This is a genomic window from Amycolatopsis sp. WAC 04197 (assembly GCF_003947475.1).
GTDB classification, from domain to species: Bacteria; Actinomycetota; Actinomycetes; order Mycobacteriales; family Pseudonocardiaceae; genus Amycolatopsis; species Amycolatopsis japonica.
This window is the reverse complement of record NZ_QHJK01000012.1, coordinates 170,443-228,113: the sequence shown is the minus strand read 5'-3', so window position 1 is coordinate 228,113 and position 57,671 is coordinate 170,443. Positions and strand designations below refer to the sequence as shown.

The window sequence follows — 57,671 nt, the reverse complement described above, 5'->3', positions numbered from 1 at the left end:
GCCTTCGCGAGCAGGTGAGAACACTGGCGGGCCTCGGACGGTGGGTGAAGAAGGTCGCGATGGAGCGGCGGCCGTGGAGCGTCTCTTGGGCGAGCTCATCGCCGAGAAGGAAGGTCCGGTCGCCGCGGTCGAACACGCGGCGCGTCCCGAATTCGAAAGAAAAGATATTTCGGACAAGCGGCTGGCGGAGTGGACCGCGGTCATCATCGACAGGATGAACAATGACGTGACGAGAGAGCAGCTGATCGTGGCCCTCCGTGCGCATGGTTTCGCCATCGGTAGTGGACGCGCCCGGGAGGCTCTCAAAACGGCGAGGACGGCGGCGGGGCTCCCGGATCGCGGGTCGAGGATGGAACTTCTGGACGAGGCGGTGGCCACGGTGATCGGAGAGGGGAATGTCCCGACTTTGTCCACCATCACGGGGTTGGTGGGGGCCAGGGCGGATTTTCGTATCAGCGAGGCCTCCGTGCAGAAATCGGTGGACCGGGTGAACACCAGGGTGAGCAAACAGCGGTCGGCGGCAGAACACGGCTCGCACATCGATGCGGGTGGAGCCTTAGCCCCTCCGCGGCTCGTCCCCAGTAAGGATTGGCGTGCCGCCTTGGCCGAGATGGTCGAGGCTGCCGGGCAGGCCAAGCCGCTTGTTTATGCTGATTTCACACGAACCCTGAATGAGCGCTTCGCTGAGGAAGGCTACGCGAAGATGGGCGAGAATCGGGCACGTATCATTTGGCGGGAGGTTCTCGGGGAACTGTCGGCGTCAGCTCCCCCTGGGCGCGGGCGCGAGGAAATGGACTCGGTGGTTCGGGCTACGATCGCCGAGAACCCGGGTTTGACCGTCAGACAGATCGTCGATCTTCTCGTTTCCCGGAACGTCGGCGACAGGGATGCCTTGTTCGCGTCGGTCGGCCGGGTGGGGCAAGCCGTCCAGCATGATGCGCCCTCTCGGGCAGGGATTCCGCAGCGAGTCGAAGGCCAGGGATTGCGAAGCATCGGGAAGCGAGAACTGCTCGGCGTGGTGGAGCGTCTTCTCGCGGAGAACTCCACACTCTCGATGGCACAAATGGTCACCGCGGTGACCGGCGAGGGAATGTACGCACCGGCATCCTGGATCCACGACGCGGTCCGAATTCTGGATCCGGAACGGATAAGGGAGGGAGGGAAAATCGCGGACGAAGATCTTCCGGGACTGGTCGATGAGCTGGTCGCTCGGAACCACACCATGGAAGAGGTGCTGGCCGAGGTTCGCGCCAGCGGGTACCTCGTCGTACGGCAGGTCGTTCGTACCCTGTACGGCCGAGCGAGGATCGCGGCAGGATTTCCCGTCCCGTCGCGAGTCGACGACCAGGATCTCGATCACCGGGTGGCCGAGCTGCTGAACACGGAAGCGAAGCCCACCGTGACGGGCATCCACAGACAACTGGAAGCCCAGGGAATCAGCGTCGATTGGCGTCGGGTCGACGCCTCCTACCTGCGCGCATCCGTCGCCGCCGAGGTCCGAGCCCTTCTCGGCGAGAACCCCGGACTGTCCCGGGACGACCTCGTGGAGGCCGTGAAACAGAAGGTGCCGAAAGCCGATGCCGCACAAGTCATCGCGGCGGCGTCATCGGTGAGTGGGATACCCCAACCGGACGCGTTCTCCCCGCCGCCGGGGACGACTCGACCCGGACAGCAGTCGGAGGCGTCCTGGCGGGAAGCCGCTCTGGCAGCCGCGCGACGGGGCAAACGACCCGCCGACACGCAGGCCAGTGGAGCAGCGAAGCGGGTCGCCGCGATGACCGGCCGTATGGCGAGGGTGGACCTCGCCGAGTCGTTCGCGCCTCGAAGCGTGAATTCCGCAGCCGCGCTGGACCTCGCTCCCGATGCGAAAGCCGCGTATGAGCGGGCTGTGGATTTGGTGCTGTCCTACGTTCCGGAGGCGCACCGGCCTCAGCCGACGCTGAACGCGATCCTGGAAGACGTGTCGCGGTCGGTCCCGTTGCTCAGCCCCGAGCAGCGAGATGGTGTGCTGGTTTCGCCGCTGGTCCAGGAAGTGGTGGATCGCTGGGTGTTGACACGGTTGGCGGAAGGACGCTCGCCTTCGTGGGTCGCGGAGAAGTCCGGTGGGTTGATTTCGTGGAACGATCTGGCCGTCGGCGGAAATGGCCTGGTCTTGCCTCGATTGCGCGAGATGGTGGAGCACTGGGGGCTGGCACGCTTGGCCGACGGGCGCGCGCCTTTGTGGGTCGAGGAGACGTCGGGCGGGCTGCTTCCCGCGGAGCGCGCGGTGGACCTTTTCGTACAGTCCTTCGATCCGGCGATCGACCACAGCCAGCCGTCGCTGCGGGCCCTGCTGGAGAGCCGGTCGGACTGGTTCCCGCGGTTCGACCTGACCGTGGACGGCCAGGGTGTGCTGGTGTCGCCACGGCTGCGGGCGGTGGTGGACATGTGGGGGCTGGCGCGGTTGGCAGACGACCGCGTTCCGGCGCTGGTCGCGGCCAAATCCGGCGGACTGCTCCCCACCCATCGGGTGGCGAGTGTGTACAACACGACCTCGGAGACCGGCGCGCCGGAGATGACCGTGGGTGGAACGACTATCTGGGAGGATCAAGCCCATTCCCGCACGACTTGGCCGGTACCCCCGGGCACGTCGGCGGATCTCATGCTCTCGGAGGCGGGCCGGACGGGGCTGTACCCCATCGAACGCATGGACGACCTCGTGTACTGGCGTGACTCCGCCGACCCGCTGTACCGGGTGGCGGATTTCCTCGCCGACGCCGAGGGCCGCGTGCATCCCGAGGTACAGAGGCGAGCCGGCGAGATCGAGGCCAAGATCCTCAACGGCAAGAGCCACATCAAGGACATCGCCCGGAATCCGGCCGACCCCCGGATGCCTGTGACCGCGGTGCGCGACCTGGAGCGGATCTGGCCTCGGATCGAGCACACCATCGCGGAAGAGGTGCGCAGGGTGGTCACCCTCGGCTACGTCCCGCCCCGGGAAGGCGGCCCTGAGGTGCTGTTGCGCCCGCAACCTGGCCGGAAGGTCTACGTCGGGCGGGTGAAGCCATTGCACACCGCTGCTCATGAACAGGTCGTGGTGGGGCAGCTCGGGTTGAACCTGGCCGATCCGCCGGGTGCGATCCCGCCCGCGGAGCAGCCTTCGGTTCTCAACGGCGAGATCATCGCGATCTATCTCGGCGGGTATCTGGGCAGGGCGGACGAAGAAGGAACCGAAGCTCAAGCGGCTGTCGAGGCCGCGTGGAGGAAACGGTTCCCCGCCTATCCGTCGTATCTCATGCAGACGGGAAACCGGCAACTGGGCGACCTGGTCAGCGCCGAGGGCGTCGCGAACTCGTCCGCTTTCGTCAACGCCGCGACCACCCCCGAGGGGAAGACCGATTTGTCACGGGTCAATGTGACGATGCTCGCGACGAAGATCGTGCTCCCTGACAAGGACCGGCCACGACGGACGATCGCGGTCTCGGCGAACGTCTTCGTGGCGCTGGAGAACGCGTTCGATCCGGAGGCGAACCCGTTCGGAGTCCTGTTGACCAACTACGGTGACCTGTACAAGTTCCCCGCTCCGGAGATCAAGACCGAGGAACCCTGAGTGTGGCCCCGGAGATCTTCCAGCGAGCCGGTCCGCCGCCCGCCCGGTGAGTGAACTTCCCCTATTTGGCGGTTCCACGGTCTGAGCCGGGCACGTTCCGGCTGCCGGACAGTAGTTTCCGGACCAAGGTCTGGCTCTGGCAGGAAGGACCCGGCGCCTCATGGAGGAACAGACACAGCAACGCACGACCAGTTCGGTCCGGTTGCGTTTCGTGCTCGGTCAACGGACGGCCGAGCTGGCGCTGCCGGCCGAGGTCCCGATAGCGGATCTGCTTCCGGCGATCCTGCTCCAATTCGGCGCCGAGACGATCGAAGAAGGAGCGGAGCACGAGGGGTGGGTCCTGCAGCGGCTGGGAGAGCAGCCACTGGACGAGGACCGGTCTCCCGGACAGCTCAACCTGCTGGACGGCGAGAGCGTCTACCTGGCGCCCCGGGCGGACCAGCTCGCCGCGATCGACTACGACGACCTCGTGGACGGCGTCGGCGACCGGGTGCGGGAACATCCAGGCAAGCTCACGCCTGTCGGCGTGAGGCGGATGCTCGAAACCGGCGCGCTGGTGGTGCTGCTGTCCGGCCTGTATCTTCTGCCCGGATCCGGGGCGCCTGCTGTCCAAGCGCAGCTGGTCGGCGGCTGCGCCATCGTTCTCCTTCTGGTCGCGGCACTGGTCGCGCGTGGGGCGGGCAGCTCCCGTGCGGCGGTCACCCTGGCCGGAGGCGGAGTCGGTTACGCCATCCTCTCGGCTTGGCTGATCGTGGACGTGCTCGCGCCGAAAGCACCTTTGATGGTCCAGATCACGGCCGCCGGGGCGGGTGGGCTGATCGCGCTCACAGTCGGACTGATGGCGGTCGCCGACGCGGCACTCCTGTTCGCCGGCGGGATCATCTTGTCCCTGACCGTGGCGATCGCCGGGCTGGTCGGCTCCATCGCGCCGGTGAGCACCGCGCAGGCGGCCGGTGTGGGGCTCGCTGTATCCCTGGTCATGGGGGTGTTCGTCGGCCCGATGGCGTTCCGCCTGTCCGGGCTGAGCCTGCCGATGCTGCCGACCGGAGCCGACGAACTCAGTGATGACATCGATCCCGTCCCGTTCGAGACGGTGGTGGATCGTGGCGCCGCTGTCGTCGGCTACTCGACCGCCCTGCACGTCGGTCTCGGCCTGGCCCAAGTGCTGCTGATCCTGCTGCTGGTGAGTGAGGCGGACACCTGGTCGATGGTGCTCGCGTTGGTGGCGGCCGTGCTGCTCGCCCTGCGTTCGCGCCATCCCAGCGGCACTGTCGCGCGGTGGTCGATGCTCGTTCCGGCGGCGGCGGCGCTGTGGACAGTCGTCGCGCACTTCGCCGCCGAGCTCTCACCGGCCGGACGGCTCCTGCTCGTCGTCCCGCTCGTCCTGCTGGGTTCCGGGCTGCTGCTGGTGGCGGCGGAGCGTCTGCCGGGCGCACGGCTTCGGCCGTACTGGGGCCGCTCCGCGGAGATCTTCGAGACGATCACCGCGATCGCGATCCTTCCGATCCTGCTGCAGGTTCTGCACGTCTACGCCACCGTACGGAACATGGTGAGCTGATGAAGTCGCGCAAGGACCAGGTGCAGGCGTATTTCTTCGTCGTCGGCAGGCTCACCGCGGCCGTGGCCCACGGTGACGCCGACGCCATCCAGGCGCCGGGACGACGCATGATCACCGGGACCATCTTCGGGATCATGATCGCGGTCCTGCTGGCGGCGATTTTCGGCATCTACGGGCTTTTCGTGCCGGGTACGGACAACTCCTGGCGACAAGCCGGGACCATCGTGCTGGACGAGGACAGCGGCGCTCGCTATCTCTATGTGGACGGTCAGCTGCGCCCGGTGCTCAACTACTCGTCCGCACGGCTGCTGGCGCCGAAGGCCGACGGCAAAATGGTCGCTGTGTCGCCGGACTCGCTGAAAGGGACCCCGGTCGGTCAGCCGGTCGGCATCTCCGGCGCGCCCGACGCGTTGCCCACGTCGGCCGAACTCGACACCGGCGCCTGGACGGTGTGTGTGAGCCCGGAAAGCGACGGTGGCGACTCCAAAGTCGTCACCGTCCTTATCGGACGGCCCGCGGGAGGAGCGCTCACCGACCGTCAGGCGTTCTTGGTGTCCGGTCCGAACGGGACGGTCTACCTGGTCTGGAACGGTTCCAGGCTGCGCATTCCCGACGTCACGGCGCTGGCGTCGCTCGGCTACGGGAACGCCAAACCCGCGCCGGTGTCCGCGGCCTGGCTGAACCCGATTCCTCAAGGACCCGATCTCGGCGTTCCACCGGTGCCCGGGCTCGGCGGACCGGGGCCGATCATCGCGGGAAGGCAAAGCCTGGTCGGGCAGATCTACGAGGTGCGCAATGCCGCTCTCGGAACCGATCAGCTTTATCTCATCCGGGAAGACGGAGCGGCCGCGGTGAACCGCACCGTGGCCGCACTGGTGCTGGCGGCTCCTTCGACGGCGCAGACCTATCCCGACGGGCCGGTCGAACCGATCCGGGTGGGCGTCGCCGAGATGGCCGGGGTTCCGACCTCGGGCGCCGTCCTGGGAACGGGGCTTCCCGCCTCGCCTCCCGAACTGGTCGGCGACTCCCCGGAAACCCAGCGCTGTATGCGTTACGGCACCGGAAGTGCCGACCCGCCGGTGCCCGAATCCTTGCCCTCGGACAGCGTTCGGGCCGCGTCGGTGCCGTCCGCGACACATGAGGCGGGCACGGCTGCCGGTCGCGTCGGTGTACCGGCGGGGCGGGGTGTGCTGATCACCCCGAAGGCCGTACCAGGCGCTCCGCCCGGCCCACCCTTCCTGGTGACCCCCTCGGGGATGCGATATCCGCTGGCCGGCGCGGACGAACTCACGGCCTTGGGATATCAGAACGTGGCACCGGTTTCCGTGCCGCAGGAGCTGCTGGACCTCTTCCCCGCAGGCCCCTTGCTGAGCACGGCCGCCGCCTCGGCGACAGCGGCCTCCTGATTCGCGCGGTTCGTAAGGGGACCTCCCCAGAGTGAGCGAGCTGCAGCCGATACGCCCGACACCATCGCTTTTCCCGCTTAATCTTCAGATACGGCCGATACCGAGGAATCGAGTTCGGTGGCCGGCCGGAATCAAGACCAGACTTGACCACAGGAGGAACCTGTAATGGCGAAGACCACACAGCTTGACCCGGCGGAAATCGATGTGCAAGCCGGCCGTCACGAAACCACTGCCGACAACATCATCCAGCAGCTCGACCAGCTGAAGGTCCAGGTGGACGCGACGCTGGCCGGAAGCGGCAGCGCGGCCACGAAGGCCCTCGCCAGCACCTGCGAAAACTGGATCTCCGGTCTCAAGAGGACGATCCTGGCCGACCTCACCGCAATGGCGGGTTACATCCGCAAAGAGGCGAAGGGACAGGACGAGCAGGACCGGACCGCGCAGCAGACGATCACGAGCGTCCCGATGGAGACCAGCAGCTTCCTCGGCGCCTGACCTCGAATTCGACTCACTTTCCACTTCTGAAAGGCTGAAAAATGAGCGACTTGATCACCTATGATTACGACGTCATCGACCAGTGCCTGACGATGATGAAGAACAAGGCTTTGGAAATCGAAGGCCAGACGACCGACCTCGAGAACGATGTCAAGCGCATCATGGTGGGCTGGATGGGATCGACCGCCGAAGCCTACGACGCGAAATGCCAGCGCATGAAGGGCAACCTGATCACCAGCCGGGAACAGCTGGACTCGCTCCGCTCCGCTTTGCAGGCAGGCGCCCAGGGCATGCAGGAGCAGGACGCGCGGGGCGCGCGCGGGCTCTGATGACGCCGCGGCCGGTCCGGCGGTGCGTCCGAGCGGACGTACCGCCGGAAGCGGCACACTTCCTCTTCTCGCCTGAAAGGAGCTGATCATGAGCACCAACTTCGACGCCGAGGCGATCAAGGCTTCGGCCGGAAAACTCGGCACGATCATGGACGACATGAGCGCGTTCCAAGCGCTCAAGGAACACTGGCCGAACGCCGGGAAGTTCGAGACAGCGGTGTGGCTCGAGCAGATCGTGGACGATCGTCGTAATGGCATCGTCGCGCACGGCGAACATCTTCAGACCGTCCTCAACGACCTTCGCGCGACTCTCACCTCCATCGCCGACGGTTTCGAGAGCACCGACGACGAGAACGCCAAAGCGATCCTGAAAAGCATTCAGGGGCTCGAAGCGAAGATCTCCGGCGATATCGCCCAGTACGACCAGCAGACCGAAGCCGTTCAGCAGAACACCGCCGGCCAGGCCACGCCCGACGATGGCGACGGCTACAACGATCCGGCTCAAAGCCAGTCCGTGTAACGCCCCTCGACGCGCGCCGCGCTCGGGTGCGACCAGCTGACACCGCCTGAAGGAATCCTGTCATGTCCGATGCACCCGCGACAATTCTCGACGGAGCGAAATTCACTCGGTCGGCGCCCGCGTTCGATCCGAGCAGGTACGTCAACCTGACGGAGATCACCAAGGCCGTCCACGATCTGACGCACAACAGCGACGATGCCCACGCGAGCCTGGCGCACTCGTCCGCAGCTGAGCGGTTCTACGCGATGGAAACCGCGATGAACAACGTGGTGCAGCGCATCGGTGAGGTCAACGAGGCGGTTGCCGCCGAGCTGAAGGCGCTCCGGGACAGTCTCGTCGGAGAGGCGGGTGACGCGCTCCAGTCCTATGGGACCGCGATCCTCAAACAAAGCGAGGATCTCTACAGCACCCTGAGCGGTGGCCAGTACGGAACCGCGGTCGGGAACATCGGACACGCCATCCAGGCGTTCGCGGCAGGCTGGTGGCAGATCCACGCCCAAATGGACGACGATCAAGCCGCCGCCAAGAAGATTCTCGAGAACGAGGCCTCACGCTACATTCAGGAATCCACGACTCAGCAACAGGTCGACAGCGTGGCGCCGTGGCTGAAAAAAGAGCTGGACAGCATGTATGACCAGGCCGCCACTGAACGTCTCAAGCGGCTGCGGGAAGCTCTCGGGGCATTGGTCAACCAGTACCAGAACCGCGGGAACGATCTCGCCCCGATTCAGATCATCAGCGGATTCGCCGATCCCGCCGCGGCGTCGGACGTGGCCCGGACCCCGCAGGAGCCTGTGGACCAGGCGCATGGCCTGGATTCGCTGCCGGCCGATGGTGAACTGGACCGCCTTCAGGACCCGCTGTCGGAACAGAAGGACTCCGCTCTAGGCGAGGAAGCGACTGAAGCGGACCTCCAGCAGCAAGAGGCGGCGACCGAAGGCGGGGCCGGCACCGGCGCGGCCGGCTCGGCTACGGATCCGGCCTTGGAACAGGCCAAACAACAGGCGGCGGACGCCGCCGGCGCGCTCACCGACGCCGGTGCGCAGGCGGGAACCGACACCCCGGCCGAGGACACGGCCACACCGGCCGAAGGCACGGCCACACCGGCCGAAGGCACGGCCACACCGGCCGAAGGCAGTGGCTCGGCGGGCACCCCCGCTACGGCCCCTGCCACGGATCCCGCGGCGGAACAGGCATTGCAGGACGCGAAGCAGGCCGCCAACGACGCCATCAACGGCCTCACCTCTCCTGCGAGCACCGGCACCGAAGGCAGTGCCGGAACCGGCGGGGGAGCCGCTCCGGGTTCGGAGGGCAGCGGCGCGGTCCCGGCGGGAGGTGTCGGCGGTGGAGTGCCCTCTGCTCAGCAGTCGGCCGCGGACGCCAAACGCAAGCAGGCACTCGACGATGCGAAGAAGGCCGCGAACGACGCCATCGACAGCCTGACCGGACAACCGGCCACCGAATCCAGCGGGCCCGCCGGTGGCGGAGCCGGATCGTCCGGCGACCCGGCCGGGGCGGCGAAAGACGCGGCGGGGCAGGCGATCGACGATCTCGCGAGCAGCTCACCGGAGCAGCAACAGGCGCTTGACCAGGCTAAACAGGCGGCGCAGCAGGCCATCGACGACCTCACCGCCGGCGGCGTCACTGATCCCGCACAGCTTGCTGAGGGAGCGTCCGAAGCCATCGACAAGCTGGGGGCGCAAACCGAAGACCCGGCGACGCAGGAAGCTCTCGCGAACGCCAAGCAAGCCGCGCTGGATGCCATCAACGGCGACCCCGCCGCGGACACCCCGCGTCAAGCGGCGCTGGACGACGCGAAATCCGCTGTGCACGAGGCGATCGATTCACTCGACCAACCTGATTCGACACCCGAGGAGAAGCAGGCGTACGCCGACGCCAAGGCCGCTGTCGACAAGGCGATCGACGGCCTCGCCGACTCGGATCCGCTGGCGGACTTCCTCGGCGGTGACCAGACGGCACAGGCGGCCACGTCACCTGCGCCGTTGGGCAGCGGCGTCGGTGCGGGCTCCCTCGACCTCGGTGGTTCGGGCGGCGGTGTCGGTGGTTCGGGTGGCGGCGCCGGCGGCTCGGTCGCCCTCCCCGCGGCGGCCGGCTCGGCCGCGCTCGGCCAGTTCGACACCCAGCCCGCGCAGGCCGCGGTGCTCCCGGCCGCGGCGGTGCCCGCGGGGACGGCGATGCCGGCGATCGACCCCAACCTGGCGGCCCAGGGTGGTATGCCGATGGGCGGGATGCCCATGGGCGGCGCCCCGATGGGCGCCGGCGGTATGGGCGGCGGCGCGAACGGGGAACAGCGGGAGCGCGAGCCGCAGATCTGGCTCCAGGCCGAAGAGGGCTCGTGGGGCGATCAGGACGGACCGCAGCACCGTCCGGTGCTGGGGAGGGACTGAGTCATGACCCAGCCCGCACCCCCCGTCGACGACCCGGCACTGGCGGGTCTCACCTTCGATCAGCTTGCCCAGCTGGTAGAAGGCGAGAGCCCCGACGCGCTGTACCGGCAGGCGGCCGCCTTCGACGGTGCTCTCTTGCGGATGCACGACCTCCAGGCCGAGATCCTGCGCGAGAGCAGGCAGATGAGCGAGCTCTGGGACGGTCAGATCGCCGAAGCTTTCGACTCCTTCGCCGCTGAGCTGACCGGTGGCGTCGACAAGATCATCCAGACGATGGAGAACCCGGGCCATGGAGCCCTGCTTCGCCGTGCCGGTGAAGCGCTCACGCTGGCACAGCAGCGTTTTCGGGAACTGAGGGCACAACCCGGGCATGAGGCGGACAATCGGCCCGCCCTCCAGATCATGCACGATCTTTCGGTCGCCTACCAAGAGGCGGGCGGGGCGATGACGACGTCGCCGGACTTCGTCCGTCGCTTGCCTGGTGCGGTGGCCGATCAGCAGGGTGCGACGGGTGGTGGTGCCGCGACAGGCGGCGCGTCACCCGTGCTCGCGACGACCGGTCCCATGACCGGCGCGGCGACGGCGGGGCCGGCACACGGAGACTGGGCGGTTCCCGGTGCCGGCTCCGCCCTCGGTGTCGCCGCGATGACCGCGGGACCGGCGGCGCCGGTGGCCGGTGGAACCACGGCCGGTGGCGTCGGGGGCGGCGTCGGCGCTCACGGCGACAGAAACCCAGGCGTGTTGGGCCGTTCCGCGCCCATGGCCGCGCAGGCCGCACCTCAGCTCTCCGGAAGGGCCGAGAGCGTCGCGGGCCCGGCGGGAGGCGGTTTATTCGGCGCGTTGGGCCGAGGCCGATCCGACAAGAGGCGTGAACGCGAAAAGAGGACCTTCGCCGTATCGCAGGAAGGCACCGCGTCACCGCAGGACGCCGTCGAGGACGCGCGGCGAAGGGCCGCCGGTGTGAGCACTACGTCTTCGGTACCCGACGCCGTCGGTATGAGGTCGTTCGCGCCGGTGGACACCGACGTGATTCCCGCTGTCGCCACCACCGCCTCGCCTGTCCAGGTCGGCGTACCCGGTGTGGCGTCGGCGAGCACAGCGGCATCTGTGAGCACAGGGGCATCGGCTAGCCCGACGGCATCGGCGAGCACACCGGCAGGAGTGCCGGTCCCGGCCTCGGGACCGGCTCAGCCGTTCTCCGCCGGCCCTGTTTCGGGGTCGTCGGGTAGCGGCGCGGCACCTTTGTCCTTGTCTTCCGGGAGTGTTCCGTCAGGGGGTGGGCCCTCGTTGCCCGTCGGGCCGGTATCCGCCGGTGGCGGAACTCCGGCGGTGCCGCCGGTCAGCCGGCTCGACTCGGCTTTGCCGGGCCCACCAGCACCCTTGCTCACGGGCGCGCCGAGCTCGGCCGCCGCCGCTGGAGCCGGTGCGCCCATGATGCCGATGGGAATGATGGGGCGTGGGATGGGAGCCGAAACCGGTGCCGAAGGACGAGATCCGGACGTCCCGATCGGCGCGGGACCCGAAGTCTGGGATTCCGGGGCCGGGGCCGCGGTACTGGGACGGCGGCCCCGCCAGGAAGCTCAAGAGAGCCCGGAAGACCTCATGAACACGAATGATCTGCTGCTGCCCGGATGGGCGAACTCCGGCCGCATCGATGGACGAAAGAGCTGAATGACATGAACGATTGGACCTCACCGGGCGATTCTGACCGGATGCTGGAAAAGGCATTGGCCGATCTTAATGCCGAGCGAGAGAAGCTCACCGAGCTGAGCCGGGTGTGGAAAGAGGAAACCACCACCGTCAAGGCGAAAGACCAGTCGCTGTCGATGACCTTCGACGGCCGGGGCGATTTGGTGGACCTCGTCTTCAACGAATCCAAGTATCGCGCCATGCCACCCGCTCAGCTGGCCAGCGTCATTCTCGAGACGTTGCGCAACGGACGCGCGAAAAGCCTGGAACGCATGAACGAGATCATGGGGCTGGGCGAGTCGAAGGGCGGTCTCGATCTCGCCGCCTTCGCCGCGGGCGAGCTGGACGCCGAACAGATCATGGAGTCGTTGATGGGACCGATGTACGAGAAAATGGACGAATTCGGTGTCGAAATGCCCGGTCGGCATGAGACGCCGCGTCACAAGGAGTGATCATGGCTGACCGATTCCAGCTGGACCCCGAGGCACTGGAGCGAGTGAACGGTGACCTCGCGGCGGCCACCGCGCGATTCAAGGAAGCGCTTCGCGACCTGGGCGGCAAACTCGCCGAACACTACGGTTGCTGGGGCGAGGACGAGGCGGGCAAAGCGTTCGCGAAGAACTACGTCCCGATGGCCCAGGAGACCAACGCGGGTGCGCATAGCACCGCCGACGGCGTCGACAGTACCTGCGGGAGCTTGCGCGACGCGTCGAACCAGTTCGTCGGCCTGGACGAGGAAGCCGCTCGTGCACTGGACAGGAGCATGGGGGAGCAGTTCGCCGAAGGTAAGTAGCGTATCGAAGCCATTACGGGCCGCCCCATCGATCGGCGATGGGGCGGCCCTTTGCCGGGGGCTCGACGGGCGGGTGCCGGGATATCCGAGGGGGATTTCCCGGTACCCGCCCACAGGGCGTTCACGGGGGAAAGTCCCCAATTGGGGGATGGTGGGCCGAGAGAGGGGGTGCGCGCGCGGACGGCACGTGGTCCTCTGAGGTTGAATCGGTTCGGTATGTCGGTGAAAGGGTGTGGTGATGGTGGTCGTGGGCGAGGATACGGCGCAGGTGACCGCGGAGCCGGAGTCGGAACAGTGGTTGCTGCTGCTGGATCCCGCGTGGAGCCCGTCGGAAGAGGAGCAGGAGCCACCGATCGAAGCGGTGGTGGGCATGTGGCCGGTGCTCGAAGAGAACAAGATGGGGAAGTTCCGCGGTAATCCGGACTACCGGCCGACGGACGAGAACTCGCCCGCCGATCCGCTGGACGCGGTGCTGCGGTTGATGATCGACGGCTCGGCGGAGACCGAGCAGCTGCAGGCGATGCTGTGCGGGTCGCTGATGGACGTCGCGATGAACGGTGACGGCCGGCCGCTGGTGACGATGTCACCGGACGAGATCCGCTGCGTGGTGGTGGCGACGGCGGGCTCGTACCGCGAACTGGTCGTATCACCGAGCTGGCTGCGGACTGACTTGGCGGGGCTGATCGAGTTGCTGGACGACCAGTACGACGTGTTGTTCAATCCGGGTGCTCCGGCGTCGGTCCGGCTGACCGGTGATTTCCTGCGGTCGACCGGGGAGTTGTCGGAGGATGAGCTGGAGGAGATCCAGCAGGCTTTCCGGGAGCGGGCCCAGGTTCAGGTGGTGTCGGGTGACGCGGGTACTCCGGCCGAAACCGAAACCCCGGCCGAAACCGAAACCCCGGCCGAAACCGAAACCACGGCCGAAGCCCGGACCGCGACCGTGACCGAAGCCGGTGGCCGAGAGTCCTGAGGGGTTCTCTTGCGGAGTAAGGCACAGGTGTCGTGTTCGGGTGGAGTGTCCGTGAATGCCTCCTTCCCTACGCTCAAGGTCAGGGTCTCGGCAAAGTCGCTGGAACGCCGGCAGTTGGGCTCTTGATGATTCGAACGGGTCCTCCGAACAGGGCAGACGACCGAGGATCCGGACCGGCGGTGTCCACACAGGACGCCAGGCGACCGACGAATGTCCGCTGATCCCTATATGCGCGGTTTCCCCCTGTGGGGCGTGAGTGGTAAGGACGGTTATTGACCCGTAAGGCAGATGTGGTGTGCTCGAGCGCTTGCTGGAGGACGGCTTCGGTGTCGCGAAAGCCACTTTCGGGACATCAGGCGTCGCGAAAGCCACTCTCGCGACGTGTCCGAGCCTTCCAGCGCCCACAAGGACCGCACCACCTGAGGCGAAGGGGACTTTCCGCGCGTGCGATGAGGGGAAAGCTCCCTTTCGCCTCGCCGAGCGCTCCGGACTCGCCACCCGACAGAAAACCTTTCCCCTACGGCTCATTACTACTCACGACCCCTCCCACAACGCCCGAATCGGGCGAAGCCGCCCTAGCAGTGTCCTCTATGGACAGTCGTCAGAGTGTCAAGCCTCTTCGTCACCCGCTTGGCCAGCGGGTAGACGACTTTGCCGAGACCCTGACGCTCAAGGTAGTGAAGGAGGCCTTCACAGACACCCGAACGCACCGTGGCCCCAGAAACACCAGTATTCACAGCGAGGCCGCGTGAAGGGCCCCTTCCCTGCGCTGGACACCAGGAAGGAGGCCATCACGTACTTCAGGCAGCAAAGATGACGGCAGGCTCCCGACGCAGAGAAGCGTGGCCACCCCACGCTTTGCCCTACCCTTCAATAACTCTCCATTCAGCGGCAGAGAGTGTCCCCTGCGAACACGGGAGCGACTGGTGCTCGCCGACAGGTCCAGAACTACGCCGCGAAGGCCGCCTCTCAGCCTTGCAGCCAGCGAAGGACTCCTCTATCGCAGAGGTTCACGGATTTCACGACCAGAATGCCCCTGGGCAGCTTCAGCAGGCGCGCATTTCACGCGTTCCGGCGCTGAACTCGCACCCTTCCTGCTCCGGCGAGAACCTGCCCGCGTTCTCGCCTCGCCGTGATTTCCGGAGTGCCTGAGGGACGGCGGGATCGGATTCGGCCGTGGCCGAACCCGGAATTCCGGACCAGAGGGGCCGGGTAAGGATCGGCAGACCGGTGGACGACGTGGGACACGGCTTGCGCCGCCTGTCTGACGAGGCCGGGCGCGAGACGACCGTCCGAGCGGGATCCGCCGGCTTTACCCCGGCGGGCACTTCGCTCTCGAGCCCCTTCAAGACGGTCGCCCGCACCCAGGGCTGCGAGAACGCGAGCTTGCTGCCCGCTTCGACGATTAAACCGGCGTCCATCGCCTCGGCGAGTGCCGGAACGAGGTGCGAAGCCGGCTTGCCCAGTGCCTCGGCCACCGAGCCGAAGTCGAACTCCTGGCCGTACATCGCGGCCTGCCGGAGCAGCTCCCGCGTGTCGTCGGCGAGCTCGCGGACCACGCGGACGGTCGCTCCGGCGTCCGGTTCGGCCGGTGCGGGCACTGGGGTCCCAGGTGCCACCTCCGCGAGCCCGTCGACCACGATCAGCGTCGAATCCGCCAGCAAGGCCGCGGCCAGTTCGCGGAGCCTGCGCGGATTACCCGCCGCTCCGGCGGCGAGACGTCGCAACGTGATGCCTGGGCGCGCGCCGACCAGTTCGCCGAGGAGGTCGTTCGCCTCGGATTCCGCGAGGGCCGTCACCCGGATCACGTCGTCGACACGATGCGCCACCGTTTCCCGCAGCCGGGTGACGGCGTCCCGCCCCGAGACCGGCCGGGTCACCGCGATGGTCAGCAGGGGCAGCCGCCGGCTCGCCGCGGCGAGCCGGTGCCACAAGCGCAGCGTGGCTTGGTCCGCGAGCTGGATGTCATCGATGACGAGCACGAGCCGGGCGTGGGCGCACAGCTCGTCGACGCGATCCAGCAGCTGCTCCACGGCCGCTTCCGGGGGATGATCCGACAGGGCTTCGGCGGAGACGCCCAAGGCACTTGCGACCCGCTGAAGCGGCTGCTGGGCACCGGGTTCGCCCAAGGCCGCCCACACGAGGTGGCAGGGAAACCGGTCGAGCCCGTCGAGGCCGGCGGAAAGCAGCTCCGTTTTGCCGATCCCGGGCTCGCCTTCCAGCCAGGCCGCGGCGCCCTGACCCTCGCGGAGCACGCGCACCAGCCTGTGCAGAGAGGCGATCTCGGTTCGGCGGCCGTGCAGGCGAGGTGTCCGGGCGGACGGTTGCGGCCATACGCGCACCAGCGGTGCGGGCCGCCGCTCCTGTTCACGCGCGGAGTGGACGGGCTCGCCGTCGAGGATCCGGTGATAGGCCCACATCAGATCCAGTCCCGGATTGACCCCGAGCTCCGTGCGCAGCGTCCTGCGTGCCTGATGGAAGGTCTCGAGGGCTTCGCTCGTGCGGCCGTTGCGATGCAGGGCGACCATCAGCGATTGCCACAACGGCTCGCGAAGCGGGTGTTCCCGGACCGCGGCGCTCAGCTCCGGGACGAGGTCCGCGCAGGCCGCGGTGTCCACGGCGGCGGCCGCCCGCTCCTCTATGGCGGTCAGCCGGCGATCCGCCAGCCGTTCGCGGTGCGTCTCCGCGCAGGGGCCCGGTAGTCCGGCCAGGGCCTCACCACGCCACAGCGCGAGCGCTTCGTCGAACTTCGCGACCGCTGCTTCGGGATCCCCCGCGCGAGCCGCCGACCTGCCCCCTTCGAGGGCGCGGTCGAACTCGTCGGCGTCCAGCGAACCAGGGGCGAGCGCCAGCCGGTAGCCATGAGGGCCCGACACCAGCGGGCCGTCGGTGGACCAGCGAGCGCGTCCGGGGTCGAGCACCCTGCGGAGCCCGGAAACGTAGGTGTGCACGCTGCCTGCGGCGCTGGCCGGCGCGTTTTCACCCCATACGCCATAGATCAGCTCGGTCCGGCTGATCGGCCGGACCGTCGCCTGAAGAGCCAGAACCGTGAAAACGGCCTGCTGCCGCGCCTGCCCGAGATCGAGCTCGACGTCACCTCGCCGGACCCTCAGCGGTCCGAGCAGGTCTACCCGCAGGTCGTGCTGTGTCATGACCGGGCCCGCTGATCAGGTACGGCACCCAAGCCGAGGGCCGGCTGGGCCTCGACACGGCCGGAGAGGCCTATACCGAGTCGCATGGCGGCCTCCTCCTCACGTTGGTCGGTCTCCGTTCGCTGCCTGCGTGCCGCCGGAGCGGGCCGGAGAAACAGCCGATGGGACTTTTTACCTCGTGAGGGGCTTGCCGAGGGGGGCGCGGACCCTCCAGCGCCGAACTGTGTGGTCGAACCACAGGGTTCGCGTCAGGGAGGCGTGCGGTACGGGTCCGCGGGCCTCGGGTGCCTACCTGGCGGTACTGGCGATGAAATGCAGTTTTGGCAGCGAGAGGCCGTTCTCGTCAACCGTGCTGTGCGGTCACTTGTTGTGGCTGTCGGGTGACTTCGCCGGACTGTCGGCAGCGCGGCGTTCGACCGAGCCCAGCCGGTTCGCCAAGGACAGCCGATCGCCGCGATAGAGGGTGCGCACCTGTTCGAACGGCTCGCCGGCGGTGTCCCAGGCCGTCCGGTTGACCACGAGAGCCGGCAGGGCGGCGAGCGTGCCCAACAGGGTCGCTTCCCGTGGGCTCACATGCACGGTCTCAGTGCGCTGGTCGGCACCGCCCTGCTGGACGCCGAACCGGCTCCGCAACTCGTCGTGCAAGGACCGATGCCGGGCAGGGCAGCCGGTGAACCCGCGGAATCGCGCTGCCGGGAGGTACGCGGACTCGATCGCCAGGACCTCGTCACCCGAGCCGCGAACGCATTCGAAGTGGAGTACTTCGTCGTCCCGGTGGACTCCCAGCTCTCGGGCGAGTTCACAGCCCGCTTGCCGGCGCTCGAACATCGTCCACGTCCGGTCGGTCAAGATGTCCTGTCCGGGCTGGGTGGTCGAGCACAGAGGCTGGATGATCTTCGGGCGTCCGACGACGAAACTTCCGCGACCCTGCTGCGAGTCGACCCACCCTTCGAGCACCAGGTGCAGCACCGCCTGGCGAAGGGTGGCGCGTGCCACGCCCAGCCGTGCGCACAGGACACGTTCCGACGGAAGGGCGGCACCTTCATCCAGTCTTTCGCGCAGCGCGAGAATCTGCCGTTTCGCTCGGTAGTAGCGGGGAACCTGGCCGTTGTCGGGGATGCCACCGCGGGCCGGACCGGACGTCGAACCTCTACCCGTGCAGCACGGTTGTCCACAGCGAGATTTCACGATAGCCGACCTTAACGCTTCGTCGTATTCCTCTGCCGTGACTCTCTGTCGGAAGGTGTTTTCGTAGTCCTACTTCGGCACCTTTGGCCGCTGACGTCCTTCGAATGGCCCAGCGAAGACCTTTGCAGACTTCGATGACGGGGTGTGCTGCCGAGGGAATACCCCATCATTCGGGAGAAATCCCCTTTCGGGTCGAGAACAACGCCGATTCCTTGGTATCAGGACAACTTCTGGATGCTCGTTTTCCGGCGGCCATGGCAGAGGGTGAGTACGGGAGATGTCTGGTGGTTCGGTGCGGTTGCCGCCTGAGTTGCAGAAGTTCTTTTTGGTGACGTTGGGGATGTCGTGGCCTGAGGGCAACGATGTGTCGTTGTCGGAGTTGGAGCGGGCGTGGGGCGAGTTCGAGGTGGCGTTGGGGGAGTTTCGGGTGGCGTTGGCTGCGGGTGGTGGTGGGGTGGATGCGGCGTTGGCAGGGGAGACGGGCGAGTATTTCGGGTCGTTTTTGGGGCGGGAGATGCCGGCGGGGGTGGAGGGGTTGGAGGAGTCGGCGCGGGGGTTGGCGCGGATGGCGCAGACGGCGTCGGCGGATGTGGTGAAGGCGAAGGTGATGATGGTCGCGATGGCGGCGATGGCGTTGGCGACGGTGGTGTCGTTGCTGGCGTCGTTGGTGTTTTCGTTTATGGCGGGGGCGGCGATTTTGTCGGCGCGGGCGGCGTTGATGGCGGTGTGGCATGGGTTGGTGGCGAGTATGCGGCGGTTGGCGGCGTTGTCGGCGAAGCAGTTGGCGTTGAAGGCTGGGGCGGGGTTGGGGGTTGTGGGGTGGCAGGCGGTGAAGTTCGGTGCGGCGGGTGCGGGGATCATGGGTGGTTGGGATTTGTCGATTCAGGCGGGTCAGGTGGGGGCGGGGAAGCGGGCGGAGCTGGATGGGAAGTCTCTGATGGGGTCGTTTGTGGGTGGTTTTTTGGGGGGTGCGTTCGCGGGGGTTTTTCATGCGGGTGCGGTGTGGGTGCGGGGGGGGCGCAGCAGGGTGGGAAGGAGGCTGCGGAGAAGCTTGCGGTGGAGGCGGCGCGGGCGGCGGCGGTGAAGGAGGCCGGCGAGGTGGTGGCACGGGGGGTGGCGGGCAAGACCGATGTTGTCGCGGTGGCGGGGGCAGAGAAGGCACCGGATGTGGCGGTGACGGCTGGGGCGGAGAAGGCACCGGATGCCGGTGTCGCGGCTGGGGGCGAGAAGGCTCCGGATGCTGCGGCTGGGGATGCGGGGAAGGTGGTGGAGGCACCGAAGCGGGTGTTTCCGGGGGTGGTCGAGGCACTGGGGCATCTGGGGTATGGGTCTGGTCAGGTCGCGGTGGTGTTCATTACCGCACCTTTGATCAATTTGGTGACGGGGTCGCCGCATGCGAGTCCGTGGTTGGGGATGCTGGGGGCGTTGTCCGGGTTCGGTGGTGGCCGTTCCGGGGGCACCTCGGGCAGTACGTCCACGGGGTCGTTGGATGCGTTGATGGCCGCGTTGGATCACCTTCCGCAGGCGCCGCAGCCGACCATCCCGGACGTTACCGGCACCGACATCAAAACCGACGTCAAGACCGGCGGTGTGGCCGCCGGGAGCGCTGCTGCGGGGGAGATCCCCGCCGAGCCGCCACCGTCGTATGCCGACACCATCGCAGCCGACCACCAAGCAGCCACCGCCACCCTCTTCACCCCCGAACCGGTCGATGCGGGCCACAACGCATCACGGCCCGAGGAAGGGAACATCGACACGTCGTCGGTGGGGCCGGAACACGCCGAGGCACAGTCCGCCCCGGTCGAAGCGGTACGCACGCCGGCAGAGGGGACGCTAGCCGTGACGCCCTCGGAGGCGACGCGGCCCACGACGGCGCGGTACGAGGGACGTGCCCGGGTAACGCTCGAAACGCGGCTGACGGACGACGGAATTCTCTCTGGAACCGGAAAGACTTCCCTTGAACTCATGATCGACGGCTTCGTCGACGCCGCGGTACAGGCCCGGACAGGCGCCTTGCCGCGGGTGCAGGCCGCGGTCTTCGTCGCGCCGGAGTCCTCCACCGGTACAGCCGGCCTGAACGCTCTGGTCGAATCGAGGGTCAGGTCACGGCTGGACGAGTTCCCGGAAGAAGCGGTGCCGGTACCGGCCGAGCACTTGCTGGCGCGGGTGTCCATCGAGGCGATCGTCCGTCCTGCCGGCGACGCGCAGGTCGGGGTCGTCCAGGTTCGGGTGGACGGGCAACGTGCCTCGTCCGGTCTCTATGGGCCGGAGGTCTACTCCGATCCGGGGAATCCGCTGCCGGCGTACCGGGAGGACGTCGAAAGGGCGCGCGCGGAACTCGCCGAACTGAACCCGGATCACGCCGTGCTTGCCCAGGCGCGCGAGATCATGAACCGGTATCACCAGCCGCCGCGGGTGTTCATCGAACAGGACCCGCCACGGGTACACCAGGCCCACCGCGAGCGTCATCAGGCCGCGACCTACCTGGTCGCGGCCGAGTTGACCCGGCCGGGTCAACTCCACACAGGCGAAGCCGCCGACGCACGGGCGCGAAGCCTGGTCGACCCGGTGGGCTGGCCGAGGGAGAACCGGATCCTGGGCGGCGCGCCACGCGAGGATGACGCCGTCGCCGCTTTCTCGGCGGACTCGTCCTCGGGTACCGAACCCTCGCACCGGGTTCCCTTGGCCGGACGGCTGCCGGATTACCAGACGCTGCACGCGTTCTGGGAGCGGATTGAGGCTGATGGCGGGCAGGTGTTGTCCAGCGCCGACGAATCGGCTTTGGTCCGAGCCGGGTTTTCGGGTGAGCGCCCGGTGTTCCTCGTCGATCAGCTCGACGTGTTGATGGCGGATCCCGGTGCCGCGCCGACCGAGATGGGCCTGGCGACGTTCGGTGAGTGGGTCGCGGAAAGGACTCTCACCGCACCAGCGTCCCTGTTGCCCACGGAACTGGTGTCCCAGGATGGAGCCGGCAAAGGCAAGGCGGTCGCAGGGGACATCGTGGAAGGTCTGACCGGGCTCGCCGAACCGGTGCGGCTGGATCCCGTCGTCGTGCCGAATCTGTATGGCGAAGAGAACCTGATCGCCTTGGTCCCGCAGGGTTTGGACCGCGCCGGGCCGTACATGTGGCGTAACTCCAGTGCGCACTCCGCGCGGTTCATCCTGCGCGCGTCCGATGACGACCCCGTGGGCCAGATCGAGTTCGCCCCATGGGAGCGCATGGTCTCGGATCGCCGGCCTCATCCGCTCGTGCTTACTCTGTGGCCGCGCGGCAACGGCTTCCTCATCGGCGAAGAAACGCTCACTCCCGGAGAAACCGGACGGCGGCTTCACGAGAGCGACGCATTTCAGCGGTTCCTGCGAGAGCCGGTACGACGGCCCCTCGTCGTGCTCGGTTGGACGGAGGGTACGGAATCGAACGACATCGTCGGAGAATTCGTCAGCGTGCTCGATCAACGTATCGGCCCGGTACACGCGATCGGCTACCAGGGCCGTTTCGAGTTCTGGGAACACGGTTCCTTCGTTTTCCCTCCGGACGCGGTGTTCACGGAGACCTTTGGCGTGCGGCTGGACGACGTCCGGCACGTGACCGAGAACGAGGTCCTCGCCTTCCTGGAGACGGCGGATCGAGCCGAGGCCGACGAAGTGCTGGCCGCGGGCCGGGCGGCCACCGAGGCGTGGTTCGAGGCCCGGCCCGGCCCTGCGCCGGCCGTGGTGGTTCTTTCAGGCGACGACGCGGTCGTGCGTCTCGGCGGACGGTCGGACGAGATCAAGTATCCGGTCGGCGGCGAGGAGATCGTCCGGTTGTACCTCGCCGAGCCAGGGGTGAAGGCGAAGCTGACGGCTGATCCGGAGATGGCCGTCGTGATCGTGGGCGATTTCGGGACCGGTGAGGCCCGGCCGGGAAGTGTCCGCTTCGACGTGGGTAAGGCGCTGGCGCGGGAAGGCCTGTTCAACCCGGTGTACGCCACGACACGCGACACACCAGGTGATTTCCGGTTGGTATCGGGTCTGTTCGCGGACCGGATCAAAACGGAATCGATCGTCGGCCCGGCGGGAAACCCGGTCGCCGTGTTCGTCCGCTACGAAGGGGACGGTGTGGAACTGGCCCGGGTGCGCGCCTGGGCCGCCAGGGCGGATACGGCCGGCGTCCGGACGATCAGAGGACCCGATGGGCGCCGCGTCGAGGCCCCGTGGCAGAACGCCGTCCCTGTCCTCTTCAAGCCCGCAGGCAACGGGCAGGTCCACTTCCTGCGCTCCGACGACAACAGGGCTACCGGAGATCTCGGTCTGGGCCTTCGCGACAGCCGTCATCTACGCGAAGCCCTGGGCCGTAACGAGGACGCTTCTCTGACACCCTTGCTCATTCCACTCAGAGGGGCGTTCACCGAACTCGAGAAGTTCGCATCAGCCCTGGCCGAGGGCGGCTATTCACGGGACATCTTCGCGGCGAAGGGGCCGGTGAGATTCGCCGGAGGCCAAGCCATTCTCACCCGGCCGGGTTTCGATCACGTCGACGCGGCCGCCCCCGATCCCACACGACTGGTCAGTTACCCGTTGGTCGACACGAACTCGAGAATCCATGGCGCCTTCTTTCCCCGGTCCGCTGCCGACCTCGTCAACCAGTGGCGGATCGACGCACGATCCGGGTCCGTGCTGAGCCGGATCTACTTTTCCGAGAAACCCGGAGCGGAGGATTTCGGGGGTGAGGCCCATCTCATACCGGCCGATAAACCGGGTTGGCGCAGCGTCACGCACGGCAACGAGGCCGGAATCGCTGCCGCGCTGCCCACGGGGCGCCCCTATGAATTAGGCGATCAGGTCGTTCTCGAGGGAAACGCGGCAGGCGCGGCGCTCTTCGGGTCGTCGGTGTACCGGGCAGCGCAGCCAGATCCGGATCGACCCCATGTGCTTTTCGCGTGCGAGGGCGCCGGAGCGCCGGCGACGATCCGGGCGATCGAGTCGAGGTGGGGGAAGGGGCCGGTGATCGTCTCCACCGCCAAGGCCTACTACGGCTGGAACGGGGCCGGTATCCACGTGATGGACGACGGTCATCTCATCCGAGCCGACGCACCCCGGGCTTCACCGGTCCCGCTGTCCGACCTCGCGGCCGAGAGCATCCCGTCGAAGATGATCGAGCACGGCGCGGCGGGGCTGCCGATCGCGGTGCGGCACCTGGTACTTCGAGCGGTGCGGGCTTCGTCCTGGCGTCTGGCCAACGGTGGCGACCCGGCGACAATCCAGATTCTCGTGTACGGATCCGATGAAGCCGTCGACACGGCGTGGGCGAGAGAACTCGCGGCGGAAATGCGGGACGAAGCCGACGCCGAGGCGGTTCGGCTGGCCACCGAGTACGGCCTGCCGGATGTCAGCACGCGGTCGATGGAGATCTTCTTCGATCACGACGACACGGGACTGTACCCGCCGGTCGCTGAAGTCGACTTCCACCTGGCCGAGGGCAGCTTCGGTGCCGAGGCGCTCAGATCCGGTCTGCTGAGTTCGATCGAGGAGGCGTTCTCGGCTTTGGATCCGGCCGCCCGTGGTGACCGAGGAGCGGAAGCACCCTCCGGAACGGCACCTCGAAGTGTGAGTGCGGCGCGAAACGGCGCCGAAGAAGGACTTCTCAGCCCGGTGCGGTTCGCTCCGCCCGCACCGCTGGAGTCGATGCCGGCCCTTCGGGAATCGATCCCGGAATTCACCATGGTCGGCAAAGAGCCGGACGAAGTGGAGATGACCGTCACCGTCCGGACCGATTCCCATCAGCCCGCTTTCCCGACGCCACCGGCCGTCGCGCCGGAATCGATCGTGTCGATGGCGAACTTCTTCGGGGAGGAGACCTTGATCGCCATGCTCCCAGCCGCCGCCGACGGCTCTGCCATCAAGGCGAGTTGGGCGGGTTCCGGTGCTCAGTCCGAAATGGTCATCTCTCGTAAGTCCGGCCGGGCGGACAGTGTCGAACACGAAACGTCTCCATGGGCCGACACGATCGCTTATCAGGACCCCGGACCGCTGTATTTGACCTTGACCTCGGCAGACGGGGGTTTCCAGGTAGACGGCCATACCCTCACTGCTGCCGACACGGTGCACACGCTTCTGGACAACGAGGCGTTCCACCGGTTCCGGCAAGATCCGGTGCGCCGGGCGTTGGTCGTCCTCGTGCGTGACACCTCGAACGAGCCGCATTCCGTCTCCGTCAAGGACTTCCTCGGTGCGCTCCAGAACGAGATCGGCCCGGTGCGCACCTTCGACTACCAGGGCCCGTTCGAGTTCGGCCGCCGAGGGCTGCTCGAATTCCCCCGTGACGCGGTGTTCGGAGAGAGTTTCGGGGCGGCGCTCGGAGATGTGCGACATGGGGCTGACGGCGCTGTCCTCGCTTTCCTGGGCACCGGCGGACCGAGACAGGGCACGGAGGCCCTGGAGGCCGCCGCGGAGGTGGGCGCGGGCTGGGCACGCGCGGTGCCGGGCGGGCGGGTGGCGTCGGTGCTGTCGTTGCCGGGGGACGACAGCACGGTCGGCGTCGGCTGGGCGCGAGGCGACACCGAGTTCCGCATCGGGGGAGGGGAGGCCGCACGGCTGTATCTCCAGCAGCCCGGGGCCAGGGAGGCATTGGCCGGTGATCCGGAGCGCCCCCTCATCGTCGTCGGCGACTTCACAGACGCCGGTACCAAGCCGGGTTCCGTTCCCTTCGAAGTGAGTTCGGCGCTCGCGCGTGAAGGACTGTTCAATCCCGTTTACGCCACTTCCACCCTGTCTTCACCGGGCGACCGGGTATTCCACCTGGTGTCGGGGATGTTCGCGGACCGAGTCAGGATCGAATCGCTTCCCGATGCGGAAGGGAACCCGGCGGCTGTCTTCGTCCGGTACGCGGGGGACGAGGCGAAACTGGCGGAGGTACGCGAATGGGTCCGGCAACCGGGGGCACATGGAGTCCTGAGGGTGATCGGACCCGACGGCGCCCGGTTCGAACCGCCATGGCGCGGAAGCGCCGTGCCGATCTTCGTCAAGCCGGCGGCGGGGAACGAGGTCCGCCTCCAGCGCTCCGACGGCGCCCCCGCACAAGGCGCTCTCGGCCCTGCTCTCAGGGACAGTCAGGCTCTTCGTGCCGCACTCGGCCGTACCGGTGACGGCAGCGGGGCACCTCACGAAGAGCGTGCGCCGCTTGTGCTCGCCGTGGAGGGGACGGTGCGCGATCTCGCTGGGTTCGCGCGCGAGCTGGCGCAGGGAGGCTACTTCCGCGAGACGTACGCGCCACGCGGGCCCGTGGAACTACGCCCGGACGGCGGTCTCACGATCACCGAGGTCGCGTTCGACCGGGCCGACTCCGTCGAACCGGATCCCGCGCAGGTGGTCAGCTACCCCTTGCGAAACGCGGACTCGGGCACCTATGGCGTATTCTTTCCAGCCAACGCTTGGGATCTGACAACGCAATGGCGATTCGACGCCTCGGCCGACTCTGTGCGCAGTCGTATCTACTTTTCCAACAGGCCCGATCCCATCGTCACCGGCGACTGGTATCTGGCCCCCGGGGGTGACCCGGGATGGCGCACCGTCGTGCACGGCTCCGAGGGCGGCGTCCACATGGCTCTGGCGACAGGGCGTCGCCGCATCCTCGGGGATCAGGTCCTTCTCCGGAACAGCCAGGCGAGTGCCGCGTTGTTCGCCTCGGCCGTCTACCGGGCCGCGCGGCCTGATACCTCGAAGTCCTACCGTTTGATGGCTTGCGAGATCGCCCTCGCGAGAGAGCTCGTCGAAGCCGTCAAGGCCGATTGGGGTGAGGGCGCTGTCGTCGTTCCCACGGCTGTCGCCTACTTCGGGAACGGTCGTCGTACGCACATCGCCAGCAATGGCCACCTCGTCCGGGTGGACCGTCACGGGCAGGTTCCTGTGCGGCTCGCGCATCTGGCGGCGGAGCGGGTGGATTCGGTGACGATCAGGCTCCGGCAGGGGATGCGCGAGTTCCCGGATCTCCGGCTGGCGGCCGAGTTCGCCGCGCGCCCCACCGCCTGGCGGCTGGCCAACGGCGGGGAGCCCGCGACCATCGAGATCCGGATCCGAGGCGCGAAACCGGAGAACGGCGGCGCGTGGGCAGATGCTCTCCAGGATGTGGCACGGACCGCGTTCGACAGCGAGGCGGGCCGGCTGGCAAGGGAGTTCGAACTACCGGACGCGACCGGCAGGCTGGTGACCACCGTCGAGTTCGATGGCGGCGACGTCGGCGTCCCCAAGGCGGAGATCGAAGTCCGGCTCCCCGAAGGGGACTTCGGGCTTACCGCGCTGAAGAGCCTCAAGGAGAAAGCGGTGGTGCGAGCGTTCGCGGCCTTGGCCCCGCACGTTCCGGCGGATCCTGCTCCCGGCCCGCCACCGATCCCCGTCGAAGGCCGGCTTCTGGCCAATGCCGAAACCCGGCCGAATCTGCTCGATCTGAGCACGGATCCGGCGGTTTCGCAAATACTGCGTGACCGCTGGGGAAGCTCTTCCCATTTCGCTGAACGCCTCCTCGCGAGGCCGGTGTGGAATGAGCATGGGGAGGCCGACTACGCCGAAAGTCCCGCTCCGTGGGCGGAAACGCTGACCGACGGTAGTACGCCTGTCCGTTTTCTCGTGGTCGACGCCGTCGGATCGCCGTTGGACGCGGCGTGGCGGGTCGCCGGGAACGAGCAGTTCCGGACTTTGATGTCCGGCGCGGTGCGGCCACGGCTCGCCGTTTTGGCCGTGACCGGCTCCGGACCGGCGCCACCCCGCTTCGCGGAGCAGTTCACGCACTTCCTGGCGGAGCTGACCGGGCCGATGCAGAGCTATCGGTTCACGGGCCGGCTCGACCTCATCGAGGCTCATGGTGTCTTGGTCGCCGACCCGGGCGATTTCCGCATGGCGGACCACTTCTCGATCGAAGATCTTCAGCCATATGAGAACGGCACGGTGTTCGGGCTCCGGGCGCCAGGTGACGACGCACTGGTCCGGACCGCGCTCGCCGTGGCGCGGGCCCCCGAACAAGCGGACGCGATCGTGCTTTTCGCGGCGGGGCCGGCCACGGCGCATATCCGGGCCGGGCTGGCGGAACACCCGCAGGAGATCGAGCTGACTGGAGCGGAAGCAGGCCGGCTGTTGCTGGAGAAGCCGGACTCGCGGCTGCGAGAACTTCTCGGAGAGGGGCGGCGCGTCATGCTGCTCTCCGATGCGGGCGCCGAATGGGACAGCCACGGGGGTAAAGGTTTCGACCTCGTCGACGCCTTGCTTGCCGAGAACTTCACCAACGACGTCTACGCGCACACCGGTCCGGTGCCCGCTCCCGGTGAACCGCTGGAGCTCGTCGGCGTCTCGCACTGGCGGCACGGCGAGGTCAAGAAGGAAGTACTCACGGATGCGACGGGCCGGCCCGCCGCTCTGTTCGTTCGATATCCAGGTGACGCCGAACGCCTCCGTGAGGTCAGGGAATGGCTGGCCGGGAGTGACGCCGCCCAAAGCAGGTTCTTCGAGGGGCAGGATGGACACCGCGAAGCGATGCCGGGCCGCCCGGTTCCGGTGTTCCTGGGGGCGCGGTCGGCCGAGGAAATCGGTGCGATCCGGGACATCAACGCCGGCACGCCCGCGGTCTTGAGTTACGCGGACGTCTCCCGGGTGCTCCGGGACGACCCGGATCTGCGTACGCTGCTCGGCTTCCAGGGGAATGGCTACGCGGACCCCGCGAAGGAACGGTGGCTCATGCCGGTTTCCCTGGAGCATCCGCTCGCCGGCCTCAAAGCCTTTCACGAAGGCCTCGCCTCGGGTGGCTACTCGCGGTGGACGAGTACGCCCGAGGGCCAAGTGACCCTCGACGCCGACGGCGTACTCGGGGTCCGCAGCGGCCGGTTCGAAGCGTGGGAGCCGGTGAAACCCGGAACGGACAACGTATTCAGCTATACCTCGGAGAACCTCGACTCGGGTGCTCAAGGCCAGTTCTTTCCCTCGCGGGACTTCGACATCGTCAAGCAGTACTCGGCCGCTGTTCATCAGCATCCGGCGAGCGCCCGGTTCTATCTCTCCGAGATCACCGGCACGGACGGGTTGCCGAGCTGGCGGACGTTCTTGACGCCTTCGGCGACGGGCACTCCCTGGTACACCGATCTGCACGCGGTGGACGGTGACGAACTGCTGGTGGCGATGAAGACCGGCTATCCACACCGGCGTGGCGATGTGGTCACCCTGTCCGAGCCGGACACGATGGCCAGGGTGCTGTACGGCAACGCGACCTTCGACACCGCCAAACCCGCCGAGGTCGTCCTGCTCAGCTGCGCTGTCGCCGAAGGCCGCCCGGAAACCGGCAGTCTCGCCAAGATCCTGGACGAGACGCGGTTTCCCGGAACGCACAGACCGTCGGCCCTGATCGCGCCGACGGCGTTGACCGGTCGCGCGTTCGAAGTCGTGCCCGCCGTCGTGGACGGCGGGCATTTCGTGCGACTGGGAATGGAGGACACGGCACCTCTTCCGGTGGCCGACTTGGTACGTGCTGGGATCGATCCGGTGCCGGTCCCCGAGGCGGCCGATGGCGATCACTGGGCCGAGGTAAGGGAATTCGGCGTCAAGCTCGCCCGGGCCTTGGTGTGGCGGTCAGTGAAGGGAGTGCTTAAGGCGCCGGTGCGACTGTGGATCGACGGGTACGGCAGGGACGAACACGAAACCGGAAGCAGGATCGCCGAGACCGCGCAAGCGATGGAGCACGAGTTTCTCGCCGAGGGCGACCGGCTGCGGCGGCTCTACGGATTCGAGCCCGTGGACAGGCGCTTTCTCGACGTCACAGCCGTTCATCACCTGGAGGACACCACCTTTCCGAAGGGTGCGCCGAGGTCCGTGCTGACGGTGAACCTGCCGGACGTCGAACTCGGAGGAACCGCTCTGGCGAAATTCGAGCGGAGGCTGGCCGAATTGCATGCGGCCGGCGAAGCGCCTTCGTCGCTTCGCGAACTGGAAGAGATGGAGCGCGTGTTCGCGCCGCTGGCGAGGAAGGGCGACATACCGGCAGGCGTCGATTCGAAATTTTCCTGAACCGAGAAGACGGTGAAGAAGTCCCCTGTGGTTCGAAGGTGCACCCGTGCTGTCTGGAAATGACGTTTTCGTTGCCGTCGCGTAAAGGTGATGGTCCTCTGACCTTCGGAGTTCGTGTGCTTCAAAGGAGGGGAGTGGCATCGATGTTGGCCGAAAGCGCCGGTGCAGTTCGGACCAGGAAGCAATCCTTCGTGCTGAGCGCCTTGTACCTCGACGGGCCGCTGAGCCGGAGAGCCTTGAGCGCGGCGACCGGAATCAGCGCGAGTTCTGTCTCGCACCTGGTCGCCGAACTCGTCGAGAACGGGCTGCTGCGTCAGGCAGGCACGGTGAGCTCCAACGGTGGACGTCCTCGGACGCTCTTCGAAATCAACCCGGCTTTCGGCCTCACCGTGGGGATCGAGATCACCGCCAGGAAGGCGCGGATAGGCCTTTTCGATCTGTCGTGCCGACGGTTCGCCGTGGTGGAGCGCGCGCTTCCAGCCGATTTGCCGGACGTCGACGAAGTGGCCCGCGAACTCGTTTCGGGTATTCGTGAGGTACTGAACACGGCAGGCGTCTCGCAGTCGGCTCTGATCGGCGTCGGTATCGGCTTGCCCTCGGCGGGAGACGGAACGCGGGCGCTTGCCTGGTCGTCAGGAAAGCTCGAGCGGCTGCTGGGACTCGCCGTGCCCGTGTTCATCGAGCGCGAGGTCAACAATCGTGCTTTGGCAGAGAGCCGGTTCGGTGCCGCGCGTGGTGTCGACCGCGCCATCGTGGTGCAGATCGGCCTCGGTGCCGAGGCGGCCCTTGTGGCTGACGGGACCACGGAGCGGATTCGCGGTTGGGGCCACTTGACCATCGATTTCGGAGGACGGCGGTGCCGCTGCGGGGCGCGAGGGTGCATCGAGGCGTACATCGGCGCGAGTGGCGTATTGGACCGCTATCGGGAATCGGCAGGCGGTGAACTCCAGCCGGAAGGAAACGACTTCGAGCGGATGAGGACTCTCGTCGGCTCCGCGTCGCTTGGTGCGGGTGAGGAATCCTTGCTGCGGGAGACCGCCGGATACGTAGGAGTCGCGGTGGGAAATCTCATCTCCTTGTTCGCGCCGTCGCGGCTCATCATCGCGGGCTGGGCCGGCCAGCTGCTGGGTGCCCGATTCCTGCCGGAGATCCGGGACGCCGCGCTCCTGCACGGAGGCGAACACGTGCTCTCGCCTGCTTCTGTCCTTCTCGGGCGGGTCCGGGCCGACGCTGCGCTCACCGGCGCCGCCGTGCTGCCGGTCTTGGGCTTGATCAAACGAGGTGAGATCCTGAGGGGCACGACGACGTGACGCCGCACTCGCGAGCAGTATTCGAGGGGTAGGGCAAAGGTGTCCTGTCGGTTGGACCGGCGCTCGGGGGTGCTCGGCAGGCTCGACGCGTCCCGAAAGTGGCTTTCGCGACACCGAAGCCGGCATCCAGCAAGTGCCCGAGCAAACCACATTTGCCTTACCCCTCACTAACACACAAGCTGAACGGTGCGGAAGGGGTTCGCACTGTGTTCTGGGATACAGAGGCGCCCGTGGGAGATTCTGCACGTGCATCGGAATGGTCGTCTGCATAATCGAATACTGGTATTGGTGGGGGTTTCCCCTCCCGGTTCAGTCGGCCGACCCGATTGATTGCGGCAATTCAGTAGAGTCGCCCGGTCCGGTTTTGGACCCGGCGATATCGCGTGGCTACAGGCAAAACGTGCTCGCGTCGCCGCGGGAAGCCTTTTGCGTGAAGGTCCCTGCCAGTTTCGATGAGATTGGATTTCGATGCATCCCGCTGTGCAAGAAGAGGGCAAGGAAGAGTATTCCAAATCCCTTGGTAATCGCCATGTGCAGATGATCGCGATCGGAGGTGCTATCGGCGTCGGGTTGTTCCTCGGCGCGGGCGGACGGCTCGCCCAGGCCGGGCCGGCGTTGATCTTGTCCTACGCCGTTTGCGGGATCGCCGCCTATTTCGTGATGCGGGCGCTCGGTGAGTTGGTGCTGCACAACCCGTCCTCGGGAAGCTTCGTCACCTATGCCCGGCGGTTCATCGGGCCATGGGCGGGTTTCGCCGCCGGGTGGATGTACTGGCTGAACTGGGCGATGACCGGTATCGCGGAGATCACGGCGGTGGCGATCTACGTCCACAAGTGGTTGCCGGACGTGCCGCAGTGGATCACCGCGCTGATCGCCCTAGGCGTGCTGCTCGGGGTGAACATGTTGTCAGTGCGGCTGTTCGGAGAGCTGGAATTCTGGTTCTCGGTCATCAAGGTGCTCGCCATCGTCGTCTTCCTCGCGGTGGGCGCGGGCTTGGTGCTTTCGGCGGCGCAGGTGGGTGACAGCACGGCCGGTGTGCACAACCTGACCGGGCACGGCGGCTTCTTCCCGAGCGGGATCGGCATGACGCTGATGACCTTGCAGGCCGTGGTCTTCGCGTACGCTGCGATCGAGGTCGTCGGTATCACGGCCGGCGAGACCAAGGATCCGGCGAAGGTGCTGCCCAAAGCGATCAACGGAGTGGTCTGGCGTATCGCGATCTTCTACGTGGGTTCGGTGATCCTTCTCGCGATGCTGCTGCCGTGGACGGCGTACCGCGGCGGCGAGAGCCCGTTCGTGACCGTGTTCACCCTGCTCGGCATCCCGGGTATCGGCGACGTGATGAACGCGGTGGTGCTGACCGCGGCGTTGTCGAGCTGCAACTCGGGACTTTATTCGACGGGCCGCATCCTGCGGGCGCTGGCGGACAAGGGCGAAGCCCCTTCCTTCGTCGGGCGGATGAACAAGCGCCAGGTGCCGTTCGGCGGCATCCTGTTCACCGCCGGGGCGTACCTGCTCGGGGTGGGCCTGAACTACCTGGTGCCCAGCGAAGCGTTCGACATCGCCGTCGCCATTTCGTCGATCGGTGTCGTGAGTACCTGGGCCACCCTGCTCATCTGTCAGATGCGCTTGCGTAAAGCCGTACTGGCAGGGGAGATCGAACAACCGTCGTACCGCATGCCCGGCGCGCCGTACACGGGATGGCTGACACTGGGCTTCCTGGGGCTGGTATTGGTGTTGATGGGATTCTCGACCGGGCCGGAGAAAATAGCCTTCTACTCCATCCCGGTGCTGGTGGTGGTGCTTGCCGTGGGCTGGCGGCTCGTGTCGCGCAATCGCGTGGTCGCCGGAAGGGATCGCGTGCGCACTCGCTGACGGTGAGGCCGGGATGCCGACGGGGCATCCCGGCCTCATCGGGTCGCTTTATCGCGGTGCTTTCAGCAGCGGGTCGGCGGGCGGGGTCAGGTGCCGGAGCCGGCGCAGCGCGCGGTGTGCGGCGACCCGGACCGAACCGGGAGTGGTGTTGAGCCGTTCCGCGGCTTCCGCGGGGGAAAGGCCCTCGAAGACCCGGAGCCAGACCGCGCCACGCTGGTTGTCCGAAAGATAGCGGAGCAGCCCGTGCAGCCGTGCCATGAACTCCTTGGTCAGGAGATGGTCCTCGGGGGAGGAGCCTTGCTGCGGGCCGTCGGGCGGGGAAGCCACAGGGTTCGACCGGTCACGCCCGTGCCGTCTCCGGGTGTCGATGACCTTGTTCTCGGCGATGCGATAGACGTAACCGAGGAACGAGTGGCCCTGGTCGTGATATCTGGGCAGTGCGGTGAGGAGCGCGATGGCCGTCTCCTGGGCCACGTCGTCGGCGGTGAACATCCGGTGCGTGTCCGGCCCGAGCCTGATCCGGCAGTAGGCGAGGATCGCGGGGTACACCACCCCCAGAAGTTCGCTCATGGCCGCACTCGTCTGTCCGCCGCGGCCCGGGAGCCGAAGTTCCCGTTGGGCGGCCCGCACCAGCCGGAGCAGTCCGGCTTGGCTGAGCCGATGGTGCTCGTCGGCTTCCGCGGGAAGATCAGGACAAAACGTGGTCATCGGGTGCTCCGTCCGGCCGGGCCCGGGTGGGCGCGGCGAACGGGTGCCCGCCAGCGTTCCGGTTCTCTCTGTCCGCAATGATGCGAAGCCGCCCCTGGCGGGTCGAGCGGCAAGGCGAGATGTAGGACTTTCCCGCACGACCGCTGAACAGCCGGGCTCAGCTGCCGCGTCGGCTTCATCCGATCGGGCGGGCCGCCACCCTGCCCGGTACCTTGAAGCCGTCTGTGACAGCGGGATACGGTCAGCCCGTGACCGACCTCGACCTTCGACTGGTGCGATACGCCGTCGCCCTGGCCGAAGAACTGCACTTCGGGCGGGCGGCGACTCGGCTGGCCATCGCCCAGCAGACCCTGTCGGCCCAGATCAGCCAGCTGGAGCAACGACTGGGCGTGGTCTTGTTCATCCGCGACCGCCGCCACGTCGAAGTGACCGACGCGGGCGCGGTCTTCGTCGAGCGTGGCCGCCGCCTGCTCGCCGACGCGGAAGACCTCGTCACCGCACTCGGGCAGACGGCCTTACCGCTCAGGATCGACGTGATCACCGAGGGCCTGGTCACCAACGCGATCGCGCAGGTCCTTCGCGAACGGCTGTCCGGACAGCCCCTCGAAGTCCTCCAGGGACAGGGGCTGGCGGGTGTGCTCCCCGATCTCGCGCAAGCCAGGCTGGACATGGCGTTCGGCCGCGTGCATTGGCCGGGGATGGTGCTGCCGAAGGCGATCCGCCACGAACTCGTGCGGCTGGAGCCCCATGGGCTCGTCGTGCCCGAAGGCCATCCCTTGGCGGGCCGTGCCGAACTCCGGATGCGGGAGATCAAAGACCATCCTCTGCTGCTCCACACTTCCGACCGGGCACTGGACTGGCACAACTGGAACGAGCAACTCGCCGAAGAGTTCGGTCTGACGCACGCGAAGAAGCTGCACGGCCACGGGCGCAGCGCCGCCAACGCGGCGATCCTGGCTTACGGCTTGCCCGCGATCGCACCGTTGACCGCCCCGGTACCCGACGGTGTCGTCGTGATCCCGGTGGTCGACCCGGTCCCGTTGTACCCGTTCTCGGTTCTGTGGCGGCCGGACAGGGCGGATGGCGCCATCACCCGCGCGGTCGGGGTGATCCGCGCCGCCGCCGCGGAACTGGGCTGGCTGATCCCGCCATGGGAATCCTGGTGGTTGCCTTCTTCGGACCGCGAGCACGTGGAGAAGGTGCTGCGCAGCCACCCCTGACCGGACCTGCGTGTGTCACCTGCGGAGGATTTCCCTCCGAAGGGCGGCCGGCCGGACGTGGCGTGCTTGCGTGAGCCTCCGCCGAGGCACTCTCGGTGGAGGCGAACGAGCCCGGAGGAGACGGTCGTGGTCCAGTACGACGTTGCGGCGATGGAAGCGGCGAGCAAACGCATAGCCGCGCTGAGGGACGAGCTGGACCGGGCGCGCAACCTTCTCGGGGACGGTACCGGCGCGATCAGCCCGTTCGGCGGCTTTGGTTCGGGCGGCGGCGCACACGAAGCCGTCACCGGGTTCCAGGCAGGCGTCTATGGGGAATTAGGACATGCCATCGAGCATCTGGACCGTTCGGCGGCGAAGTTGCGGCAAACCTCCCGTGATGCGCAGGGGGTCGACACGGACAACGCGAGGATCGTGCATCACGCCACCGGTCCGTCCTCCGCGCCGGCCTCCCCGGCGGACTCGGCGCGGCCGGCCACGACGGAAGTCGGCAACGCCTGGCTGGACGAGATCCGATGACCGCGCCGATGCCGCCCGAGTGGGCTGCGGTGGAGGCGAAGGCCAAACAGATCGAGGCACTCGAGCCGGAACGCATCGAGGAAACGGCGAAGGGATTCCGTCAGGCGGCGGGACACCTCGGCGACCACACCGGCAAACTGAATGCCGCCGCTCTCGGTCTCCGCGAAGGAGCTTGGACCGGTCGGACGGCTGACGGCTTCTACGGCTACGTGGACGAGCTCGCGGGTGCCGGTCGGCAGCTCGAGAGCCGCCTCGGCGTGGTCGCCGATGAGCTTTCCACCCTTCGCGAACAGCTGAGCGGCATCCGGACCTCGGCCGGCGAGCGGGTCGAGGCAGCCCGGCGGGAAATCCGGCGGATCGACGCTGAAGCGGCCGAAGCCGCCGCGAAGGCGGCCGCGCGCCAGGACGCGATCGACCGGCAGGTCGTCGGCGCGGTGCCGCCGGAGAAACCACCCGCGGTGATCCTTGCCGAAGCCGCCGATCGCGCCGTCGAGGTCGCCAAGGCCGCGGATGCCGACGTCGACCGGTTCTTGACGGAGGCGGACACCAAGATCGGGCACACGCGAGAGCTGTTGGGCCGGCAGACCGGCGGGACCTTCTCGGCGGTACGGAAGCCGTCCACCGACACCCCCGGCCCGGCACCGCGAAGCGCCGGTGCCTCGAGCGGAAGCGGTGCGGCCGACGGTGGCGGTGGCGGGACAGGAAGTTTTCCCGCCGTCACCAGCGGCGGCCCACCGGCCACGATGCCGCCGGGCAATGTCCAGGAGTGGATCCTGGAGGCCATCAAGGAGTTGCGGGCCGCCGGCGTGCCGGTGTCCGAGGCGGATATCGCGAACATCTGGGCGATCATCGAGCACGAATCGAGCGGGAACCCCAACGCGATCAACCTGTGGGATTCCAACGCGGCGGCGGGACACCCTTCCAAGGGACTGATGCAGTGCATCGACCCGACGTTCGAGGCGCACAAGCTGCCGGGGCACGACGACATCTACAACCCGGTTGACAACATCATCGCGGGAGTACGTTACGCGCTCGACCGATACGGTTCGATCGGGGAAGTGCCCGGCCTGCAGGCGATGGCCAACGGCGGGGCTTACCGAGGTTATTGACCGCAGCCCTGTCAGACGAGGCGTCGTGAGTGGCGAATCGGGTTATTGGGCGATAAGCCAAATATGGCACGATCGATCCTGTTGCGCAGCCCTCTTCGCTGCCGAGGACACGGTTTCGGACTGGACGCGATCAGGGGTGCCCCGAGTGTCCACATGGGACGGCTGAGTGTCTGATTTATGGCCATATGGATTTTCCGCGTGGGGTCGTGAGTGCTAAAGGGGGTTAGAACCCTCTTTAGCACTCACGACCCCACGCGCAAGGCCGCACAAAGTCCCCAAAAGGGGCATTTCACCTGGAACGAGTGTCCCTTGTGGGCGATCGGGGTCGAGACCGGCTCCGGTGGGCCAGTTCGGTCCGTGCCGCGAAGGCCATGCTCAGCAGGAGACTCGATCACGCCATATTTGCCTTGCTTCTCAATAGAACCCGAATCGCCACTCACGACCAACCCGACCCACCGCACACCGCCGCTCTTTGAACTTATGACGCGAAATCACGGCGCACTAGTACGGCGCGATAAGAAGCGGTGTCCGGCGAAGGTCGTCGAGAGTGCATCGCAGGTCGGCGAGGGCACAAAGCACGCGGGTGAAGATTTCGGAGTCAGGTTCGCCAGGGAGGTAGTCGAGATCGAACGTGCCGGCATCTCCGAAGGCCGCGATTAGCTCGGGCGTCATACCTGCCAGATCGTCTTCGAGAACGAGGTTGTCATGACTGCTCTCGAAGATCTCCTGACCATCTATAGCATAGCTCAATCGTGCCACGGCATTGATCGAATACTCGGCCGCCGCGGCGTCACGTCCGTTTGCGGACAGCCCCTGCGTCTTGTGGTCGTCGTTCGCCAATCCCAGGTCGTCGTAAACGAACGTCCAGGGACCGATACAGCCTGCCAGCAGTGTCCCGCAGCGGTCGGCTTCGGTCGCGAGGGAGAGGGCGCCCAGGGAGACGTTGTAACCCTGCTTGATCTTCGGCAATTCGCATGGGCGGATGAGCGTCGAATCCGCTCCCAATACCGCCAGTGCAGTCGCCGGAGCAAGGTCACGAACCACGTGCAGACAGTCGCCGCGGTCATGAAAGCAGGCTAAGTCACTGATCCAGATCGGAAGCCCGGTTCCATCGAGGAGGTTCGAAGAAAAGCCCGGCGTCGCCATTCAGCAGCCTCCGCTTCGAGCCTTCTGGATTTGACCGCGCGTGCGCACGGTGATCTTCACGGTCAGAGTCCCGGAAAACTCGTTGATGTACGTCATGCCCGCGGCGACGGCCGGCGAACGGGGTGCGGACGGGGTCCCGATCCGCGCCGCGTTCGCCGGTCGCTGCGGTCGTCTGCGGCGCTCGGACACCTAGGATCACCGTAACTCCGCTGACCTGCCTGAGCCTAGAACGGCTTTCCGGGACGGCGGGGAAATGACCGGTTTTCGGCCAACAGGTGTGCCCCTCGCCCGGGGGCGGACTGCCGGACCGTATCCACGAAGCCGCCTTCTGTGGTGTCGGGGTACGGGGAACGTACTCAGGGCTTGTGGCGTGCCGACGGTGAGGTGAAGAAGCGTCAAAGATCGCGAAGGAGGCAGAGCTGAACCGGCGGACGGTGCGGAAGCACCCTGTGGCGCAGGCCTGCGCGCGTGCCGCGCCGACCCTACACGTGAGCACGTTCATCCGTGTGCGGCTGAACGCCCTGATCAGTACACCGATACGAAATGCCGAATCCGGACTCTAGCGGTCGGTTTCGCGCAGCTCTTCGAGCTCTTCACGTCCTAGAACAACAAGTTCGCCGAAACTTCCGACCGGGTCGCCCAAGCCTCCGTCGTTCACGGTGAGCATGTGAGCAGCATACTCGCCGCCTTCGGAAACACAGGCCGTGTCGAGCAAGAAGACGTCCTCACCGTCAGCCACCATCAGACTGGTGGCGATCTCGCCTTCAGGATCGTGTTCAACCCAGTCCGGATCCTGATGAAAACTGGTGAACCAGTCGATATCCTCACATGGTAAAATCTTGTTGGTCCACCCGCTGACCTGTCCTCAGCCATTGCTGACCAGCAGGAACCCGCGCAGGCTCGGTGGCAATGGAACACCGAGACGTTTTTCGGTCTCAGTGATCATCTGCTCGGTCGCAGGCTTGAGCCCCAGCCATCGATTCGCGAGTTGGTCCTCGGTGAAATTTATGTATTGGAGGGTTCCTGATCTCTAATATACCAATCACTGAATTCAGTCAAGTAGGTACGCCACTCGCTCGCGAGCGACACCTGTCCAAGACTATTTTTTTCGGCGCCGCCACGCCGGGGTGGATGAGCAGGGTTTCCCTCGCGTCGACGGCCACGCGGATGTCGGCGCCGTCCTCGCGCGCCTCGCCCGTGCCCGATCTTCACCTTGCAGCGCTGGAGCACAGGGCGGCCGCCCTCGAAGGACAGGTCGCTGTTGGCCGGATCGACTGGTTCGCCAGGGCACTCGGCCAGAACGGTGCACGAGCCGGACCGACCAACACCTGAGCACGTTCATCCGTACGGGGCTGAGCGCTTTGATCAGTACGTCGACATGTGGTCACCTTTCCGTCAATCGTGTCCATCAGGGAACCTCGAGAGGGAATCCGGTCGGCCTGCCGTTCTCGAGCGGCTTGACCTTGCGTGGGTCAAGCCCGTATTTCAGGAAGGCGCAGACCGGCAGCGCAGCCGCGCCGATCCTGGCGGTGGCCGCGGTGGAGATGCCTGCCTCGACGGCGGTGGGCCGGAACGCGTTCTTGGCGACGTATTCGCGAAGCTCGCCGAGATGCCGCTCGCTCAAGGCGCGGCCGAACCAGCCGGTCAGGACGACCCGCTCGGGCATGAGGAGGTTGCTCATGCTGACGATGGAGGCACCGAGATATCCGACGGTCTCCTGCGCCAGCCCGGGTTGTGGCGCTGTCAAAAGCCGGCGGCCCGCCTTGGAACCCGGCTTCGGTGTGCCGCCGGAAAGCTGACGATGACGTTCCAGTACCCCCGTGGCGCCGATGTAGGTCTCGGCGCATCCGCGCGAGCCGCATCGACACGGACGTCCGTCGAAGACCAACGTCGTATGCCCCCATTCCCCGGACCATTCGATGAGCCGGTTTTCGACAAGGACGATGTGCGCCTCCGCTTCGAGCACCACCACAGCCGTGCGTCCCGGCTTTCCCGCCGCGCCCAGCCAGCCTTCGGCGCGGGCGAGGGAACGAACCCGGTTGTCGCCGAGAACGATACGCAGTCCGCTGCGATCGGCCAATTCGGCCGCCAATTCGGCGCCGTCGGTCATGCCGAGAGGGCCGGCCACGGCGACCCCGGCGCCGATGATGGCACCGCGGTTCGTCTTCGCCGCGCGTTCGACCGATCGCAAGCCGGCGATGATCCGCTGGGAAAGGGCGCCGACGTCCGTCAAGGTTTCCGGGGCTCTGAAATGGGAAACCGCTTGCTGTCGCAAGGTCAAGTCGTAGAGCCCGATTTGAACACTCTCTTCGGTCACATCGACACCTGCGACCGACCCGTAGGCCGGATTCACTTCGACGAGGATCCGCGGTCGCCCGCCTCGTGAATCCGCGGCCCCCGCGGTGCGGATCACCTGGTTCGCCAGCAGGTCCGCGACCACCCGGCTCACCACCGAACAGCTCAGTCCGGTGGCGTCGCTCAGCTCCACCCGGCTCGACGGGCCACCGTGGTATAACGTGGTCAGCACCGAAGATCGATTATGTCGGCGCATTTCCCGGCCGGCTTCGCCCCGCATGAAGTCACTTTCCTCCCCGTTGACCCACCCGAAATATCGACTTCATCATTTTATTTCGGGAAGACGCAATGTTGGCCGCACTTTGGGGCAATCGAACTGCCCGTTCGTGGCGAACCTGTCACCCGAATGCCTCGGAGCAGCGCGTTCGCGCATTGTTGGCGCATTGTCAACACCGTGCCGACGAGTGACATATAGGTTGATGGGGTCAATTTCAGTGTATTACTACCCCGGAGTATTCAGTGTCGAATCCTGGTCGGACGGGCGATTCGTTTGGACGAAGAGTCCGGCGGCGGGATCGGGGACCACGCTCATGTTAGCGTTTCGGAGAGGAGATCTCCGGTAGACTGGAAGAGGGTCGCATGCCCCAGGGTCGTCGAAGCCGGAAGCGTGGCAGATCCGCCTCGCGACCTCCACTGCGCCGTAAGGCCACACCGGTCGTGGACTCGGTGGTCGGAACGACCGCCGATAACGCTGGGCCTGTAGAGCGGGATTCGCCGTTCGCTTCGATCGTGGGCAGCACCGCGCATCAGGTCAGGCAGGAGGAAGCGGTGACCCGGCTGGTCAACTTGTTCCGGAAGAAAGCCGGGCTGGAACCGTTCAAGACTGACGAGCGGCTGCGGATCGCCGCCCGGCGACACTGCAAGGACATGGCGCGCAAGAACTTCTGTGCGCACGTCGCGCCGGACGGCAGTACACCCGCCGACCGGATGCGCGCGGCTGGATACCCGAATCCCGGCGGTGAGAACGTCGCCAGAGGTCAGGTCGACCCGCGTACCGTGGTCCAGGCATGGCTCGACAGCCCGGGGCATCGCGCCAACCTTGTCAATCCACAATTCACCACGATCGGTGTCGGCGTGTATTTCCTGTCCGACGCCGGGCCGTACTGGACCCAGAATTTCGGATACTGACAGCCGCCCTTTTGTCGTCTATTGCCGGTATTTGGTCCGCCAGTGAGCACTTTCCCTTCTTTGAACGCGCCGCAAGTGCGAATATCGAGGCATGAACAACCTTCCTGAAAGAAGTGGCCGGCCGCACTTCGTCGGACGCTGCCGCGTTCCGAAGCGGCCGCCCGATCGAGGCGCCCTCATCGGCTCTCTGCGCAAGAGTCCGCTGGCGCCGGCGGTGTTCATCACCGGAATCGAACATCGTGCGGCGGCCGCAATCGTTCACGCGGTCTTGCCTTCGGTGGTGCATACCCGCCGGAGCATTCACTGGTCGCTCGACGAGCACCTCTTCATCGACGAGGCGGCGAACACCGGTGTCCGGGTCCTCACTCATTGGGATGAACACTTGCAGCGCCCCCGGATGGAGGTGGCGGAGATCGGGGACCGCCTGTTGTGGCAGCGTATCGTCATCCTCTTCGCCGACTGGGAACGGGCGGGGAGACCTGTCCCCGAAGAGACACTGCCCAGTGCCTGAATGGTGTCGTTGGAGACCGGTGTGGACGGCCGACTCGCCCGGGCAACCGGGCGAGCAGTATCGACGGTCGAAACGCGAGAAATCGCGAGGGAACATTCGCGCGGTGGCGACAAGGAGAAACCGGCGACGATGAGGGGTGCATCGTCGTCGGTTTCTCCTTGTCCAGCGGTCCCGCGCGCCAGTGGCACGTGTTCCGCTGTGCTGGCCGGAGCCCGCTCCGGGCGGGGGAAGTGAGGAACCGGAGGAGCCGCGGTCGTTTTCCTTGCGGTGACGCGGATCGGTGGGGGAACCGATCGGGTGTCACGGGAATAACATTATCCGGTGTTGGCTTCGGCGAAAAGGGAAATAAGGGCACAATCCTTGGATCTAGGCATCTCTGGCGAACATGAGCTTGTTTCGTGAATTGCTTTTGTTGTGAAGGTGGGAAAAGTCGATTCCTCCTTATTCTTCGGAAGGGTCGATGTGGGGCGCCAGGTGGGCGCATCGCCCACTCGGACGAACCTTCGCCGGATCGAGACGCCGGCCTTGGGGCCGATGCCTTGGTACGTGGGATGATCGGTACTCTGGTGAACTTTCCGCGTGCCGCACCTGAAAGGTAGACCTAAAGGGCAGGGGTGACCGAAAAACGGGCCGTCTTCTTGACTGTTCATCTGGCTGAATTAAGATTCGGCGAAGCCATGAACGAAAACAATTCGACATCGATGACCTTCGCCCACGTGAAAATTCGGCCCACACCTGATGGGCCGCTGAGTCAGGAATCGGGGCACCCTCGAACCGGGAGTTTTCGAGCAGTTGTGGTGGATTCTCAACACCGCAGGCGGCGCGCTTTCGCCGGGCGGCTGAAAACGATGGGGGCAGAGCGGGTCATCGAGGGCAGTACGCCTCGTATCTTAGGCCGGGGAGCGACCGCGGCGAGCCGGGTTCATCTGGCCGTCCTCCATACGGCTGGAGGTTCGGGCGCCATCTCGGAGCTCGTCGGAGACCTGTACCGGCGAGGAGCGGAGCGGGTGGTCGTGGTCACCGGTTCGCGTGATCCCGCTCTCGCACACGCGGCGCTCCGCGCGGACGCTGTCGGCTATCTGGTGGATTCGTCCCAACCGTTGGCGCGACCGGCTTCCGGTAAATCGGCTCCGGAGGAGAGGCGCGTCGTGGCCGAGTTCGCCGTCCGGAAAGCCGTTCTTTCGGAACGTGAGATCGAAATACTCCGCCTGGTGGCCGACGGGCGGACGAACCAGGAGATCGGCGCCGAGTTGCTGGTCTCGCCGAACACGGTAAAAGGGCATCTCGCCCATCTAGGCCGGAAACTGCAAACGGGGGATCGGTCCAGAATGGTGCTGCTGGCTTTGCGCGCGGGCGTGATCAGCTGAGTCCGTCCTGGTCGCGCCAGGTTCGGCGGCGATATCCGGAAAGCCTTCGGTTCGACCGGGAGAGCGCTGCGAAGACGCCGGAAGCCAACGGTAGCCAGCGCTCCTTCGTCGATGGCTCACGGAGCCACCGGACGGCCCCGCGCGCGCCGACCGTCGGTGGGAGCAGAACCTTGCTCAGCGGCCGGTGGAAATGTACATCGTCGGGCAGGTCCTGATCCGGGATCACGAAGTCGCTCGCGTCGACGAGCGCGTGCACACGGAAATGCGCACCTGGAGTGAGGATCAACGGGCATCGCGAAATCGCGGCGTTCTCCGAGAGGAACCGCTGGTTCTTGGCCTGGAACGGGACGGAGAACGCGGCAGTACCCGCGGTGAGCCGCAAGGCGAGCGTGCGTTCGCCGATCTCGACATCCCACGCGAAATTCGCCCGGTAGAACTCGGCCGCCGCGAGTAGTCGCGGAGAAACCTCGGGAGTGGTCGTCACCGCGTCACGTCCGGCATCGTCCGGGCGAACGCGCTGACCACTGAGCCGGCCACCACGAGATGCATGAGCATGAGCGCGGTGATGTTGACGGCGGTCGCTCCTTCGCTCAGCAGGAGAAGGTCCGGAATCCAGGTCAGGATCAGGGCCACCGGAACGACCAGCGGTGGGGCCTTGGGCGCGAACCGGGCGAGCAGGCTCAACCCGAGGGACCCGATGAGAAAACCCACCGCCGTCGCGGGCAGGTACTCAGTGGGGGAGAGCCCGACCGGTGCGGTTCCCTCGTCGAGGGTTTTCGCGATCAATGCGATGACCATGTTGATGGTCAGCGCCGAAAGCAGGGCCAAGACGATCCTCGGGGCGGGAGGTCGTGAAGGATGGACAACGCGCATCGTGATTCCTTTCCCGAGCCGGTTGGCCGCGCCCTGTCGATGGTTGCGGCACAAGGGCGACCTGATCCAGAGAACTTCGGGCACATTTCGCGGCCGGAAACGCCCGCCTTTCCCCTGCGAACGGCTGTGAACGCTGTTCGCGCGTCGTCCGGTGATCGATTGAGGTCGAATGAAGACATCGCGCCGACGCTGAACTCATGAACCACGAACTTGATTCAGGAATACCGGACGATCTTTCCGGCGGGTATGTGACACATCGGCACGAGATCGTGTTCAGTCGCGTGCTGCCCGACGGCGCGGAGGTGCCGGTCGACTGCGAGCTGATGTATGACACCAGTGACCCGTTCGCCGTCAAATTGCGCTTTCTTCGAGATTCGGCGATCGAGGTGGAATGGCTGGTATCGCGGGAACTGCTTGCCGCGGGGCTGCTCACGCCGTCAGGCGAAGGGGATGTGCGGATCGGCCCGGACCTCACCGGTGCGAAGCGAGTGATGATGATGCTGAATACTCCGGCCGGTACCGCGACTTTCGCCGTACGACTCGGGGAGCTGGTGGAGTTCCTCGATTGCAGTCATGCGCTGGTTTCAGCCGGAGAGGAATGGCGCTGGTTCGATTTCGACCGCGAGCTCGAATGGCTCGCGCCCGTGCGGGAAACCGACGAAGACGGGGTATGAGGCGGGCGAGCTCTCCCGCGATTTCAGTGAAGGACTCCCCGAGTGAATCAGAGGCCCTTGGGGAGTCCTTCGCGAACCAGACGGCATCTTCGTCTTTCGTGCAGTGGCCTTGGCTGGAATGTCGTTCCGCGCGGCCGGCCACGCACTCCGGCTCTAGCGTGGGCCAGAACCGGCGGAAGATCGGACCCCTCCACCGCCGGGTTTCGGGCTGGGGGTCGTTCAGCCCCCCGGACGGCCCCCAGTCCAATCAGCTTCGTCAGTGGCCGTCGGATTCGACGAGTGGTGTCTGCACAAGCCGTACTGCCCGGCGCCGGTTGACGAACTGAGCACGTCCGGCTGGCAGCACCCGAGGCTTCAGGTTACCGAGGAAGGCCCCCTCGGACTTCGGGCACGACAGCATCAGCGCGGGTGTCCCCAGTTCCCACATGCGGCGGATCGCCGGATTCGACATCGACCGGCCACCTCCGGTGGTGCTGCGGGCGATGATCACGTGCAGTCCCACGTCGGCGCCCTGTGCGAGCACCGGAAGCAACGGCTGCAGCGGGCCCGCGCTGCCCGCCGTCTCCGCCAGCTCGAAGTCGTCGATGATGATGTAGAGCCGCCCGCCCTTCCACCAATCGCGCAGCGGCAGCCGGCTCGGGCTGATCTCCGGGCCGGGTATGCGTTTTTCGAAGATCGACGCGGCGCCGGCGATGGATTTCGTCAGCGCCTCGGCACCGACGGCGTATTCGAGCTGGTGTGCTTCCGGGATGCATCCGCGCAGTTCGCGTCGGAAGTCGCCGAACATCACGCGTGCCTCGCCGCTGGAGTGATGGGCCACCACCGAGCGCGCGATGTGCTTGAGCAGGTTGGTCTTACCGGTTTCGGCGTCGCCGTAGATGAGCAGGTGCGGGCTGGCATCGAAGTCGTGCCATTCGGGGGCCAGGTGAACGTCTTCGACCCCGAGCGGGACGCGCATCTCCGCGGCCGGATTCGGCGCCGTCGGACCCGGTAATTCGCGAACGGTCAGCTTGTGCGGCAGCAGCCGGACCTGAGGCGCCCTCGGTGCTTGTGGAGTGGTGAGCGCTTCGGCGAGTTCCACCGTGGCGTCGGCGAGATCGTCGGTCCGGGAGAGGCCATCGACCCGAGGCAGCGCGCTGAGGAAATGCAGCCGGTCCGGCGTGATACCGCGTCCGGGAATGGACGGCACGGTCGCCGCGAAGCGGCTGTTCACCTCCGAGTCGACCGGATCGCCCAGTTTCAGCTCGAACCTGGTGCCGATCACGTCCCGCAGCCAGGGCCGCATCTCCGACCACCGGTTGGTGGCGATGACCAGGTGGATACCGAAGCTGAGACCCCGTGCCGCGAGCTCGCTGAACCGCTCTTCCAGCTCCTCGAAGTCCTGTCGCACCGTGTACCAGCCGTCGACGACCAGGAACACGTCACCGTACGGATCGAGATCGAGAAACCGGCCTTCCCGCCGGGCCCGCCGGTAACTGGCCATCGAGTCGACGTTGTGTTCGGCGAAGATGCTTTCGCGCCGCGCCATCAGGTTGGTCACCTCGAGCACGGTCCGGGTCACCCGGTCCCGGTCGAGCCGGTTGGCCACACTGCCGACGTGGGGGAGTGAGGCCAGCGCGGTGAGGCCGCCACCGAAGTCGAGGCAATAGAACTGGACTTCATTCGCGCTGTGGGTCAGGGCCAGCGAGCAGATCACCGTACGCACCATCGTGCTCTTGCCGCTCTGCGGCCCGCCGACGATGGCGATGTTCCCCTTACTGCCGGCCAGGTTGGCGCTCAGCAGTTCGCGTCGCTGCTGCGCGGGCAGGTCGATCAGCCCGACCGGGACGTCGAGGGTGCCGGTCTGCAGGTCGCCGATCGGCCGTAGCCCGAGTTCGGCATGGTCGACCAGCGGCGGGAGCAGTTGATCGAGCGTGGGGGCCTGCTTGAGCGGCGGCAGCCACACCTGATGGGCTCGCGGGCCGATCCCCTTCAGCCGTCCGAGCAGCACGTCCAGCATGGTGTCGGTGGAGTCGTTCTGTTCTTCGGTCTCCTCCGGGTCAGGTTCCGGGACGGTGACCGGGTCCACGTAGCGCGTGCCGAACGGGACGACGTTCTGATCGACCGACGCGGCGTCGATCCGGCGGCGCTTGACGCGATACGGCGCGGAGGAGTAAGCGCCCTTGAACCGCACCAGGGTCTGGGTGTCCGGGCGGAGATAGCCGTTGCCCGGGCTGTTCGGCAGCTCGTAGGCGTCCGGCACACCGATCACACTGCGGCTCTCCATCGCCGAGAACGTCCGCAAGCCGAGCCGGTAGGACAGGTGGGTTTCCACCTTGTGGATCCGGCCTTCGTCCAGGCGCTGGGAAGCGAGCAGGAGGTGGACGCCGAGGCTTCGGCCCAGCCTGCCGATCATCGCGAAGACGTCGATGAACTCGGGTTTGCTGGTGAGCATCTCACTGAACTCGTCGACCACCACGAACAGCGCCGGCATCGGCTCCAGCGGGACACCCTGGGCACGGGCCGCTTCGTAGTCGCGCCGGGAAGCGTAGTTCCCGGCGGCCCGGAGGTGTTCCTGGCGCCGGTTCATCTCACCGGTCAGCGCGTCCTGCATCCGGTCGACGAGTTCGATCTCGTCGACCAGGTTGGTGATCACCGCCGAAGTGTGCGGCAGCTGATCGAAACCGAGGAAGGCAGCACCACCCTTGAAGTCCACCAAGACGAAGTTGAGATCCTCCGACGAGTGCGTTGTCGCCAGCGCCAGCACCAGCGTGCGCAGCAGCTCGCTCTTGCCGGAACCGGTCGCGCCGACGCACAACCCGTGCGGGCCCATACCGTCCTCGGCCGCTTCCTTGATGTCCAGTTCCAGCGGTACACCGTTGGACGCGATGCCGATCGGGACGCGCAGCCTGCGTTTGCCGGTCATCCGCTCCCGGCGGTACTTCACCGGATCGAAGGTCGCCACGTCGCCCAGGCCGAGCAGCGCCGCCAGGTCGTAGTCGACGGCCAGCGGTTCGTCGTCCCCGTCGGCGGCCTCGCCGATCCGGAACCGGGCCATGGTCCTGGCCAGTGCGTTCGCCGCGGTCTCACTGAGGTGGTCCGGGCGGCACAAGGGCGCTGTCTGTGGTTTGCCTACGCGGTCGAAGGACACGGTCCGGATCTCGTCGGCGTCTATCTCGAGGAAGAGCACGTCCGGACGCTGCTGCCAGGGCAGAGCGCCACCGACGTCCAGTACCACCGCGTTGCGGTAACCCTCGTCGGCGATCCGGTGGTCGGACGGGACGGACACCCCGTCGACCAGCAGGACGACGAGTGGCTCCGACGCGGTGATCGGAGTGTCCGCCTCGAACCGGGGCCTGCCGGTGAACGAAGGACCACCGACGAGCAGCTCGACTTCGTCGAGACTCGTCGTGATCAGCCGGCGGGCACCGGCGGCGTCGTGACTTTCCTGATCCTGGTTGTGGGGCAGCCACTTCAGCCAGTCCCAGCGCTCCAGCCGCTCCTCGGTGGCGCACAACGCGATCCGCACGTCGCCGGGGGCGTGCGCCGTGACGAGCTGGGCGAGCATGGCCCGCAGCACGCCGAGCACCGCCTCGTCGTCCCCGCTGAACTGGATCTGGCCGAAGCCGCGCAGATAGACCGCGATCGGCGAGTTCGGCAACGTCGAGTAGGCACGCATGAAGCGGCGCAGGGCATGTGCCGAGAGCGGCTCCAGGTCTTCGATCGGCTTGCTGTCGGGGGGAGCGAGGTTCAGCGACGATCGCTGGGTGCCGAGGCCGATGCGAATTTCGCCGAAGTCGTCGTGTGCCGGGCGGCGTTCCCAAAGCCGGTACCCCAGGGCCATGGACCAGAGGGAGTGCGGGTCGGGATGGATCCAGCGGGCGGCCGTCTGTTGTTCGGTCAGGGCTTTGCGGACCCGGCCGCGCAGTTGCGCGAGATAGCGGATGTAGTCACGCCGATGCCCGTTGAGCTTCTGCTTGTGCGTCACCGAGTTGCGCAGCATCTGCGCGACGAGCATGCCGATCGTCGACAGGATCATCAGGCCGCCGCCGAGATAGGCGAAGATGCCGGCCCCCGGCCGGACGAACATCATCACCATGGCGAGCGAGCCGAGCCCCATGGGCGCGTACATCAGCACCGAGCTGATGCCGCCGCCGGTGTCCTCGGGGACGCTCGGCGGCGGTTGCAGCTCGATGTCCGCACCCGAGGACGGCGGTTTCGGCCGTCGAGTGCGGCGGGGGAACAAGGTCGTGGCCATGTCGCTCTCCACTCGGTGAGTGAACTTTCCGGTGCATCCACCCCAGGGGCGCTGAGTGGACCGTAAGTCGTTTCCCGCTGCGCCCGTGTCAATCCCGCCGGAACGTTGCCCGCAGCAGCGCCCGCAAGTAGCAGAAAACACCTTGGGCGAGCTGGCGAAGTTCGGCGGGGCGGGTGCTGTGGTGCCGTCGCGTGGTGGTCATGGTCGAGGACCTCCTTCTCGGGTGCTTCATCGTTTTCGGTCCGAAACGGACTCAGCCAGTTCTTCCAGGCCTTCGATCGCCTCGTTGCGGCGCCCGAGCCGCCCGAGCCACTCGATCGCCGCGGAGACATGACGACGGCCCGCCGCTTCGGCCAGATCGCGCGCACCGGTGCGGGTGATCATTTCGGCCGCCTCCGCCGCCATCTCGTCGGTGATGACGGCCCGGCTCCGGTAGAGCTCGCGCAGCCGGCCGGCTTCGAACGTGCCCGTGTCCATCGCGGCGACCACCGGTAGCGACCGCTTCCGGCGTTTGATGTCGGCCAAGACCGGTTTGCCGGTCAGCAGAGGGTCACCCCAGATGCCCAGCACGTCATCGGTGATTTGGAAGGCCAGTCCCAGGTGTTTCCCGTAACCTTCGAGCGCGGTCACGGCCGCGGGCGGGCTTTTCACCAGTATCGGGCCCAGGCTGACGGACGTGGTGATCAACGCCGCGGTCTTGGCCGAAGCCATGTGCAGGTACTCCGCCGGGCTCACCACTTCGCGGGTTTCGAACGTCACGTCGAGGAACTCCCCGGCGATGAGCCGCTGGACGGAGGACAGCAGCAGGCGAACTGACTCGCTCGCTCCGGGCGCCGAACTTCCGGCGAGTACCTCGATCGCCGCGGCGAGCAAGGCGTCGCCCGCCAGGATCGACGCCGGCTTCCCGAAGACCGTCCACGCGGACGGCCGATGGCGTCGTTCGGCGTCGTCGTCGATCACGTCGTCGTGAAGAAGCGAGAAGTCGTGTACCAGTTCGACCGCGACACCGGCGAGCACACCGAATTCTTCGTCCGCGCCCACGGCCCGGGTGGCCAACAGCGCCAGGGTCGGGCGCAGGGCCTTCCCGCCGGGTTCGGCCTGAGGCCGCCCGGCCGCGTCCAGCCAGCCGGCGTGGTACCCGGCGATATGCGCCACGGCGGGACAAGTCCGGCGCACGACGTCATGCAAACGCTTTCGTACCCGAGCGCGCGCGGCGTTCGGGTCAACCGCCAGATCAGAGGTCGAGGTCATCCGGTTACCGGCTTCACCGCGTTCACGAGCCTCGCGTCCGTGCTCAGCCTGACGCCGTCGACGACCCGGTAGCGGGCGCAGTTCCTCGACCATTCGAGGTTACCGCGCATCCAGGTCTGCAGGCCTTCGACGAACAGGTCGACCGCGGCCAGCTCGGTCACGGTCAGTCCGCTCCAGCCGGGCAGGAGTCCGAAAAGGACGGTCCGCGCGCGCTCGAACTGTTCGATCTGCCCGTCGACCAAGTCGTAGACGGCGTCGATCGCGCCCTGCGTCGGAAGGTTCATCTCCTGGCGAAGAACGAGCACGCCGTTGCTGGTCTCCCCGGACCGTAGTTCCTTCTCCAGGGACACCACATCGTTGACCCAGACGACGACGTCCGCGGCACGGTTGAACAGGATCCGGAACTGTTCGGTTTCGTGGAGCAGGGCCGGCACTTCGTGGCCGGACGCGACCTCCAGGAGATCCAGCGACGGGGTGATCCCACCGGTCGCGCGCCGCAGCTGGGTGTAGCCGAGCAGATTGGGTGTCCGTCCGCCGGCGCGGTTGACGGCCTCGTACTTGAACCCGGCCAGGAACTGCCCCATATGCTGCTCGAACCGGGCCCGCCAGTGCCGGCTGCGGCCGTCCACCACAAGTTCCGTGACCCGGGCGAGCAGCGCGTCGAGCCGGGTCATGCCCGCGACGCGCTCGCCGCGCAGGACCGACAGCACGCGTTCGGCCGCCGCGTCGTAGTCACCGACCAGGTCGTCATAGCAGTCGTCGATCACGAACGCCCACAGGAACCAGCCGGCCAGCGCGTCCAGCCGGTCGGCCGTGACATGGGGGTAGGAGCGCGCGATCAGCTCGCCGAGCCGGGTGTGTTCGAGCTTCGCGCGCGCACGATCGTCGTCCAGCACTTCGAATTCGTCCGCCCAGCGCAGGATCCGCTGTTCGAGTTGGCCGGCGTAGGGGGAGAGGAGATCGGGGAGCTGGAGCAAGGTGTGCTCGGGCGGGGGCCAGATCCTGAGTTCGACTGGGTGCACGGTGGTCAGCTCTTCCCGGTTTCGCGGGGTTCGACGATCATGGGCATATGACCGATGGTCAGCTCGGCCTTCGGGACGGGCTTGAGCCGATGCCCTGCCTTTTCCCTCAGCCGCCAGCGTGCGGTGACGGAGGCGAGCGCGACCGTCATCTCGTGGTTGGCCAGGACGTCTCCGAGGCATTTACGGCTCCCGCCACTGAACGAGATGACCGCGTTCTTCGGCAGTTCCCGGAGACGCTCGGGAAGCCAGCGGTCCGGGTCGAAGGAGTCCGGCGCGGTGAACACGGTGGGGTCGCGGTGAAGGGCGTAGGGACTGAACAGGATGCTGGATCCGGCCGGGATGCGGTGCCCGCCCAGCGTGGTGTCCTCCACGGCGCGCCGGGTGATGAACCACACCGGCGGGTACATGCGAAGCGCCTCGTTGACGATCCGGTTCGTGTAGGGAAGTGCGGGGAAATCCTCGGCGGTGGCCGTCCGTGAGCCGAGCACGGCGTCGACTTCTTCGTGCAGTTTCGCTTCGACATCGGGGTGGCTGCTGGTGAGGTAGAGGGACCAGGCCAGCCCGGAAGCGGGCGTTTCCACCCCGGCCGCGAGGATCGTCATGAGCTCGTCACGGATTTCCAGGTCGGTCATCGCGGTGCCGCTCTCGTCCCGGGCCGACAGCAGCACGGACAGGATGTCGTCGTGTTCGCGGTCGTCCGCGCGATAGGCGGCGACCATCGACTCGATGACCGCTTCGAGTCGTGCCAGCGCCTGACGGTAATCCTGGTTGGCCCTGGTGGGGAGTTCGTGGACCACCGGCAGGGGCAGCATCATCCGGCGGAAAACCCCCTTCCAGACCACGGGGAACGATCGCCGTACCTCGGCGATGGCCTCCGTGCCGAGATCGCCTTCGGAGAACATCGCCTGCGCGGTCACCCGCGTGGTCAGTTCGCTCATCTCCGCCAGCACGTCGATCTCCTGGCCGGGCCGCCACGAATCGACCAGCTCGGCGACGTGCTTCGCCATCACCTCGGTGTACCCGGTGATCTTGTGTTTCTGGAAGGCGGGCTGGATGAAGGCGCGCTGGCGCTTGTGCGTGTGGACGCTGCAGGTTCCGACTCCGTCACCCAGGATGACGCGCATCTTGTCGATGAACTCCCCGCCCTTGTCGAAGACGCGAGGGCGATGCAGGACTTCTTGGACCACGTCGTGGGTCACCGCCATGTAGGCCGTGCCGGAGCCTAGTCTCACGCGAACGACGTCGCCCTGATCGCGAAGCCTCGGTAGATAGGTCAGTGGGTCTTTGAAGATCTTGAGCGCGTTGCCGAGTAGCGGCACCCGTCCGGGCGCGTCACCGAGCCGGTATTGCGACGATTCCGAGGTGATGGTCATCTTCTGCTCCTCGTCCTGAGCCGGTCGGCCATCCGGGTGCGAAGATGGTCTGTTCGGCCTGAACGTGAACTGTTCCGCACGAAGCACACGAACGAGCGTTCGGAACGCCTTTTCGTCGAACCGATATGCCCGCTTGGACGGCCTCCCGCGCTCACCGTTGATCTTCCCGCGCGGTCCAAAGTGCACGATCGCTGACCGAAAAAGCGCTGGGTGCGCGATCGTGCAGGCGTCCTTTCGGCTCCTGACCGCACGATCTAGTGGTAACGCTGCCAGGTGGTCGAAGTGGACGGATACCCCATGAGCCTTTCCCCAGCTTCTCTGTCCGGGAACCCGACGAGGTCCAAAGACACACTCAGTGCCGTGGACAAGGCGATGCTCGTGCTGAACGCGGTCATCGCACACGAAAGTTCGGCCACTCTGGCCACCCTGACCAGGGAGACCGGTCTCGCCAAGGCCACCGTGCACCGGGTGCTCAACGTCCTCCACGAACACGGCGTCGTGGTGCGCACTGAGACGGGATATCTTGCAGGTGAACAATTAGTGGACGCCGGGGTCAGCGCGAACGCCGACCTGTTCGCGATGATCCGGCGGGAATCGACGCCGTTCCTACTCGAGCTGTACCGCGCGACCGGGGAGACCGTGAGCCTGAGCGTCCTGGTCGGTGACACCGTGCATCATCTGAACCAGCTTTACGGCCATCGGGCCTGCCGTCTTCCCGACCAGGTGGCCGCGAAGAAGGCATCGGAGGAGTCCGCGATCACCCGGATCTTGCTGGCACACAGCAGCCGGGTGCCCGCCGCGGTGGCCAGGGCCAAGGAGCTGGCCACCGCGCGCAAGACCGGGATCTCCACCAGCCAGTGCCGGTCCGGCTTGATCACCACCCTCGCGGTCGCCGTCCCCCACACGCCGACGCCGTGGCCGATCGCGCTGGCGGTCACCGGCCGGACCGGTCGCGTCGAGGTGAACTCCACCGCGAAGTCGCTCCGCAGCGGTGCTTTCGGTTTCGCCAAACACCTTCGCGTGGTGATGACGCGTGCGTCGGCTCTGGGGCAGGAAGCCGGCTGATCGCGTTTACGTCCAATCGTCGATGTACGTTAGTTGTCGACCGGCGCCGCATCCTGGTCACACTTCCGGACTGTCTGTTGAACTGCGCTGGCCGGGGAACGCACGTAGTCCCCGGCTGGTTCAGAAAACAGTGCGGAAGAGGTCATTTCATGGAAATCCCGGCAAGTGAGCACAACGGTGTGAAGACGTCCGAATTCGTCAAGGGTTGTCCGAGTTCGCTTTTCCCGGTGCCACCGGACACCGAACACAGCGGCTGGACGTGCACGCTCCCCGACGGGCATCTCGTGCGTTGTGACCATCTCGCCGAAGACGGGACGACCTGGTAGCGATTCGGGGCGGCCACGGTGATCCGCGTCCGGACACCTCAGCCATCCTGTGCGGTGTCCTGCTCGTCGATAGACTCCAGTGCCGCCCCGAGCTCTTGTCGCCCGCTATGGACTCGGACGCGACCTTCGTCGAACTCGAGCCATTCGGTATCGGTCATCAGCCGGCCTTCCTCGGTGATCCACACCCTTCCTTCGGTGGCCACGACCGCCTCATCGTCTTGCATGGCAAGCGACATGGCGCGACCCAGCCCGGTCGCGCCGTTCTCGACGGCAAGGACGAGCCGAGCCGAGGGACGGCCGTCCTTTTTCGCCCTGAAGAGCACATCACGGCCCGCGACCACGTCGGCGAAGTCGTCGAAAGAGATCGGGTCGCCGATCCACAGGTCGATCTCGTCCCGTCCGGTGGTCAGGTCGGCCGCCACGATTTCCGTCGTGGGGTAGTGCGGAAACCGCGCGGCGACGGCCACCGCTTCCCGGATGGTGCAGCCCGGCGGAGGGAAGTACCAGCCGCGTCCACCGGGACCGACAATGGTCTGGGCCCGGAGTTCGGAATCGTTCTCGTCGGTCACCGCGAGGGGACGGGTCCAGGCGTGCGAGGCGACCACCAGCTCTTCGGTGGCGCGGTTCATCGGGAGCAATTCCAGAAAGTCCAGCAGGTAGGAGAGTTCATCCCGTGTGTTGGTGAACGCGGGAGTATGACCCACCAGGCGCGGCTGCGGCAGCAGTTCGAGCAACCGACGGTCGAGCGACGGATCTTCGGCAGCGAGCCGCATCAGGCCACTGAGTTCCGCGTGGATCTGGAAGACGGTCTCATCGAGGCCGCCGGCCCAAGATCGGAACTCGACCCGGTCATCGGCGGTGTCCGTCACGTTCCTGAAGCTGAGCGCGTCGAACTTGTCGAAGTTGAGCGCGCGAATGTCCTGGGGTGTCTTGATGTCGGAAAGCGCCAGCGGGAGCGGGTTCGGGCCGACATTCGCAAGGTGCCGCTGAAACGCATCGCGTCCGTAGTGGTTGCCTAAGCGGTATCGGTTGTCTTCGAACACCTTGTCCAGCTGGGCCAGCCTGCCGTAGACCGACAGCGCGGGCTGCCCTGCGAAGCTGACGTTGACGTGGCCACCTACTCTGCCGGCGTCAGGGGGATCGCCATCGGCGTTCCTATGGGACCTGATGACGCGTAGTGCCGTTGCCAAGGCCGTCCAGCTTTCCGTGCCGCCGGGCAGGATCGGCGATCGCAGTTCCACGCCCGCGTCGTGAGCGTCCTCGTTGACCAGCGTCCATCGGGTCGGATCGGTCGCGACGCGGTGGAAGTCCTGACCACCTTTCCAGTCGATGATGCCTTCCTCTTCGAGACGTTGGCCCAAGACTCCGATCTGCTCGGCGAAATGGTCACCGAGCAGCTGGAACTCGATCTCCAGCCCGAACCTGGCGTCCGGACTGCTGGTCACCCCACCCGGTATGCCAGCGGGGTGATACCGCAGAGGGTTCTCATCGCGTTCGATCTTGGCCACGGCGGCATCGTGCGAAACGTGCATCTGCCGTAGCCGGGCTTCCCGGAGGAAAGTGTTCAGCCTGGTGGCACTCTCCATCTGGTTGGGAAGCCCGGCCACGTCCAGCGGTGTCAGATCTTGAACGGTGACTCGGTCCGCCACGGCCTTCCGTGCGTCGATGCCGGCCCGCAACCGCGGGTCGAAATCCGGTGGCAACGCGGCCATATGCCGTTGCGCCTGGGCGAGTTCGTCGGAAAGCCGCGCGAGTGAAGCGACCGCGTCGGCAGGTGTGGGCAGTACGGGTGTTTCGCCGGGAGCCTCGGGGAGCACCGCTCCGCCTGTCCGTGCCGGGTGGCCGCTCGAGATACCGGTGGTCGCGCCGAGGGTTCTCGCGAGGTGCTCCACCAACCAGAGGTTGCGCGGCTTGACCGAGGGCACGGCAAGATCGGTTCGTCCCTTGGCGCGCAAGTCGTCCAGGTAATCGGCGAGGTGCGAGGTGAACAAGCCGTCGTCGGCGGCCACCCTGGTGGAGCCCGGGCCGCGCAAGGCCCAGGGGACTCCGTCAGGGTTCAGCCGGACGTATTCATCGTGAAGCCCGGTGAAGTGGCCGATTTCGTGGGCCACCACGAGGGGATCGATGTCAGTGGGCCAGTGCAACTGGTCGGTCTTGCTTCCCGGTGCCGTGACGGTGATGGTGCCGTGGGCGGAATCGGTGGGGTCGTGCTGAACACGGAGGTGAAAGGCGTCGCCGGTCGGCACGCGGTACTGGTGGTTGTAGACGCTGTCGAGGGCCGTTTGTGCGTGGTCGAGGTAACGGGGCAGTTCGAAACCACGGGGCGCGGTGAAGTTCAGCCGGACGGTGTACTCCTGCACCCACTTTCCCGGCCTGGCTTCGTAACGGCGGTAGTCGTAGGCGATCGGGTGCCGCCATTGCCCGGTCTTGGCACCCGGACGGAGATCGAGTACTCGCGGGCCGGTGACCTCGGCGTGGACGGTGGTGACGGTGGCGCGGTCGCGATCGGCATCGAGTTCCGCGCGCGTGAGTGGTGCCGGGTCGGTCATCCACTCGGCGGTCGCGGCGGGACTGCGGCGCCAGGCGTGGTCGTCGAGAACGGGGTGCGGAGCGGGTGGCCGGTCGGTGGTGATGGTCCGGGTGGTGGCCGGCGGTGTGGTCTCGACGGTGCCGCGGGCGGGCAGACCGGTGCCGCGGAGTTCCCAGTCGACGCGTAGTTCGATGGCGTGTTCCGCCACACCGGAGCTTTGCCGCACGTGGATGGCCGGGGCAGGGGCCGTGGCGTCTGTCGTGTGCCGGCTGAGCAGGTCGGTCAACCGGGTCCGGATCTGTTCCGCCCCGCGGGTTTCCCCGGCGGCGCGCAGTTCGACCGAAGGCTGGGAGAAACCACGGTTCGCCCGCAGGATCGACTGCTCGGCCAGGTACCGAGCCAGCTCGGCCAGAGCGTTCGCCTGCTCCGCGTTCGGTGCCTTGCCGTCGACAGGGTCGTCGAGGACCAGTTCCGGCGCGTCGGGGCGTGGCGGACGGGAGGTCGGTGGAACGGCGGTGAGCTGGGGCGATCGTTCGTGACGCGGGTCGGGCAGTTCCGGAAGCAACGGGCCGCCGCGCAGCGTGGAGCGTTTCGCGAGGACCGCTTCGGCCAAGTCGCGTTCCGGTAGCGGTGCGGGCCACGGCGCGTCGACGGGACGGACACCCCCTCCGGACGGCGACCGCAGGGTGACCGGGACGACGGTCTCTCCCAGGTACTCCACTCGCTCACCCGCGCGGGGAACCAGAAGCGACGCCGCGTCGGGAGGAAGAGCGACGGTGGTGAGGCCCTGATAGTGGAACCGGTCGATGGTCACCGTGCGCACCCGTTCGCGCAGGCTGGGCGTGTCGGCGAGGTAGCCGATCGCGGCGGACCAGACGGCCGCGGGGATTTCGTGCCGCAGCACCACATCCATGACTTCGGTGAGGTGGAGATCGCCCTGGCGGTTCGCCAGTTCACGCACCAGGGTCTGGATCACCTTCGCCGTCAGCGAAGCCGTGCCTTCGAAGTCTGCCGCGGCGACCAGGGGGAGGCTGCCGATGCCGTCGTCGGCCAGCGGGCCACCCAGCCAGATTCCGTGGAGAAGCTGCGGGGTCTCCCGGCGCGGGGGCAGATTGTCCCAGTCGAGGCCCTCGTGTTCCCACGCTCTTTCGTCTGCCTCTGTCCAGGCCGACACATGTACTTCCGGCCGCCCCTCGGCGAGGGCCTCAGGGGTCAATTGGTCAGCAGGCGGCAACGGGCGGGTGAGGTCCAGACGCTCCAGCAGCGTGACACCTTGCGCCGCGCTCAACGCGTCGAAGTCGAGCCCGCGGAGAGCGGCCGGCGTCTCGGGGGTCCGGCCGAGACCGAAAAGGTCCGGGCCGAGTAAGGGCTCGAACGGCCGGCGTCCGGTCGTATCGGCGGCCGCTCGCAGGTGATCGAGCCGATCCCGGATCTCCGCCACCGCGGCGGGGGGCGCCGCCGGGAGGACACCCAACTCGACGAGCGACGCGGCGGCCGCGGTCACGGGGGCTTCCGGCAGCGTGGGTTCCAGAAGGCCCGGCACATCGGCAGATCCGCCCGGATGAGGTGAACCGGAGTCAAGAGCGACGTGCCCGGCGTGGGAACCGTTCGGAGCGGCGGCTTCTGTCAGGAAGAGTCTCGACTCGGGGGCCAACCCGCTTTGATCCCGGGCGGGGGAGGGCACGGCCGGGGAAACCGTGGTGGCGGACGGCACGCGCACTCGGTCGATCTCCTGGCCCGTGGCGCGGGGTGCGACGACGGAGGCGGGTCGTGTTTCGCCGGACGCGGCCGCGCCCAGTGGCGACAGCGTCCGGCCGGGCTGGGCGAACTGTGCCGTGGCCGACAGGCTGAGCTCGGTCGTGGGCCGTCGCTCATCTGCTCCGTATTCCTCCTGCCAGGTCGGATCGGTGGCTTCCCCGGCTGTCGACGGTGTGCCCGGCTTCGGCACTGAGCCGC

39 protein-coding genes (2 of these 39 only partly in view) are annotated in these 57,671 nt (G+C 66.8%); 25 read left to right on the top strand and 14 right to left on the bottom strand.

The features are described 5' to 3' along the window. From DMC64_RS37155 to DMC64_RS37105, 11 genes are all read left to right on the top strand, one after another. Positions 1-3,589: the end of a hypothetical protein gene (locus tag DMC64_RS37155; protein WP_125737325.1), read on the top strand. It extends 20,744 nt beyond the left edge of the window; the window shows 3,589 of its 24,333 coding nt (coding positions 20,745-24,333); its start codon lies beyond the left edge, outside the window; its stop codon occupies positions 3,587-3,589. A 160-nt stretch (positions 3,590-3,749) separates the two neighbouring features. After that, complete coding sequence (gene eccD / locus DMC64_RS37150; RefSeq protein WP_125737324.1) at positions 3,750-5,147, top strand: type VII secretion integral membrane protein EccD; 1,398 nt, start codon at positions 3,750-3,752, stop codon at positions 5,145-5,147. Next, complete coding sequence (eccB, locus tag DMC64_RS37145; protein ID WP_125737323.1) at positions 5,147-6,553, top strand: type VII secretion protein EccB; 1,407 nt, start codon at positions 5,147-5,149, stop codon at positions 6,551-6,553. Before eccD ends, eccB begins: the two co-directional genes overlap by 1 nt. Positions 6,554-6,718: 165 nt before the next feature. Then, positions 6,719-7,048: a hypothetical protein gene (locus DMC64_RS37140; protein WP_125737322.1), complete on the top strand. Its 330-nt coding sequence runs from the start codon at positions 6,719-6,721 to the stop codon at positions 7,046-7,048. A 41-nt stretch (positions 7,049-7,089) separates the two neighbouring features. Then, on the top strand, positions 7,090-7,377 hold the full coding sequence (locus tag DMC64_RS37135) for a WXG100 family type VII secretion target (protein WP_125737321.1): 288 nt from the start codon (positions 7,090-7,092) through the stop codon (positions 7,375-7,377). Positions 7,378-7,465: 88 nt separating this feature from the next. Then, positions 7,466-7,897 (top strand): hypothetical protein, encoded by a 432-nt coding sequence (locus DMC64_RS37130; protein ID WP_125737320.1) that lies wholly within the window; start codon positions 7,466-7,468, stop codon positions 7,895-7,897. 62 nt (positions 7,898-7,959) lie between these two features. Continuing rightward, a complete protein-coding gene (locus DMC64_RS37125; RefSeq protein ID WP_125737319.1) occupies positions 7,960-10,305 on the top strand; it encodes a hypothetical protein in 2,346 nt (781 codons plus the stop codon). 3 nt (positions 10,306-10,308) lie between these two features. Further along, complete coding sequence (locus DMC64_RS37120) at positions 10,309-11,976, top strand: WXG100 family type VII secretion target (protein ID WP_125737318.1); 1,668 nt, start codon at positions 10,309-10,311, stop codon at positions 11,974-11,976. A 5-nt stretch (positions 11,977-11,981) separates the two neighbouring features. Then, positions 11,982-12,446 (top strand): YbaB/EbfC family nucleoid-associated protein, encoded by a 465-nt coding sequence (locus DMC64_RS37115; RefSeq protein ID WP_125737317.1) that lies wholly within the window; start codon positions 11,982-11,984, stop codon positions 12,444-12,446. Positions 12,447-12,448: 2 nt separating this feature from the next. Then, a complete protein-coding gene (locus tag DMC64_RS37110; RefSeq protein ID WP_125737316.1) occupies positions 12,449-12,787 on the top strand; it encodes a hypothetical protein in 339 nt (112 codons plus the stop codon). Positions 12,788-13,025: 238 nt separating this feature from the next. Next, positions 13,026-13,757, top strand: coding sequence for a type VII secretion system-associated protein (locus tag DMC64_RS37105; RefSeq protein WP_199755215.1), 732 nt, complete (start codon positions 13,026-13,028; stop codon positions 13,755-13,757). A 1,046-nt stretch (positions 13,758-14,803) separates the two neighbouring features. On the opposite strand, the gene DMC64_RS37100 is transcribed toward DMC64_RS37105, so the two are convergent. Both DMC64_RS37100 and DMC64_RS37095 read right to left on the bottom strand, forming a co-directional pair. Then, positions 14,804-16,909, bottom strand: coding sequence for a BTAD domain-containing putative transcriptional regulator (locus tag DMC64_RS37100; RefSeq protein ID WP_125737315.1), 2,106 nt, complete (start codon positions 16,907-16,909; stop codon positions 14,804-14,806). 360 nt (positions 16,910-17,269) lie between these two features. After that, entirely contained in the window at positions 17,270-18,097 is an 828-nt protein-coding gene (locus DMC64_RS37095) for a GntR family transcriptional regulator (RefSeq protein ID WP_125737314.1), read from the bottom strand. A gap of 390 nt (positions 18,098-18,487) precedes the next feature. Here DMC64_RS37095 and DMC64_RS37090 point away from each other — a divergent pair, with 390 nt between their 5' ends. From DMC64_RS37090 to DMC64_RS37080, 3 genes are all read left to right on the top strand, one after another. Continuing rightward, positions 18,488-29,119 carry a hypothetical protein gene (locus DMC64_RS37090; RefSeq protein WP_125737313.1) on the top strand — a complete coding sequence of 3,544 codons (10,632 nt, stop codon included), beginning with the start codon at positions 18,488-18,490 and terminating at the stop codon, positions 29,117-29,119. 59 nt (positions 29,120-29,178) lie between these two features. After that, complete coding sequence (locus tag DMC64_RS37085) at positions 29,179-30,429, top strand: ROK family transcriptional regulator (RefSeq protein WP_125737312.1); 1,251 nt, start codon at positions 29,179-29,181, stop codon at positions 30,427-30,429. A 468-nt stretch (positions 30,430-30,897) separates the two neighbouring features. Further along, positions 30,898-32,304: an amino acid permease gene (locus tag DMC64_RS37080; RefSeq protein WP_125737311.1), complete on the top strand. Its 1,407-nt coding sequence runs from the start codon at positions 30,898-30,900 to the stop codon at positions 32,302-32,304. A 48-nt stretch (positions 32,305-32,352) separates the two neighbouring features. On the opposite strand, the gene DMC64_RS37075 is transcribed toward DMC64_RS37080, so the two are convergent. Continuing rightward, a complete protein-coding gene (locus DMC64_RS37075) occupies positions 32,353-33,012 on the bottom strand; it encodes a sigma-70 family RNA polymerase sigma factor (RefSeq protein ID WP_125737310.1) in 660 nt (219 codons plus the stop codon). Positions 33,013-33,260: 248 nt separating this feature from the next. On the opposite strand from DMC64_RS37075, the gene DMC64_RS37070 reads away from it, so the two are divergent. The 3 genes from DMC64_RS37070 (at position 33,261) to DMC64_RS37060 (ending at position 35,857) form a co-directional block, all read left to right on the top strand. Further along, entirely contained in the window at positions 33,261-34,232 is a 972-nt protein-coding gene (locus DMC64_RS37070; RefSeq protein ID WP_125737309.1) for a LysR family transcriptional regulator, read from the top strand. A 126-nt stretch (positions 34,233-34,358) separates the two neighbouring features. Continuing rightward, positions 34,359-34,748, top strand: a complete 390-nt coding sequence (locus tag DMC64_RS37065) for a hypothetical protein (RefSeq protein ID WP_125737308.1) — start codon at positions 34,359-34,361, stop codon at positions 34,746-34,748. Beyond that, a complete protein-coding gene (locus DMC64_RS37060) occupies positions 34,745-35,857 on the top strand; it encodes a transglycosylase SLT domain-containing protein (protein WP_125737307.1) in 1,113 nt (370 codons plus the stop codon). Before DMC64_RS37065 ends, DMC64_RS37060 begins: the two co-directional genes overlap by 4 nt. 501 nt (positions 35,858-36,358) lie before the next feature. Here the strand turns inward: DMC64_RS37060 and DMC64_RS37055 are convergent. After that, positions 36,359-37,003, bottom strand: a complete 645-nt coding sequence (locus tag DMC64_RS37055) for a hypothetical protein (RefSeq protein ID WP_125737306.1) — start codon at positions 37,001-37,003, stop codon at positions 36,359-36,361. Between the two features lie 40 nt (positions 37,004-37,043). On the opposite strand from DMC64_RS37055, the gene DMC64_RS42840 reads away from it, so the two are divergent. After that, the gene (locus tag DMC64_RS42840; RefSeq protein ID WP_158634306.1) at positions 37,044-37,196 is read left to right on the top strand and encodes a hypothetical protein; all 153 of its coding nucleotides are present in this window, start codon (positions 37,044-37,046) and stop codon (positions 37,194-37,196) included. A gap of 366 nt (positions 37,197-37,562) precedes the next feature. Here the strand turns inward: DMC64_RS42840 and DMC64_RS42835 are convergent, their stop codons facing one another. Continuing rightward, complete coding sequence (locus tag DMC64_RS42835; protein ID WP_158634305.1) at positions 37,563-37,718, bottom strand: hypothetical protein; 156 nt, start codon at positions 37,716-37,718, stop codon at positions 37,563-37,565. A 150-nt stretch (positions 37,719-37,868) separates the two neighbouring features. Further along, complete coding sequence (locus DMC64_RS43710; protein ID WP_370325549.1) at positions 37,869-37,976, bottom strand: SMI1/KNR4 family protein; 108 nt, start codon at positions 37,974-37,976, stop codon at positions 37,869-37,871. Between the two features lie 158 nt (positions 37,977-38,134). Here DMC64_RS43710 and DMC64_RS37050 point away from each other — a divergent pair, with 158 nt between their 5' ends. Next, positions 38,135-38,335, top strand: a complete 201-nt coding sequence (locus DMC64_RS37050) for a hypothetical protein (RefSeq protein WP_125737305.1) — start codon at positions 38,135-38,137, stop codon at positions 38,333-38,335. A 76-nt stretch (positions 38,336-38,411) separates the two neighbouring features. On the opposite strand, the gene DMC64_RS37045 is transcribed toward DMC64_RS37050, so the two are convergent. Then, positions 38,412-39,578 (bottom strand): ROK family protein, encoded by a 1,167-nt coding sequence (locus DMC64_RS37045; protein ID WP_125737304.1) that lies wholly within the window; start codon positions 39,576-39,578, stop codon positions 38,412-38,414. A gap of 437 nt (positions 39,579-40,015) precedes the next feature. On the opposite strand from DMC64_RS37045, the gene DMC64_RS37040 reads away from it, so the two are divergent. From DMC64_RS37040 to DMC64_RS37030, 3 genes are all read left to right on the top strand, one after another. Continuing rightward, on the top strand, positions 40,016-40,486 hold the full coding sequence (locus DMC64_RS37040; RefSeq protein WP_233629956.1) for a CAP domain-containing protein: 471 nt from the start codon (positions 40,016-40,018) through the stop codon (positions 40,484-40,486). Between the two features lie 91 nt (positions 40,487-40,577). After that, entirely contained in the window at positions 40,578-40,997 is a 420-nt protein-coding gene (locus DMC64_RS37035; protein ID WP_125737302.1) for a hypothetical protein, read from the top strand. 614 nt (positions 40,998-41,611) lie between these two features. Further along, complete coding sequence (locus DMC64_RS37030) at positions 41,612-42,364, top strand: response regulator transcription factor (RefSeq protein WP_233629955.1); 753 nt, start codon at positions 41,612-41,614, stop codon at positions 42,362-42,364. On the opposite strand, the gene DMC64_RS37025 is transcribed toward DMC64_RS37030, so the two are convergent. After that, on the bottom strand, positions 42,357-42,848 hold the full coding sequence (locus DMC64_RS37025; RefSeq protein ID WP_125737301.1) for a hypothetical protein: 492 nt from the start codon (positions 42,846-42,848) through the stop codon (positions 42,357-42,359). The two genes, DMC64_RS37030 and DMC64_RS37025, sit on opposite strands and share 8 nt — an antisense overlap. Then, entirely contained in the window at positions 42,845-43,192 is a 348-nt protein-coding gene (locus DMC64_RS37020) for a DUF6069 family protein (RefSeq protein WP_233629954.1), read from the bottom strand. The genes DMC64_RS37025 and DMC64_RS37020 overlap by 4 nt, the downstream gene beginning before the upstream one ends. A gap of 242 nt (positions 43,193-43,434) precedes the next feature. Between DMC64_RS37020 and DMC64_RS37015 the strand changes: the two genes are divergently transcribed. Next, positions 43,435-43,911 carry an SsgA family sporulation/cell division regulator gene (locus DMC64_RS37015; RefSeq protein ID WP_125737299.1) on the top strand — a complete coding sequence of 159 codons (477 nt, stop codon included), beginning with the start codon at positions 43,435-43,437 and terminating at the stop codon, positions 43,909-43,911. A gap of 256 nt (positions 43,912-44,167) precedes the next feature. Here DMC64_RS37015 and eccCa read toward each other — a convergent pair whose 3' ends face one another. The 4 genes from eccCa to DMC64_RS36995 all read right to left on the bottom strand — a co-directional run bounded on the left by eccCa (position 44,168) and on the right by DMC64_RS36995 (position 51,794). Then, entirely contained in the window at positions 44,168-48,148 is a 3,981-nt protein-coding gene (gene eccCa / locus DMC64_RS37010) for a type VII secretion protein EccCa (protein WP_125737298.1), read from the bottom strand. A 228-nt stretch (positions 48,149-48,376) separates the two neighbouring features. After that, complete coding sequence (locus DMC64_RS37005) at positions 48,377-49,324, bottom strand: polyprenyl synthetase family protein (protein WP_158634304.1); 948 nt, start codon at positions 49,322-49,324, stop codon at positions 48,377-48,379. A gap of 71 nt (positions 49,325-49,395) precedes the next feature. Next, the gene (locus DMC64_RS37000) at positions 49,396-50,421 is read right to left on the bottom strand and encodes a hypothetical protein (RefSeq protein ID WP_125737296.1); all 1,026 of its coding nucleotides are present in this window, start codon (positions 50,419-50,421) and stop codon (positions 49,396-49,398) included. Positions 50,422-50,426: 5 nt separating this feature from the next. Beyond that, complete coding sequence (locus tag DMC64_RS36995; RefSeq protein WP_125737295.1) at positions 50,427-51,794, bottom strand: cytochrome P450; 1,368 nt, start codon at positions 51,792-51,794, stop codon at positions 50,427-50,429. 360 nt (positions 51,795-52,154) lie between these two features. Here DMC64_RS36995 and DMC64_RS36990 point away from each other — a divergent pair, with 360 nt between their 5' ends. Together DMC64_RS36990 and DMC64_RS42830 are read left to right on the top strand one after the other, a co-directional pair. Continuing rightward, positions 52,155-52,859 (top strand): helix-turn-helix domain-containing protein, encoded by a 705-nt coding sequence (locus tag DMC64_RS36990; protein WP_158634303.1) that lies wholly within the window; start codon positions 52,155-52,157, stop codon positions 52,857-52,859. 149 nt (positions 52,860-53,008) lie between these two features. Beyond that, positions 53,009-53,185 (top strand): hypothetical protein, encoded by a 177-nt coding sequence (locus DMC64_RS42830; protein WP_158634302.1) that lies wholly within the window; start codon positions 53,009-53,011, stop codon positions 53,183-53,185. Positions 53,186-53,223: 38 nt separating this feature from the next. Here the strand turns inward: DMC64_RS42830 and DMC64_RS36985 are convergent, their stop codons facing one another. Continuing rightward, positions 53,224-57,671, bottom strand: the 3' portion of a protein-coding gene (locus tag DMC64_RS36985; protein WP_125737293.1) for a hypothetical protein. 1,036 nt of this gene lie beyond the right edge of the window; only the last 4,448 of its 5,484 coding nucleotides appear in the window; the start codon falls outside the window, past its right edge; the stop codon is at positions 53,224-53,226.

Coding starts and splice junctions, on each gene's coding strand:
- eccD (WP_125737324.1), top strand. CDS start 3,750: ATGGAGGAACAGACACAGCAACGCACGACCAGTTCGGTCCGGTTGCGT.
- DMC64_RS37115 (WP_125737317.1), top strand. CDS start 11,982: ATGAACGATTGGACCTCACCGGGCGATTCTGACCGGATGCTGGAAAAG.
- eccB (WP_125737323.1), top strand. CDS start 5,147: ATGAAGTCGCGCAAGGACCAGGTGCAGGCGTATTTCTTCGTCGTCGGC.
- DMC64_RS37060 (WP_125737307.1), top strand. CDS start 34,745: ATGACCGCGCCGATGCCGCCCGAGTGGGCTGCGGTGGAGGCGAAGGCC.
- DMC64_RS37035 (WP_125737302.1), top strand. CDS start 40,578: ATGAACAACCTTCCTGAAAGAAGTGGCCGGCCGCACTTCGTCGGACGC.
- DMC64_RS37125 (WP_125737319.1), top strand. CDS start 7,960: ATGTCCGATGCACCCGCGACAATTCTCGACGGAGCGAAATTCACTCGG.
- DMC64_RS37080 (WP_125737311.1), top strand. CDS start 30,898: ATGCATCCCGCTGTGCAAGAAGAGGGCAAGGAAGAGTATTCCAAATCC.
- DMC64_RS37100 (WP_125737315.1), bottom strand. CDS start 16,909: ATGACACAGCACGACCTGCGGGTAGACCTGCTCGGACCGCTGAGGGTC.
- eccCa (WP_125737298.1), bottom strand. CDS start 48,148: ATGGCCACGACCTTGTTCCCCCGCCGCACTCGACGGCCGAAACCGCCG.
- DMC64_RS37050 (WP_125737305.1), top strand. CDS start 38,135: ATGAGCAGGGTTTCCCTCGCGTCGACGGCCACGCGGATGTCGGCGCCG.
- DMC64_RS37110 (WP_125737316.1), top strand. CDS start 12,449: ATGGCTGACCGATTCCAGCTGGACCCCGAGGCACTGGAGCGAGTGAAC.
- DMC64_RS37075 (WP_125737310.1), bottom strand. CDS start 33,012: ATGACCACGTTTTGTCCTGATCTTCCCGCGGAAGCCGACGAGCACCAT.
- DMC64_RS37120 (WP_125737318.1), top strand. CDS start 10,309: ATGACCCAGCCCGCACCCCCCGTCGACGACCCGGCACTGGCGGGTCTC.
- DMC64_RS37105 (WP_199755215.1), top strand. CDS start 13,026: ATGGTGGTCGTGGGCGAGGATACGGCGCAGGTGACCGCGGAGCCGGAG.
- DMC64_RS37015 (WP_125737299.1), top strand. CDS start 43,435: ATGAACCACGAACTTGATTCAGGAATACCGGACGATCTTTCCGGCGGG.
- DMC64_RS37140 (WP_125737322.1), top strand. CDS start 6,719: ATGGCGAAGACCACACAGCTTGACCCGGCGGAAATCGATGTGCAAGCC.
- DMC64_RS37055 (WP_125737306.1), bottom strand. CDS start 37,003: ATGGCGACGCCGGGCTTTTCTTCGAACCTCCTCGATGGAACCGGGCTT.
- DMC64_RS42830 (WP_158634302.1), top strand. CDS start 53,009: ATGGAAATCCCGGCAAGTGAGCACAACGGTGTGAAGACGTCCGAATTC.
- DMC64_RS37085 (WP_125737312.1), top strand. CDS start 29,179: ATGACGTTTTCGTTGCCGTCGCGTAAAGGTGATGGTCCTCTGACCTTC.
- DMC64_RS37135 (WP_125737321.1), top strand. CDS start 7,090: ATGAGCGACTTGATCACCTATGATTACGACGTCATCGACCAGTGCCTG.
- DMC64_RS37130 (WP_125737320.1), top strand. CDS start 7,466: ATGAGCACCAACTTCGACGCCGAGGCGATCAAGGCTTCGGCCGGAAAA.
- DMC64_RS36995 (WP_125737295.1), bottom strand. CDS start 51,794: ATGACCATCACCTCGGAATCGTCGCAATACCGGCTCGGTGACGCGCCC.
- DMC64_RS37045 (WP_125737304.1), bottom strand. CDS start 39,578: ATGCGGGGCGAAGCCGGCCGGGAAATGCGCCGACATAATCGATCTTCG.